54 protein-coding genes and 2 pseudogenes are annotated in these 49,589 nt (G+C 48.9%); 35 read left to right on the top strand and 21 right to left on the bottom strand.

What is annotated here, in order from left to right; translation table 11 throughout:
• Positions 1-696: 696 nt before the first annotated feature.
• Positions 697-1,155 carry a pilin gene (locus Q4A84_RS09590; RefSeq protein ID WP_303088705.1) on the top strand — a complete coding sequence of 153 codons (459 nt, stop codon included), beginning with the start codon at positions 697-699 and terminating at the stop codon, positions 1,153-1,155.
• A gap of 114 nt (positions 1,156-1,269) precedes the next feature.
• Entirely contained in the window at positions 1,270-1,728 is a 459-nt protein-coding gene (locus Q4A84_RS09585; RefSeq protein ID WP_303088704.1) for a pilin, read from the top strand.
• A gap of 90 nt (positions 1,729-1,818) precedes the next feature.
• Here the strand turns inward: Q4A84_RS09585 and Q4A84_RS09580 are convergent, their stop codons facing one another.
• The gene (locus tag Q4A84_RS09580; protein WP_303088703.1) at positions 1,819-3,495 is read right to left on the bottom strand and encodes a formate--tetrahydrofolate ligase; all 1,677 of its coding nucleotides are present in this window, start codon (positions 3,493-3,495) and stop codon (positions 1,819-1,821) included.
• Positions 3,496-3,624: 129 nt separating this feature from the next.
• Here Q4A84_RS09580 and Q4A84_RS09575 point away from each other — a divergent pair, with 129 nt between their 5' ends.
• On the top strand, positions 3,625-4,056 hold the full coding sequence (locus tag Q4A84_RS09575; protein ID WP_303088709.1) for an EamA family transporter: 432 nt from the start codon (positions 3,625-3,627) through the stop codon (positions 4,054-4,056).
• Positions 4,057-4,128: 72 nt separating this feature from the next.
• Here Q4A84_RS09575 and Q4A84_RS09570 read toward each other — a convergent pair whose 3' ends face one another.
• The 14 genes from Q4A84_RS09570 to amgK all read right to left on the bottom strand — a co-directional run bounded on the left by Q4A84_RS09570 (position 4,129) and on the right by amgK (position 15,371).
• Complete coding sequence (locus Q4A84_RS09570) at positions 4,129-4,959, bottom strand: VacJ family lipoprotein (protein WP_303088708.1); 831 nt, start codon at positions 4,957-4,959, stop codon at positions 4,129-4,131.
• Entirely contained in the window at positions 4,959-5,237 is a 279-nt protein-coding gene (locus tag Q4A84_RS09565) for a lipid asymmetry maintenance protein MlaB (RefSeq protein ID WP_303088702.1), read from the bottom strand. The genes Q4A84_RS09570 and Q4A84_RS09565 overlap by 1 nt, the downstream gene beginning before the upstream one ends.
• A gap of 2 nt (positions 5,238-5,239) precedes the next feature.
• Complete coding sequence (locus Q4A84_RS09560) at positions 5,240-5,836, bottom strand: phospholipid-binding protein MlaC (RefSeq protein WP_303088701.1); 597 nt, start codon at positions 5,834-5,836, stop codon at positions 5,240-5,242.
• Between the two features lie 43 nt (positions 5,837-5,879).
• Positions 5,880-6,386 (bottom strand): outer membrane lipid asymmetry maintenance protein MlaD, encoded by a 507-nt coding sequence (gene mlaD / locus Q4A84_RS09555; protein WP_303088700.1) that lies wholly within the window; start codon positions 6,384-6,386, stop codon positions 5,880-5,882.
• Positions 6,387-6,389: 3 nt separating this feature from the next.
• Positions 6,390-7,166: a lipid asymmetry maintenance ABC transporter permease subunit MlaE gene (gene mlaE, locus Q4A84_RS09550; RefSeq protein ID WP_303088699.1), complete on the bottom strand. Its 777-nt coding sequence runs from the start codon at positions 7,164-7,166 to the stop codon at positions 6,390-6,392.
• A gap of 92 nt (positions 7,167-7,258) precedes the next feature.
• On the bottom strand, positions 7,259-8,059 hold the full coding sequence (locus Q4A84_RS09545; RefSeq protein ID WP_303088698.1) for an ABC transporter ATP-binding protein: 801 nt from the start codon (positions 8,057-8,059) through the stop codon (positions 7,259-7,261).
• A 191-nt stretch (positions 8,060-8,250) separates the two neighbouring features.
• A complete protein-coding gene (locus tag Q4A84_RS09540; protein ID WP_303088697.1) occupies positions 8,251-8,814 on the bottom strand; it encodes an L-threonylcarbamoyladenylate synthase in 564 nt (187 codons plus the stop codon).
• Between the two features lie 81 nt (positions 8,815-8,895).
• Complete coding sequence (locus Q4A84_RS09535) at positions 8,896-9,303, bottom strand: DUF488 domain-containing protein (RefSeq protein WP_303088696.1); 408 nt, start codon at positions 9,301-9,303, stop codon at positions 8,896-8,898.
• 118 nt (positions 9,304-9,421) lie between these two features.
• Positions 9,422-9,799 (bottom strand): hypothetical protein, encoded by a 378-nt coding sequence (locus Q4A84_RS09530; protein ID WP_303088695.1) that lies wholly within the window; start codon positions 9,797-9,799, stop codon positions 9,422-9,424.
• A gap of 249 nt (positions 9,800-10,048) precedes the next feature.
• The gene (locus tag Q4A84_RS09525) at positions 10,049-10,270 is read right to left on the bottom strand and encodes a SlyX family protein (protein ID WP_303088694.1); all 222 of its coding nucleotides are present in this window, start codon (positions 10,268-10,270) and stop codon (positions 10,049-10,051) included.
• 1 nt (position 10,271) lies between these two features.
• Positions 10,272-11,642: a Na+/H+ antiporter family protein gene (locus Q4A84_RS09520; RefSeq protein ID WP_303088693.1), complete on the bottom strand. Its 1,371-nt coding sequence runs from the start codon at positions 11,640-11,642 to the stop codon at positions 10,272-10,274.
• Positions 11,643-11,881: 239 nt separating this feature from the next.
• Positions 11,882-12,439 carry a porin gene (locus Q4A84_RS09515; RefSeq protein WP_303088692.1) on the bottom strand — a complete coding sequence of 186 codons (558 nt, stop codon included), beginning with the start codon at positions 12,437-12,439 and terminating at the stop codon, positions 11,882-11,884.
• A gap of 301 nt (positions 12,440-12,740) precedes the next feature.
• Positions 12,741-14,279, bottom strand: a complete 1,539-nt coding sequence (murJ, locus tag Q4A84_RS09510) for a murein biosynthesis integral membrane protein MurJ (RefSeq protein WP_303088691.1) — start codon at positions 14,277-14,279, stop codon at positions 12,741-12,743.
• An 87-nt stretch (positions 14,280-14,366) separates the two neighbouring features.
• Positions 14,367-15,371, bottom strand: a complete 1,005-nt coding sequence (amgK, locus tag Q4A84_RS09505) for an N-acetylmuramate/N-acetylglucosamine kinase AmgK (RefSeq protein WP_303088690.1) — start codon at positions 15,369-15,371, stop codon at positions 14,367-14,369.
• A gap of 61 nt (positions 15,372-15,432) precedes the next feature.
• Between amgK and Q4A84_RS09500 the strand changes: the two genes are divergently transcribed.
• Positions 15,433-17,778: an LPS-assembly protein LptD gene (locus Q4A84_RS09500; protein ID WP_303088689.1), complete on the top strand. Its 2,346-nt coding sequence runs from the start codon at positions 15,433-15,435 to the stop codon at positions 17,776-17,778.
• Positions 17,775-18,710, top strand: coding sequence for a peptidylprolyl isomerase (locus tag Q4A84_RS09495; RefSeq protein ID WP_303088688.1), 936 nt, complete (start codon positions 17,775-17,777; stop codon positions 18,708-18,710). The genes Q4A84_RS09500 and Q4A84_RS09495 overlap by 4 nt, the downstream gene beginning before the upstream one ends.
• Before the next feature lie 50 nt (positions 18,711-18,760).
• Here Q4A84_RS09495 and Q4A84_RS09490 read toward each other — a convergent pair whose 3' ends face one another.
• From Q4A84_RS09490 to Q4A84_RS09480, 3 genes are read right to left on the bottom strand one after another with little or no spacing between them, the layout of a single operon-like run.
• Complete coding sequence (locus tag Q4A84_RS09490) at positions 18,761-19,432, bottom strand: TIGR02117 family protein (protein WP_303088687.1); 672 nt, start codon at positions 19,430-19,432, stop codon at positions 18,761-18,763.
• Positions 19,433-19,467: 35 nt separating this feature from the next.
• Entirely contained in the window at positions 19,468-20,085 is a 618-nt protein-coding gene (locus Q4A84_RS09485) for a 3'-5' exonuclease (protein WP_303088686.1), read from the bottom strand.
• A gap of 10 nt (positions 20,086-20,095) precedes the next feature.
• Positions 20,096-21,901, bottom strand: coding sequence for a DUF294 nucleotidyltransferase-like domain-containing protein (locus Q4A84_RS09480; RefSeq protein WP_303088685.1), 1,806 nt, complete (start codon positions 21,899-21,901; stop codon positions 20,096-20,098).
• Positions 21,902-22,095: 194 nt separating this feature from the next.
• On the opposite strand from Q4A84_RS09480, the gene Q4A84_RS09475 reads away from it, so the two are divergent.
• The 8 genes and pseudogenes from Q4A84_RS09475 (at position 22,096) to Q4A84_RS09440 (ending at position 27,875) form a co-directional block, all read left to right on the top strand.
• A complete protein-coding gene (locus Q4A84_RS09475) occupies positions 22,096-22,788 on the top strand; it encodes a hypothetical protein (protein WP_303088684.1) in 693 nt (230 codons plus the stop codon).
• Positions 22,789-22,977: 189 nt separating this feature from the next.
• Positions 22,978-23,217: pseudogene (locus Q4A84_RS09470) on the top strand (adhesin); the annotation flags it as partial.
• Entirely contained in the window at positions 23,195-24,091 is an 897-nt protein-coding gene (locus Q4A84_RS09465) for an HNH endonuclease (protein ID WP_368389572.1), read from the top strand. The pseudogene Q4A84_RS09470 and the gene Q4A84_RS09465, both read left to right, overlap by 23 nt.
• Positions 24,088-24,501, top strand: a complete 414-nt coding sequence (locus Q4A84_RS09460; RefSeq protein WP_303088683.1) for a DUF4265 domain-containing protein — start codon at positions 24,088-24,090, stop codon at positions 24,499-24,501. The genes Q4A84_RS09465 and Q4A84_RS09460 overlap by 4 nt, the downstream gene beginning before the upstream one ends.
• A 182-nt stretch (positions 24,502-24,683) precedes the next feature.
• Entirely contained in the window at positions 24,684-24,917 is a 234-nt protein-coding gene (locus Q4A84_RS09455) for a hypothetical protein (protein ID WP_303088682.1), read from the top strand.
• A 9-nt stretch (positions 24,918-24,926) separates the two neighbouring features.
• Positions 24,927-25,415: a hypothetical protein gene (locus tag Q4A84_RS09450; RefSeq protein ID WP_303088681.1), complete on the top strand. Its 489-nt coding sequence runs from the start codon at positions 24,927-24,929 to the stop codon at positions 25,413-25,415.
• Positions 25,416-25,706: 291 nt separating this feature from the next.
• Positions 25,707-26,249: a hypothetical protein gene (locus Q4A84_RS09445; protein WP_303088680.1), complete on the top strand. Its 543-nt coding sequence runs from the start codon at positions 25,707-25,709 to the stop codon at positions 26,247-26,249.
• Positions 26,250-26,702: 453 nt separating this feature from the next.
• The gene (locus Q4A84_RS09440; protein WP_303088679.1) at positions 26,703-27,875 is read left to right on the top strand and encodes a hypothetical protein; all 1,173 of its coding nucleotides are present in this window, start codon (positions 26,703-26,705) and stop codon (positions 27,873-27,875) included.
• A gap of 89 nt (positions 27,876-27,964) precedes the next feature.
• Here the strand turns inward: Q4A84_RS09440 and recQ are convergent, their stop codons facing one another.
• Positions 27,965-29,797 carry a DNA helicase RecQ gene (gene recQ / locus Q4A84_RS09435; RefSeq protein WP_303088678.1) on the bottom strand — a complete coding sequence of 611 codons (1,833 nt, stop codon included), beginning with the start codon at positions 29,795-29,797 and terminating at the stop codon, positions 27,965-27,967.
• Positions 29,798-29,859: 62 nt separating this feature from the next.
• On the opposite strand from recQ, the gene Q4A84_RS09430 reads away from it, so the two are divergent.
• The 10 genes from Q4A84_RS09430 to Q4A84_RS09385 all read left to right on the top strand — a co-directional run bounded on the left by Q4A84_RS09430 (position 29,860) and on the right by Q4A84_RS09385 (position 38,370).
• The gene (locus tag Q4A84_RS09430; RefSeq protein WP_303088677.1) at positions 29,860-30,297 is read left to right on the top strand and encodes a surface-adhesin E family protein; all 438 of its coding nucleotides are present in this window, start codon (positions 29,860-29,862) and stop codon (positions 30,295-30,297) included.
• A gap of 34 nt (positions 30,298-30,331) precedes the next feature.
• Positions 30,332-30,745 carry a hypothetical protein gene (locus tag Q4A84_RS09425; protein WP_303088676.1) on the top strand — a complete coding sequence of 138 codons (414 nt, stop codon included), beginning with the start codon at positions 30,332-30,334 and terminating at the stop codon, positions 30,743-30,745.
• A 117-nt stretch (positions 30,746-30,862) separates the two neighbouring features.
• Positions 30,863-31,546, top strand: coding sequence for a 2,3-diphosphoglycerate-dependent phosphoglycerate mutase (locus Q4A84_RS09420; RefSeq protein WP_303088675.1), 684 nt, complete (start codon positions 30,863-30,865; stop codon positions 31,544-31,546).
• Positions 31,547-31,616: 70 nt separating this feature from the next.
• Complete coding sequence (locus tag Q4A84_RS09415; protein WP_303088674.1) at positions 31,617-32,288, top strand: pyrimidine 5'-nucleotidase; 672 nt, start codon at positions 31,617-31,619, stop codon at positions 32,286-32,288.
• A gap of 82 nt (positions 32,289-32,370) precedes the next feature.
• Entirely contained in the window at positions 32,371-32,625 is a 255-nt protein-coding gene (locus Q4A84_RS09410) for a spore cortex protein (protein ID WP_303088673.1), read from the top strand.
• 96 nt (positions 32,626-32,721) lie between these two features.
• Positions 32,722-34,098, top strand: coding sequence for a bifunctional UDP-N-acetylglucosamine diphosphorylase/glucosamine-1-phosphate N-acetyltransferase GlmU (glmU, locus tag Q4A84_RS09405; protein WP_303088672.1), 1,377 nt, complete (start codon positions 32,722-32,724; stop codon positions 34,096-34,098).
• A 134-nt stretch (positions 34,099-34,232) separates the two neighbouring features.
• Positions 34,233-36,071 (top strand): glutamine--fructose-6-phosphate transaminase (isomerizing), encoded by a 1,839-nt coding sequence (glmS, locus tag Q4A84_RS09400; protein ID WP_303088671.1) that lies wholly within the window; start codon positions 34,233-34,235, stop codon positions 36,069-36,071.
• A 70-nt stretch (positions 36,072-36,141) separates the two neighbouring features.
• A complete protein-coding gene (locus Q4A84_RS09395) occupies positions 36,142-36,534 on the top strand; it encodes a thiol-disulfide oxidoreductase DCC family protein (RefSeq protein WP_303088670.1) in 393 nt (130 codons plus the stop codon).
• Positions 36,535-36,566: 32 nt separating this feature from the next.
• On the top strand, positions 36,567-37,391 hold the full coding sequence (locus Q4A84_RS09390) for a CPBP family intramembrane glutamic endopeptidase (protein WP_303088669.1): 825 nt from the start codon (positions 36,567-36,569) through the stop codon (positions 37,389-37,391).
• Positions 37,392-37,617: 226 nt separating this feature from the next.
• Complete coding sequence (locus Q4A84_RS09385) at positions 37,618-38,370, top strand: alpha/beta fold hydrolase (protein ID WP_303088668.1); 753 nt, start codon at positions 37,618-37,620, stop codon at positions 38,368-38,370.
• Positions 38,371-38,442: 72 nt separating this feature from the next.
• Here the strand turns inward: Q4A84_RS09385 and Q4A84_RS09380 are convergent, their stop codons facing one another.
• Together Q4A84_RS09380 and Q4A84_RS09375 are read right to left on the bottom strand one after the other, a co-directional pair.
• Positions 38,443-39,414 carry a TerC family protein gene (locus Q4A84_RS09380; protein ID WP_303088667.1) on the bottom strand — a complete coding sequence of 324 codons (972 nt, stop codon included), beginning with the start codon at positions 39,412-39,414 and terminating at the stop codon, positions 38,443-38,445.
• A 115-nt stretch (positions 39,415-39,529) separates the two neighbouring features.
• Complete coding sequence (locus Q4A84_RS09375; protein WP_303088666.1) at positions 39,530-39,976, bottom strand: CopD family copper resistance protein; 447 nt, start codon at positions 39,974-39,976, stop codon at positions 39,530-39,532.
• Positions 39,977-40,108: 132 nt separating this feature from the next.
• Between Q4A84_RS09375 and Q4A84_RS09370 the strand changes: the two genes are divergently transcribed.
• From Q4A84_RS09370 to Q4A84_RS09315, 12 genes and pseudogenes are all read left to right on the top strand, one after another.
• Positions 40,109-40,315: a glycine zipper 2TM domain-containing protein gene (locus tag Q4A84_RS09370; RefSeq protein WP_303088665.1), complete on the top strand. Its 207-nt coding sequence runs from the start codon at positions 40,109-40,111 to the stop codon at positions 40,313-40,315.
• A 251-nt stretch (positions 40,316-40,566) separates the two neighbouring features.
• Positions 40,567-40,938: a 30S ribosomal protein S12 gene (rpsL, locus tag Q4A84_RS09365; protein ID WP_303088664.1), complete on the top strand. Its 372-nt coding sequence runs from the start codon at positions 40,567-40,569 to the stop codon at positions 40,936-40,938.
• Positions 40,939-41,044: 106 nt separating this feature from the next.
• Positions 41,045-41,515 (top strand): 30S ribosomal protein S7, encoded by a 471-nt coding sequence (gene rpsG, locus Q4A84_RS09360; RefSeq protein WP_303088663.1) that lies wholly within the window; start codon positions 41,045-41,047, stop codon positions 41,513-41,515.
• Positions 41,516-41,539: 24 nt separating this feature from the next.
• Positions 41,540-43,645 carry an elongation factor G gene (gene fusA / locus Q4A84_RS09355; protein WP_303088662.1) on the top strand — a complete coding sequence of 702 codons (2,106 nt, stop codon included), beginning with the start codon at positions 41,540-41,542 and terminating at the stop codon, positions 43,643-43,645.
• A 79-nt stretch (positions 43,646-43,724) separates the two neighbouring features.
• Positions 43,725-44,909 (top strand): elongation factor Tu, encoded by a 1,185-nt coding sequence (tuf, locus tag Q4A84_RS09350; protein WP_303088192.1) that lies wholly within the window; start codon positions 43,725-43,727, stop codon positions 44,907-44,909.
• 18 nt (positions 44,910-44,927) lie between these two features.
• Positions 44,928-45,239, top strand: a complete 312-nt coding sequence (gene rpsJ, locus Q4A84_RS09345; protein WP_002642322.1) for a 30S ribosomal protein S10 — start codon at positions 44,928-44,930, stop codon at positions 45,237-45,239.
• Positions 45,240-45,571: 332 nt separating this feature from the next.
• A complete protein-coding gene (locus Q4A84_RS09340) occupies positions 45,572-46,261 on the top strand; it encodes an aspartate/glutamate racemase family protein (protein WP_303088661.1) in 690 nt (229 codons plus the stop codon).
• 13 nt (positions 46,262-46,274) lie between these two features.
• Entirely contained in the window at positions 46,275-46,820 is a 546-nt protein-coding gene (locus Q4A84_RS09335; RefSeq protein ID WP_303088706.1) for a DNA-3-methyladenine glycosylase I, read from the top strand.
• Between the two features lie 451 nt (positions 46,821-47,271).
• Positions 47,272-47,736 (top strand): hypothetical protein, encoded by a 465-nt coding sequence (locus tag Q4A84_RS09330; RefSeq protein WP_303088660.1) that lies wholly within the window; start codon positions 47,272-47,274, stop codon positions 47,734-47,736.
• A gap of 198 nt (positions 47,737-47,934) precedes the next feature.
• The gene (locus Q4A84_RS09325) at positions 47,935-48,516 is read left to right on the top strand and encodes a hypothetical protein (RefSeq protein ID WP_303088659.1); all 582 of its coding nucleotides are present in this window, start codon (positions 47,935-47,937) and stop codon (positions 48,514-48,516) included.
• A gap of 122 nt (positions 48,517-48,638) precedes the next feature.
• Positions 48,639-49,328 (top strand): hypothetical protein, encoded by a 690-nt coding sequence (locus Q4A84_RS09320; protein WP_303088658.1) that lies wholly within the window; start codon positions 48,639-48,641, stop codon positions 49,326-49,328.
• A pseudogene (locus tag Q4A84_RS09315) lies at positions 49,325-49,589 on the top strand (lipase); the annotation flags it as partial. The gene Q4A84_RS09320 and the pseudogene Q4A84_RS09315, both read left to right, overlap by 4 nt.

The following is a 49,589-nucleotide window of genomic DNA, read 5'->3' as shown; positions in this document are numbered from 1 at the left end:
GTTCGGGCATTCGAATCCTATTCAGCTAAGGAATCTTTCATAACCAGTTCGGTTCCGGTTGCAATAGGATACCGAAACGATTTAATACCGTTTGTTGGATGCGCAATGGGCTAAATAATTGTTTATCATTTAAAGTTGATGAGGCTTTGAGCGTTCAGCTGAGTTTTGAGTAAAAAGCCATTTCAAATTCGTAAGTCTGATAGAAACGGTGGCTTAGAGGCCTGTTTCTGGGTTTGATTGAAACTGGCGGTATCGTAAGGCATAAAATAATATGATCGAATATCCTGCTGTCCGGCTTGATGAACCGAAAAATAGAATTTAGGATTCTGTTTGGTATTAAATTGGCGGTTCAGTAAAGTGCCTTGTATGGATTGACAAAAAATGTCAGTCAAGAAATGTAAAAATTCTTCATTGATTGACAAAATACGGCACCTTGTTTAAATAGGGTATTGCTTAGCTATTCATGCTTTATTAAGTTTAATCTTAAATTTTATTTAAAAAACATTTTGTTATATTTTTATGAATATTTTTTTAAGTTTTGGCATGCCTATTGCTAAATAGTTTATGTCTGCGGCGAATTTGAAAAAATACGTTGCAATTGATGAAGTTCCCTTCTTTATTATGGTTTGAAATAAATATACCAAATACATTGCGGGATATAATTTTACTACTTAAATTAATATGGAGTTTGAAAATATGAAAGCTGTACAAAAAGGTTTTACACTGATCGAGTTGATGATTGTGGTTGCGATTATCGGTATTCTGGCTGCGATTGCTTTGCCGATGTATGGCGATTATACTGCCCGCGCACAAGCTACCGAAGGTTATGATCTGATTGGCGGTATGAAAACACCTTTGATTGAGGCGATTTCTTCTAGTAGTAATGCTGGTGCGTGTTCAACAGATGCAGCTTGGTACAAAAGCTCTGTGCAAACAGGTAAATATGTTGATACTATTACTCCAAAAGCTGATGGTACTGGCGATGCTGCAACTTGCGCTTTAACTGCAAAATTTAAAGCTGCTACTGCCGGTGTGAACGACAAAGTTGCTACTCAAACTATCACTATGACTTTTACCCCAGCTAAAGGTACTTGGGATTGTGATACTACTTTGGACAATAACGTTGCCCCTGCTTCATGCCGCAAGAAAGCATAATAATTAAGGTTTAATAAAATTAATGAGTTTTTTATCTTTCTTGAAAGATATTAAAAGATAAAGCCCGCTGTTTTAGTGGGCTTTTATTATAAAAATATTAATAGGGAGTCCTTAATGTCTTATTTCTCTCATAGGGGTTTTACTATCGTTGAATTGATGATAGTAGTTGCTTTAGTTGGCATTTTGGCCGCTTTAGCATTACCAATGTATGGTAACTACACTGCGCGAGGACAGGTAACGGAAGGGCAATCGTTGCTGAAGGGTTTGAAAACCCCGTTGGTAGAAGCGGTGTCAACGGGAGGTGTTGGTCAATGTAGTAGCACGGCACCGTGGTTTGTTAGCGAAGTGAAAACGGGGCACTATGTTGATAATATTGCCGTTTCATCTGATGATGCCACGAAGCGGTGTTTATTGTTGGTTACGTTTAAAGATTCGGGAATTAACGATAAGATTAAAGGTAAAAAAATCAGCATGCGTTATTCCTTGGACACGGGGGCATGGGAGTGCGGTTCGGATTTAGATAGCACTTTGATTTCGTCTGCTTGCAGTAATCCTTTATTAAGCTTAAATTAGTTATTATGGTAATTCTGATTTTTATTGATTTGATGAAAATGCCTGTCTGAATATATTTTCAGACGGGCATTTTGATAATTGTGTGTTTAATCAAAACAATCCGCTGATCACACCTTTATCATCTACATCAATTTTTTCTGCTGCGGGTGTTTTGGGCAGGCCGGGCATTTTCATCATGTTGCCGCAGAGGGCGACGATAAAGCCGGCGCCGGCGGATAGGGTGATGCCGCGTACGGTGATGTTGAAACCTTTGGGGTGGCCGAGCAGTTTGGCGTTGTCGCTGAGGGAATATTGGGTTTTCGCCATGCAGACAGGCATTTGGTCGAGGCCGATTTTTTCTAATGAAGCAATTTCGGCTAGGGCTTCGGCGCTGAAATCGACGTTTTCCGCGCCGTAGATTTTTTGTGCGATGGCTCGGATTTTGGCCGGAATGCTGTCTTTCTCATCATAGGCAAAGCTGAAGCGATTGGGTTGCTGTTCAATGGCGGCGACTACTTTTTCCGCCAAGTCTTTGCCACCAGCTCCTCCTTTTTCCCATACTTCGGTTAAGGCGATTTCTACGCCGCGTTCTGCACAGGCTCGCTGAATCAGAGACAACTCTACATCGGTGTCGGTTGCGAAGCGGTTGAGTGTAACCACAACTGGCAGGCCGAAGACGTTTTTCATGTTATCAATGTGTTTCAATAAATTGGGCAGGCCTTGTTGCAGGGCTTGCAGATTTTCTTGCGCTAAAGCGTTGCGTTCTGAGCCGCCGTTGTATTTGAGGGCGCGCACGGTAGCGACGATCACGGCGGCATCGGGTTTTAATCCGGCCAGACGGCATTTGATGTCACAAAATTTTTCTGCACCTAAATCGGCACCGAATCCTGCTTCGGTTACGGCATAATCGCCCAGATGGGCGGCGAGACGGGTGGCGGTAACGGAATTGCAGCCGTGCGCGATATTGGCAAAGGGGCCGCCATGTATGAAGGCCGGCGTGCCTTCGATGGTTTGAACCAGATTGGGCTTGATAGCGTCTTTCAAGAGTGCGGCCATGGCGCCTTGGGCTTTTAAATCGCGGGCGTATACGGGGTTGCCTTGATAGGTGTAGGCGACCAGAATGTTTCCTAGGCGCGCTTTCAGATCGGCTAAATCTTTGGCGAGACAGAATATAGCCATCACTTCCGATGCAACGGTAATATCGAAACCGTCGGGGCGGATGACGCCGTCGGTAGGCTTACCCATGCCGCCGATGATGTTGCGTAGTTGGCGGTCGTTCATATCGACGGCGCGGTGCCATAAGACGCGTTTGGGGTCGATGGACAGTTCGTTGCCTTGGTAGATATGGTTGTCGAGCAAGGCGGCCAGCAGGTTGTTGGCGGCGCCGATGGCATGAAAATCGCCGGTGAAATGCAGATTGATGTCTTCCATCGGCAGCACTTGGGCGTAACCGCCGCCGGCTGCTCCGCCTTTGATGCCGAATACCGGCCCTAACGAAGGCTCGCGCAGGGCAACAACGGCTTGCTTGCCGATTTGGTTGAGGGCATCGGCAAGGCCGATGGTTACGGTGGTTTTGCCTTCGCCGGCGGGTGTGGGGTTGATGGCAGTTACTAAAATCAGGCGGCCTTGTTTGCGGGGAAGGGTGAAGGCTTCGGCGGGGTTGATTTTGGCTTTGTATTTGCCGTATTGCTCGAGCATGTCGGACGAGAGGCCAAGCTTGGCGGCAATGTTTTGAATTGGTTGGATGGCGGCTGCGCGCGCGATTTCGGCATCGGTTTTTTGGCTCATGATAACTCCTGTTTCCATGTAGACGGGGAAAGTATTATTATAGCCTTGATTGGATTGGCTTCGTAAAGACGGTGTAATCTTTTGGGCGGCTGATTTGCTGGTGGAAATGCTTGTATGAGGAGAGGCTATATGATGGGCGGAACTTGGTTTTATTGGGCGCTTGCGTCGGCTTTTTTTGCTGCGCTGACCGCGATTTTTGCAAAAATGGGGTTGCAAGGGGTTGATTCGGATTTTGCGACGTTTATCCGCACGTTGGTTATTATTGCGGCATTAGCCCTTTTTCTGACTTATACGGGAAAATGGCAGAATGTGGGCGGTTTCAGCGGAAAAAACTGGACGTTTCTGATTTTGTCGGGCTTGGCAACGGGGGCTTCTTGGCTGGCTTATTTTAAGGCTTTGCAAATCGGCGAGGCGTCGAAAGTGGCGCCGGTGGATAAATTCAGTATGGTTTTGGTGGCGCTGATGGCGGTGTTGTTTTTAAAAGAGCGGCCGAGCATGCAGGAATGGCTGGGTATCGGGATGATTGCGGCGGGGGTGTTTGTGTTAGCGTTGGGGAAATAAAGGTAATCAAGAAAGCCTGTCTGAAAACTGTGGATTATGCAAACCTACGGTTTTCAGACAGGCTTTTTTTAATTACTGAATTGGTTTGTAATCGCTACTGCGGATGGTTTCGCCATCATTCAAACGAATGGTTTCTGCTTCCGGCTCAGGCGCGGCGGCCGGTACTGCCGGGGTTGTTGCATCGTCGGTAACGAGGTCGTCGATGTCGATGTCTTCGCCGGATTGTTGAGGCGTAACGCCGAGCTGGCGGGCACGTACGCTCATATAGACGTCGCGCATGGCGGCATATTTATCAATAGCAGCTTCATCCAGGCTGGCAGTCAGGTCGAGGTATTGCTCGCGCCGGCTGACGGAGTTGAGTGCTTTTTCGCTGATACGGGCGCCGGTTCCTTTAAAAATGTAGTTGTCGACCGGTAGGGCGGCGGCAGTGATGGTGCTGCCTAATGCGTCGCGCACGGTGCTAGGGCCGGTAAGCGGATAGACGAAATAATGGCTGTTTTTCCAACCCCATGAGGCGAAGGTGTCGCCCAGCGTGCTTTTATTATTGGGTACGCCGCCTGCATCGGCAATGTCAATCAGGCCGCCGATGCCGAAGGTGGTGTTGATGCCGACTCGCACCAAATCTTCGCTGGCACGTTTGATGTCGAGACGCAGTACGTTGCTGCCGAAGCTGACGACGTCGCGCAGATTGTTGAAAAAGTTGCTTACGCCGGTACGCACGGGCGCCGGTGTTACGGCGCGGTAGCCTTTGGCAACCGGCACCATGAAGTAACGGTCGGCTTTGTCGTTCACTTTGAACATAAAGCGGTTGTAGCCTTCATAAGGGTCTTGCGGGTTGCGTTCGGCCAAAGCGGGCGTGCTGAGGGAAAGAAGGGCGATGATAAGAGCGGTGCGGTGTGCAATCATGCGCGTATCCATTCTTGAATGTCGTAAAGTTCGGCTAATGCCGCTACAGACGGCGGAATGCTGCGGATGGCCGGCTGGCCTTCCTTGCGGCGTACGGCGGCAAGTAAAAGGGAGAGGCAGGCGGAGTCGGCTCGGGTAACGCCGGATAAATCGATGGTGTTAACCTGCGGGTTTTCACATGCCTGTCTGAATTGCCGGTAAGCGGCATTGGTAACGGTGGTTACCCGCACTTCGCCGCTTAACAGCAATACGCTTTCGCGAATTTCGGTTTTCATGGTTATCTGTTGTTTTTGGCTTTCAAGTCGGCAATCAGACCATCAATGCCTTTGGCTTTGATGGTTTCGCCGAATTGGCCGCGGTAAACGGTTACCAAGCTGGCGCCTTCAATGGTCACGTTATAAGCGCGATATTTGCCGCCGCTTTGGTAGGTGGTGAAATCCATATTGACGGTTTTGCCGCCCGACGGAGTGATTTGGGCGCGTACGACGACTTCTTTGCCGCCTTTATTCACCGTAGGGTTGGATAACACGTTTACTTGGGCGTTTTTGTATTGCAGCATGGTGCCTGAGTAGGTGCGAATCAGCAGTTTTTTGAATTCGTCGGTCAGCGCTTGTTGTTGCTCGGGCGTGGCGCTGCGCCAAGGGTTGCCGATGGCCAGCGCGGTCATCCGTTGGAAATCGAAATAAGGCATGGCATAAGCTTCTGCCTGCTGGCGCACGGCGGCGTTGTTGCTGCCGTTGGCTTTTGCAAGAATGTTCAGCATTTGCTCTGAATTGGTTTTAATCTGGCTGACGGCCTGTTGCGGCGAGGCGAAAGCCATGCTGATGCTCATTACGCCGATGCTGATGGCGGAAATGAAGGCGGATTGTTTCATGTGCGGTATTCCTTATTGTGGATGGTTCGGGTAGTGGAAATGTTTATTTGGTGCTGCTTGCCGCCGTATTTTCCGGTGAGGATTGGGCGTTTTTTTCGGCAAAACTGGTCATAAATTTGCCAATCAGGTTTTCCAGCACCATGGCGGAGCTGGTTAGGGTAATGGTGTCGCCCGGGGCGAGGTTGTCGGTGTCGCCGCCTTGGGATAGGCCTATGTATTGTTCGCCTAGTAAGCCCGATGTCAGGATTTGGGCGCTGACATCGCTGCTGAACTGGTATTGTTTGTCTAAATCCAGCGTTACTTTGGCTTGGTAGGTTTTGGGGTCAAGCTGAATATTGCCTACGCGGCCGACCAGTACCCCGGAAGCTTTGATTGGCGCTTTGACTTTCAGGCCGCCGATATCGGAGAAATCGGCGTATACGGTATAGGTTTGCGCGCCGGAGCTGGTCAGCGAGCCGCCGCCGGCAACGCGGAAGGATAAAAAGGCGATGGCGGCGATGCCGATGGCGGCAAACAGGCCGACCCAGAGTTCTAAGGTGCTTCTTTTCATGGTTTACCCAGTAAACATAAAGGCGGTTAAGATAAAATCAATAGCCAGAACGGTCAACGCGGATGAAACGACGGTGCGCGTGCTGGCGCGTAGAATGCCTTCTGAAGTCGGCTCGCAGTGGAAGCCTTGGTAGACGGCAATCAGGGTAACGGCTACGCCGAAAAAGGCCGATTTAATCAGGCCGTTGAGTACATCATAGCCGAAGCTAATGTTGTTTTGCATTTGCGACCAGAAAATGCCGTTGTCTAATCCCAGCCACTGCACGCCGACAATGAAGGCGCCGTAAACACCTGCGACGTTGAAAATAGAGGCCAGAAGCGGCATGGAAATCACGCCGGCCCAGAAGCGCGGGGCAACGACGCGCGCTACCGGATTGACGGCCATGACGTTCATTGCTTCAAGCTGCTCGGTGGTTTTCATCAGGCCGATTTCGCTGGTCATCGCGCCGCCTGCACTGCTGGCAAACAGAATCGCGGCCAATACGGGGCCGAGCTCGCGCAGCAGCGAAGCGGCCACCATATAGCCGAGGATGTCGGCCGATTTGAACTTGGCCAACTGGGTGTAACCCTGCAAGCCGAGTACCATGCCGACAAATAAGCCGGATACGGCCACAATCAGCATGGAGAGTACGCCGGCGAAATAAATTTGGCGCAAACTGAGGCGAGGGCGGAGCAATGCCGTGCCGGAGGCGCCGAGAATTCTGAAGAAAAACAGAACTTGGCTGCCGAGTGTTTGGAGAAAGTTTAAAACTTTCGCGCCGAGGAAAGAGAAAAAGCTCATACGGTTTTATCAATGGTTTGCAGGTTTTCAGACAGGCATTCTTAGGCAGGATGCCTGTCTGAAAAAGTTTGGGCCGTTGCCGGGCGGCAGGTTTAGCTGCCGAGTAAATCCTGTTGCAATGTAGTAGGCGCGGGGTAGCGGAATGCTACCGGGCCGTTGGGTTTGCCGCCGATAAATTGTTGTACCCAAGGTGAATCGGTGGCGCGCATCGCTTCCGGCGTGCCGGAGAACATGACTTCGCCGTGCGCCAGAAAAATCACTTGGTTTACAATGGCGAGCGATTGCTCGATATCGTGGGTAACCATAATGCTGGTGGAGCGCAAGGCCGAATTGATGCGGCTGATTAAGTGGGCGATGACGCCCAGCGAAATCGGGTCGAGGCCGGTAAACGGCTCGTCATACAACATCAATTCAGGATCGAGCGCGATGGTGCGCGCCAAGGCTACCCGCCGCGCCATGCCGCCGGATAATTCGGACGGCATTTGTTTTTCTACTCCGCGCAGGCCGACGGCATTCAGTTTCAAAACCACTAAGTCGCGGATAACTGCTTCGGGCAGATCGGTTAGTTCGCGCATCGGAAAGGCGATGTTGTCGAACACGGATAAATCGGTAAACAGCGCGCCGTGCTGAAACAATACGCCCATGCGGCGGCGGTGTTCGTATAATTCGGCGGAAGACAGGGCGGCCAAATCTCTCCCTTCGACCAACACTTTCCCTTTTTGCGGATGAAGCTGGCCGGTAATCAAGCGCATTAGTGTGGTTTTGCCGCTGCCGGAGCCGCCCATGATGGCGGCAAAAGTACCCCGCTCAATGTGGAAATTCACATTGCTCAGGATGGGCCGCTCGCCGTAGGAGAAGGCGACGTCTTTCATCTCGATAAAGGGCTGTGTCATCTCTTTGGTATATTTTCTTCTTCAAATATTTGTATTTTAATGGCTTTGTTTTTATGTAGCAATGTTTCAGGTTGTGGCTTCTGGTTAGATACGTTTGCGATACATTAATGTATGTTTACTGCCTTGTTTCGTTTGCGAAATAAAAGCCACAATGCCTGTCTGAAAAATTAAACTTAGCATGCAGTGGAATATCAGCGCAGGCGCAGGCCGCTTTCCCAATCAATAATGCGGCTGGGTGCTTTTGCGCCGCCGCAGCGCCCGCCGATGATTTCGACCTGTTTGCCGAACCGGCGCCGTACTTCGCGTTCTGTCTTGCACGGACGTTGGCCGGTTTGATTGCAGGAAGTGGAAACCAGCGGTGTGCGTAGGGCGCGGCATAAGGCGCGGGCGCCGCTGTGGGCGGGAACGCGCACGGCCAGTTTCTTGCGCCTTTGTCCGCGCAACAGCGGCGGTGTTTTGGGCGAAGCCGGCAACAGATAGGTAAGCGGTGCGGGCCATGCGGCAGCCAGGCTTTGCCGCTGGTTTTCAGACAGGCTTTTGAGTAGCGGCAGCAGGCGAGGTAAATGATCGCCGATGATAATCATGCCTTTGTGCTGCGGCCGTTTTTTCAAACGAATCAGTTTGTTTAACGCCCGGGTGTTGCGAGGAAGGCAGCCCAAACCGTAGCAGGATTCGGTTGGGTAGGCAATCAGGCCGCCGCGGTGCAGGTGGTGTGAGAGACGGCGGATAAACGGGGCGGAAAAGGGGCGCGACATGGGAACATCGGGGTTAAACGGGGGAATGCGGATTGTACACCAATCGGCAAACGGGCGTCGGAGCGGATAGGGTTGGTGCGTTTAAATGTGGCCGTTTTCCGATGTGGCATAGGGGTCGGCCGTTCGGAATGGCTCGCCCAAATAGTTCAGCAGCACGGCAACATGGGATTGCTGCGGGTTTTTTACTGCGGAGAGCAGGCGTATTTCGTGGTGTTGCTCTGCCAAGTTGTGCAATTCGGCCAAGGCTTGTACGGTTGCCGGCCGCTCTACTAGTTCGTTGAGATAGCGGGCGGCGAAGGCTTGGTATCTTTCTGCGGGCGCGGTATGGTACCAGCGGCGTAATTCGGCAGAGGGGGCGATGTCTTTAAGCCAAATTACATGCTGCATTCTGGCTTTGGCGAGACCGCGCGGATAGAGCCGGTCGATGAAAACGGCGCAGGTTTCGGCGGGAAGGATATGGAAATCGTAAATGCGTTGGACGGTATACATCGCGTCAAACCTTCACGTTGAAATGCCTGTCTGAAAAATTGTTTGGTGTTTGGGATTTTCAGACAGGCTTTGGGTTATGCTGATATTTGTTATTGATATTACTGAAATTTCGGGGAAGTTAGTTTTTGTCTAAGTCCAGATCGGCTTTGTATTCGATGATGCCGTGGTCTTTGCGTTCGATGGAAACGTCTAGTTCCTGATCTTTCCGCTTGAATTTTAAATCGGCGTCGTTGTTTTCAACCGAAGATTCGATTTCATGGAATCCTTGGCGTTTGGCATGTTGGCGCACTTGGCGTGCCAGACTTTTGACGCTGGTGTGCTTGCTTTTCAGGAGGAATTCGGCTTCGAATTCGCCGCCGTTGGAATGTTCGGCTTTGACGACTTGGGCGTCGGTCGGGTTGTAGATTTCATGGGGAATGGGTGCGGCAGCAAAGGCGCTGCTGGAAAAAAGCGCAAGAATGCCGGTTAATGCCACGGCTTTAGATGATTTTTTCATAGGAGAAATCCTTTCTTTGTGTGTCTATATCTGAAAATGAAAGGAAGCGTGTAGGGCTTCCTTTTTTGGGTGGTTTGCAGATATGGCGAGCATCATATGGGATTCCGGTTAATGAGGGCAACCGCTTATACCTCTTTTTACCTGCCGGCGGTTATGTTCACATGTGCTTACCCTTTTTTGCCCAAGGCGATTGAGTGCTTCTATTTGAAAATGCCTGTCTGATTGTTTCAGACAGGCATTTTAATTGCATTAATAGTGCGGCGGAACTTCATCGGCCGGGCCGTAAGGCTTTTCGTTTCCCCCTTTGTCTTGCAGGCGGGAATAAAGCAGGCGCAGTTGGGCTTGTTGCAAATCAAGCGTTTGCTGCATGCGGGCGACGGTGTCGTTCAGGCTTTGCAGCAAATCTTCTTGCAAGGCCGTTTGAATTTCCAATTCGATAATGCGGTTTTCCAGCGTTTCCGTTTCTGTCATTTCAAAGCACCATGGCGGCAATCCAGCCGGCGATCAGCAAGGGGATATTGTAATGAAGGAAGGTGGGGATAACGGAATCGCGCATGTGATCGTGCTGCCCGTCGGTGTTTAAGCCCATGGTCGGGCCAAGGGTGGAATCTGAAGCGGGGGAACCGGCATCACCCAGCGCACCGGCGGTGCCGATGATGGCAACGGTTGCCAGCGGCGAGAAGCCCAGAGCCATGCACAAAGGCACATAAATGGCGGTAATGATGGGAAGCGTGGAAAAGGAAGAACCAATGCCCATGGTAACCAGCAAACCGATAAATAGCATGGCTAATGCCGCCATCGATTTGCTGCCGGCAAACATGGCCGCGCCGGCATCCACCAGCGGCTTGATTTCTCCCGTAGCGTTCATAACGGCGGCAAAGCCTTGCGCGGCAATCATAATAAAGCCGACCATCGCCATCATTTTAATACCGGCGCCAAATACATCGTTGGCCTCGCCGCGACGTACAACCCCTAATGCCATAAATACAGAAAAGCCGACCATCGCGCCCAGAAGCAAAGCGTCGTTGTATTTCAACTGAATGGCAAAGCACACCAAAATGGCGATTGCCGCCACCGCGCTGCGGTAAGAAGACGGTTGAGGTTGAACCGCTGCCTGTTGGTTGCTTTCTATGTCGATTTGTTTGTTTTCATAGATTCGCGGCTTGCGATAGCTGAAAAAGGCAATCAACAGGCCGGCGACCATGCCCAAGGCCGGGATGGCCATCGCCTCCATAACGTTGACGCCTTTCACGCTCATGCCGGACGCTTCGATGTTGGTCAGCAAGATTTTGTTCAGGAAAATCGCGCCGAAGCCGTAGGGTAAAAACATATAAGTGGTTACCAAGCCGAAAGTCATAACGCAGGCCAGCAGGCGGCGGTCGATTTGCAGGCGGTTGAATACCAAAAGCAGCGGCGGAATAATCATCGGGATAAAGGCGATGTGAATGGGGATGACGTTTTGACTGAGGATACCCATTACCAGAATGGCACCCAGCAAAGCCCATTTGATGGTGCTGGCACTGCCGGTAGCCTGCCTGCCGTCAAGTTTGCGCACAACCGCGCCCGCCAGCTGCTGTGGCAGGCCGGAATGAGTGATGGCCATGGCGAAAGCCCCCAGCATGGCGTAAGACAGGGCGATTTTAGCGCCGCCGGCCAAGCCGTCTTGAAAGTGCGTCATCACGCCTTTGGTTAAGACGTTTCCTGCGGCGTCGGATATGTCGGCCAGCGGCAGGCCGGCAGTCAGGCCGCCGATAAAGGCGCCGATAACCAGACTGAGAACAACGTGTACGCGCGCCAGCGATAAAATCAGCATCACGGCAACGGCAATCACTACTGCATTCATGGTTGGGTTCTCCAAAAGCTTGCGCGGCGGCAAACGGTTATGAAACGGGCTTTAACAAAGAGCGCATCATAACCTAGCAAGATTTTACATGCTAGTGTCTTTGCGTGATGGATGGTTCGGGCGGTGATATTGGCGGAGGATGGCTTTGACGATAGAGGATGAAATGGCAATAGAAAACCGGTATGCAGTTTGTGCGATACCGGTTTTGTGATGATTAAAATAAATCAAATGGTTAAGAGTTAGAATCTGTAGCGCAAGCCGGCGGTCAGCTCGTGTGAATCTAGATCGGAAGCCAAGCGGTTGAAACGATAGCCGGCATCAACGGTCAGATTGTCGTTGATTTTATAACCTACGCCTACCAAAACGCCGGGACTGGTTCGGGTTTCTTCGGAAGAGGCGCTGTATCCTGTGCGGGAAGCTTTTACTTTAACTTTGTTCAGGCTGACACGTGCGCCGACATAGGGCTGAAAATTGCTGTCGACGGGAATGTCGTAGATAACCGATACGCCGGCACCTCTCGACCGTACTTCGGCATGCAGGTCGTTTCGGTCTGATTTCAAGGTGCGGTAATGCGCGTAGTCGGCTGCAACACGAATGCCGCCGAAATCATAACCGGCGCTAACGCGGGGCAGGAAACCGGTTTCTTTGAATTTGAGTATGAAAGCATCGGCTTGCTGGCGTGATACGCCTACGTCGCCTTGCACGTAAAAGCCGCTATTTTCAGCAGCGAATGCGGCTGAGGAAACGGCGGTTAATGCGATGAATAAAACGGTGGATTTTTGGCAGAAAATTGCCATGATGTTTTCCTTTATAGTGTTATGTTGCAATAAATTTGCTTAGACGAACAGCAGATTGCTTCGCTGTTGTTTGTAATCTTATGTTGTTTTGTTTTTGGAATAAAGGTATTTTGCGGTGGAACCATTAATCCGACGGCAAAACGCTGGTCTGATTATCGAAGGGCTTGTGTTGAGTTGGTAAAATAAACAATAAAATGAATGAGATAATATTTATTGTAATACTTTGGTAGGTGTGGCAAAGCGGATACAGGAAATGCCTGTCTGAAAGGCGGTTTCAGACAGGCATTTCCTGTGTTATTGTTTATTGCTCGGCGCGTTTGAAGTCGCGAGGGCGGAATCCTAGCACGCCTAACGTAGCGAAATACAGAAAAGCGCCGAAAATAATCAGCCCGAAAAGCTGGGCAACTTTGCGCCATGCACGAGCTTCAACCCATTCCAATGGCAGATAATTCATGGCGGCCCACAGCCCGCCGCCCATAACCAGCAGGGCGATGCACAATTTCAACAAGAAAGCTTGCCAGCCTGCAGCGGGCTGGTAGATGGATTTGACGCGCAGTAATAAAAACAGCAAGCCGGCATTCAGACAGGCTCCCAGGCCGACTGCCAACGATAAGCCCACATGTTTTAACGGACCGATAAATGCCAGATTCATCACTTGGGTAACCACCAGCGTAAACAGGGCGATTTTTACCGGCGTTTTGATGTTTTGCTGAGCGTAAAATGCCGGAGCCAGCACTTTAACCATGATTTGTCCGACCACGCAGAAAGAATATGCCATCAAGGCTTTTTGCGTCATCTCAACATCATGTAGCGTGAAACCTTTGCTCATAAACAGTGTCGAGAGCAGCGGGAATGCCAGCACAGTCAGCGCCACGGCGGCAGGCGCCGATAACAGAAAGCACAGGCGCAGGCCCCAGTCGAGCAGCTTTGAAAATTCGTGCGGATTTCGTCCGCCGGCATGTTTGGAGAGCGTCGGCAGCAAGATGGTGCCCAGTGCAACGCCCAGCACGCCGGTTGGCAATTCGGTTAAGCGGTCGGCGTAATACATCCATGTAACGCTGCCGGTTTGCAGGAAAGAGGCAAAAATGGTGCTGATAATCAGAGAAATCTGGGTAACGCTGGCGGCGAAAATGGCCGGTCCCATTTTTTGAATGACGCGGTTGACCGCTTTGTCTTTGAAATCAAGCTTGGGCATTTTCAAAAAGCCTTGCTTGGCCAACCAAGGCAGCTGGAATGCTAACTGTAAAATACCGCCAACGAATACCGCCCATGCTAAAGCCATAATCGGCGGATGGAAATACGGCACGAAAAGCAATGCGAAAGCAATAAAAGAAAGGTTCAGCAGCACGGGGGTAAAGGCCGGAATGCTGAATTTATGATAGGTGTTTAAAATCGAGCCGACAAAAGACGAGAGCGAAATAAACAGAATGTAAGGAAACATCACCCGTAATAAATCGGATGCCAAAACAGCTTTTTCCGGGTCGCGGGCAAAGCCGGTGGCCGTTGCGTAAATAATCCACGGTGCCGCCAAAACACCGACGGCGGTAACCAGCGTTAAGGCAAAGGTCAGCATGCCGGCCACATGTTGCACAAAGGCGCGGGTGGCTTCGGGCGAGCGTGTTTGTTTGTATTCGGCCAGAATCGGCACGAAAGCTTGTGAAAAAGCGCCTTCGGCAAAAATGCGCCGCAGCAGGTTGGGCAGTTTGAAGGCAACAAAAAAAGCATCGGTCGCCGCGGTGGCGCCGAAGGTGCGCGCAATAATCATATCGCGCAGAAAGCCGAGTATGCGCGAGACCATAGTCAGGCTGCTGACTCGGGCCAGCGTGTGGAGAAGATTCATAATCGAGGCAATTTGATGAGCGGTAATCTTTATGCCATGCCTGTCTGAAAATGTTTTCAGACAGGCATGGAAGAGGGAAAGCAATGTTTAAAACGTATAACCGGTTTGCAACTCGTCATCACCCACCAGCTCGACCAACAGCGCATATAAAGGCGCCAGTTCGGCATAGCGGCGGGAAGTGCGGCGCAGATAATTGAGGAAGCGGGGGATTTCGGGGCGGTATTTGTCTTTGCCGTCGCGGTAGTAAAGCCGTGCGAAAATGCCCGCTACTTTCAGATGACGTTGCACACCCATCCACTCGAACCAGCGGTAGAATTCGTCAAACGTTTCGGGTACGGGCAAGCCGGCCGCACGGGCGGTTTCCCAATAGCGGATAACCAAGTCGAGCACAAATTCTTCGTCCCATTCGATAAACGCATCGCGCAACAGCGAAACCAGATCGTAAGAAATAGGGCCGTAGAGTGCGTCTTGAAAATCCAAAACGCCGGGGCACCCCGCTTGCAGCATCAGATTGCGCACGATGAAATCGCGGTGAACATAAACTTTCGGTTGGTCCAGCAGCGGCGGCAACAGCGTATCTACGGTTTGCTGCCACAGGTCGCGTTGTTTAAAATTCAGCGTCTTGCCCAACTCTTTGGCGACAAACCATTCGGGGAACAGATTGATTTCGCGCAGCATGACCTCGTGGTCATATTCGGGCAGCAAACCGGGGCGGCTGCCTTTTTGCAAAACGATTAATTCGTTAATGGCTTCCAACAAGAGGGCTTTATGCGCTGCCGCATCGTTTTCGGCTTGCATTGCGGTTAGGAAAGTGGTGTTGCCCAAATCGCTTAAAGCAACGAAGCCTTTTTCTTCGCTGGCGTGCAGAACTTTCGGCACATTGACCATATCAAAGAGTTTCTGCACTTTCAGGTAGGGCACCACGCTCATTTTATCGGGCGGCGCGTCCATGCAGACAACTGTGCTGCCGTTATCGAAGGTAGCACGGAAATAGCGGCGGAAATCCGCATCGGCAGCAGCGAACGACAGGGTGAATTTTTCGGTTGGGTAAACCGATTCCAGCCAAATTTTTAATTCGTTTTCTCGTTGCATATTCATTTTCAGGTTAAAATAAATACTATTTTAACTGGCAAAACCGATTTAAGGTGATATTTTGGCACGTTTGTTTACAGTAAAACCCGTTGCGCTGGCGCTGAGCATCGCATTCGGCGCAGGCGCGGTTCATGCCGCCGATCTTTCGCTGGGCGAGACTTGCCTCAATTGCAGCCCCGAAAAAATCAAAGCGGCGGCTCATAAAATGCCGCAAGTGCAAACCAGCGGCGAAGAAGCGCTGCCTGCCGACTATACGCGGATTACGGCGGATAAAGTCGAAGGGCAAACCAAAGTCGCAGTAAGCGCCAAAGGCAACGTGATTGTCGAATACAACAACAAAGTGCTGAACGCTCCGTGGGTGGAATACGACCAGACCCGAGAAATCGTACGTGCGGGCGACTCGTTTCAGCTTTATGAAAACGGCGCCACCGTTGCCGGAGAAAAAATCGAATACAACCTGACCTCCGGCACCGGCTTTACCGAAAACGCCCGCCTGGATGCGGAACATGAAGGGCGACGCCTGCAAGCGGTCAGCGAAAAGGCCGAGTTGAAAGGCAAAGACCATTACGTTTTGCACAATACCAAATTCAATACCTGCTCGCCCGGCGATGCAAGCTGGTATATTTCAGCCAGCAGTATTGAAGCGGATTATGCAAAAGGTATCGGGGTGGCGAAAAATGCCAAACTGGTGTTCGGCGGCGTTCCTGTGCTTTACACGCCTTGGGCCGATTTTCCGCTGAACGGCAACCGTAAGAGCGGCTTGTTAGTGCCCACCTTGAAAGTCGGTTCGGACGGCACCCAAGTTGATTTGCCTTATTATTTCAATTTGGCGCCCAATTACGACGCTACTGTAACGCCTGGCATCATTACCGGGCGCGGGGTGAGATTGGGCGGCGATTTCCGTTATCTGACGCCGAAAATGCAAGGCGAAACCGCCGTAACATGGATGCCGAACGACCAGCGCAGCAAACATAACAACCGCTACCATGCACGTTGGCAGCACCAACAAATCATTACGCCTTCTTTAAGCGGCGGGATAGACTTCAATCAGGTTTCTGATGATGATTACTATCGTGATTTTTATGGTAGAAATGATATTGCCACCAATGTCAACCTCAATCGCCAGATTTGGTTGAACCACCACATGAATCTGCTCAACGGCTCGCTGGATAGTTATGCCACGGTGCAGAAATACCAAACGCTGGCCAATTCCAACGGTTATAAAGACGAGCCCTATACCATCATGCCGCGCCTGAGTACGCGTTGGCAGAAGAATTTTGATAATTTACAATTCAACGCTTTCGGGCAATTTACCCGCTTCCAGCATGATCGGAAACAATCGGGCAACCGTTTGGTTGTTTATCCGAGCGTCAACTGGAATCTGCACAACCGCTGGGGCTTTATTACCCCGAAATTCGGCGTTCATTACACCCATTACGATTTGGATTCGTTTGAAGGACGTTCCGGTCGCAGCGCCAGCCGCGTATTGCCGATTTTTAATATTGATGCCGGCATGACATTCGAGCGGCCGACATCCCTCTGGGGCAATGATTACATTCAAACCTTAGAGCCGCGCTTGTTTTACAACTATATTCCTACCAAGTCGCAAAACGATTTGCCTAATTTCGATTCGTCGGAAAACAGTTTCAGCTACGAGCAGCTTTTCCGTGAAAACCTATATTCGGGCAACGATAGGATTAACTCGGCCAACAGCCTGACCACCGCTTTGCAAACCCGCTATCTTGACCGGCAGACGGGTGCCGAACGTTTCCGCGCCGGCATCGGGCAGAAATTCTATTTCACTACCGATAGCGTGGCGCTGAGCGGATTGGTTGAAGAAAACCGACGCAACCGTTCCGACTGGATTGCGTTTGGGCAGGGCAACATCACCAACAGTATCGGCGCCCATGCCATCGTGCATTACAACGAAAACCAGAAACGTTTCGAGAACATCGATACGGGTTTGCGCTACAACCCCGAAGCCGGCAAGGTGCTGAGCCTGCGTTATAAATACGGCCGTTACGAACCGATTTATTTGGAAGCCAACGCCAACGGCACGTCATATTATGTTTATGACAAATTGAAGCAGATTGATTTGGCGGCGCAATGGCCGTTAAAGCCCAATCTTTATGCCGTAGCCCGCTTTAATTACGGTCTGGACGTGCGCAAGCCGCTGGAGCAACTGGTCGGCTTGGAATACAAAAGCGGCTGCGGTTGCTGGAGCGCCAGCGTTGTGGCGCAGCGCTATGTTAACGGGCTGGATTCCGCTAAAAACAGCACTTATAAAAACGCCGTATTCTTCAGCGTGCAGCTGAAAGACTTGAGCAATATCGGCAACAACCCCTATAACGAGCTGCGCCGTTCCATCCCCGGCTACAGCCAAACCAACGAGGTAATTAAACGATGAAAATGAAGCAACTGATTTTGGCCCTGGCCGCTGCGGCCGCTTTGGGTGCGCATGCAGCCGACATTAAATACGTTGACGGCATTGTCGCCGTGGCTGATGACGATGTGATTACTCAGCGCAGCCTGCAGGCTGCTTTGGCGCGCAGCCCTAAGCCGAAGAATATGAGCGAAGCCGACTATCGCAAAGAAGTGTTGAACCAATTGATTAATCAATCTTTGGTGGCGCAAGCGGGCAAGCGCCGCAACATTACCGCTGATGATGCGGAAATCGATAGAGTTATCGCGCAAACTGCAGCCAGCCGTAAAATTTCTGTGGAAAAACTGTATGAAAAATCTGGTCTGAGCAAAGAAGCGTTGCGCAGCAGCGTGGCCGACAGCATTATTGCCAATAAAGTGCAGCAGCAGCTGGCGACTCAGAATGCCCGAGTGAGCGACGAAGAAGTGAATGCCGTGATTGCCGACGCACAGGCCAAAGGCCAGAAACTGCCCCAAGGCGAAGCTATTCGCCAATACCACGCGCAGCATATTTTGGTTAAAGCCTCTGCAAACGACCCTTCAGCCGAAACGGCGATTCGCCAAATCTGGCAACAGGCGCGCAGTGGTAAGAGTTTCGACCAGCTGGCGCGGGAATATTCGCAAGACAGCAGCGCCGCAACCGGCGGAGATTTAGGTTGGTTTACCGACGGTCAAATGGTGCCTGAATTTGAGAATGCCGTGCACAACCTGAAGCCCGGTCAAATCAGCGCCCCTGTGCGTTCGCAATTCGGCTGGCATTTGATTAAATTAAATGAAATACGCGAAGGCGGCACACCCGAAGAGCGCACTCGTAATGCCGTGCGCGCTGCATTGGAGCAGAGTAAAGCCCAGAAGGCCACTTATCAGCTTTTGCAAGATTTGCATAAAAACGCTTATATTGATATCCGCGCCCAATAAGTGCGGCATTCGATTCAAAGCCTGTCTGAAAATGTTTTCAGACAGGCTTTTTATTTGCCGTAAGCATCCATCAGGCTGCCGGCAAACGGTGTCCATACCACGCTTTTGAGGCCGCTGTTTTTTAGGTGGAGGTTGGTCCATGTGTTGCAGGTGGTGAATAGGCTGTAGTGGCCGTTGGCCTCATAGAAGATGTCATTGTCTTTATAGCCGGTATTCGGGATGGGGCGTGCGCGGCCGTTTTGTCGCTGAAATGAGGGTAATATGCTTTGTATCAGTTTCCGATATTCTTCGGATGTGATGCGGATGCGGACGCTGTTTTGATTTTCCTGCAATTCGGGGTAAAACGTGGCGTGAATTGCGGTACGGTTCAGCCCGCTGACGGCTTTTAATGCGGTGTAAGCGGTTAAATCCGCCCAAGTCGGCGTTTCCAGATAAAAGCCGCGGTCGCCCCAGCCGAGCGCTACATAATCGGCCGGCGTTACTTTGCGCGTATCGGTTGGCGAAACAATGGTACGCCAGTCGAAATCATCGTTATGCAAGGGCATGGCAATGTCGGTGTGCACGCCGTTGCTTAATAGGAATATATCGATATTGCCTTGATCGGTGTGTGCGTTGTTAACCTTTATGTGGCCGAGTGTCCAAGCCGAAGCAAGGTAAAGCGCAATCAGTGCCAATAGGCCGAGCAGGCCTCTGAGCAAGTAAGAAAAGCATTTTCGTAGCATAGATTTTAATTTTTAATGATGAATCGGGAGGCGGATTAGCGTTTGCTGCGGGCTTGTAGCGCCAGATACATCATGGCGACGTTAATCGAATCGTTTAACGCATCATGGCGGGGTAAATCGGGAATGCCGAGTTTGGCTATCATCGGCGCCATACGCATATCAACATAGCTGTCGTAAAACTTTTTTTGCATTTCCTGCCGGTAATAAATGCTGGATACCTCGATTTGCTTGTTGGGCAGCCGAATACCCAGCATGGGCTTCAGGAATTTGTTGACCATGGCAACGTCGTATTCCAGAAAATAGCCGACGAGCGACCGGCCGCCGATGAAATCAAGAAAAAGGCGCAGCGCTGCTTCTATCGGCAGGCCGTTGCGCAAATCTTTCGGGCGCAGGCCGTGGATGGTAACGTTGGCCGCTTCCATCATACCTTCGGGTTTGACCAAAACATAAAACGATTCGCTGGTCAGAATTCGGTTGCCGCGGATTTTAACGGCGCCGATAGAGATGATTTCGGCTTCTTTAACGTCTAAGCTCGTGGTTTCGCAATCGAAGCTGACGAATTCCTCGGAATTTTCATGAAACAAGAAATCATAATGCGAGTCCTTCAGTCTTGCGCGCTCGCGGCGGCGTTTGAATTGCTCGAAGATGCCCATAGCCGCCTCCTTATGAATTCAAGTGGAAATGGTGGCGAACCACATTTTTAAAGCGTTTCACCACTTGCAAAGCCTCTTTGAGCAAATCGCGCTCAAGCGTGGAGAGGCTGTGCAGGTCGACTTGGTTGGGTTCGCTGACTTGGCCGTTGCTCATGCTTGCAAGGCCGGCTTTCAGCCGCATATCCATCAGGTAACGCAGCGCTTCGGTCACGTCTTTGGCCAAGTGTTCGTCTAACACATGGTTTTGAACCAGCTTTTTCAGGCGCTCGAAGGTGCCGGTGTCTTCGATTTTTGCTTCCAGGGCCAGAGCGCGCACACCGTGTACGACCGGAAATAGGCCCATTTTTTTGATGTCCATTTTTTCTGTACGGTCACGCCGCAGCAGTTGGGAGAAAAAGCCCTGCCCGTCGCTATCAAATTGTTCTATAGCGCGGGCAAATGTCATTAACATGCCCGCATCGTTGCTTAGGTATTTGCGTAGATGCGCGTTGATTTGCGCCAGTAGCGAGGCATCGCCCGCCACGGCTTTCGCGTCGAGAAAAATCGCCAATTTCATCATGGCTTCGGGCGAAGGCTCGCGGCACCAGCCTGACACCATGCTTTTAAACTCACCCAGCGGTTTGCGCCATTCCGGATTGTTGACCATAATCCGCCCGCGGCAGGGCGGGTAGCCCAAGCGCGATAAGGTGGCGGAAAATTGCTCGGCCGCGGCTGCCGCTTCATCTAAATCGGCATGTTCGGGCAGAATCAACGCGTTATCCTGATCGGTTTTCAGCACTTGTTCGCCTCGGCCTTCCGAGCCCATCACAATCAGACAGGCATTTTCATATAAAGACGGTGGAGCGATAAGCTGCCAAGCCTTGTCAAACAAGCTGGTGTTGAGCACCTGCATCAGCTGCGCCAGTTGCGGTGCGCGTACGCCGTTGGCCCGCAGCGCGCGTATCGATTCCGTCATCTGCTGGGCAATACCTATCAAGTCTTCGATGCTGTCGGCTCGTTCCAGCCGTTGGGCGACCAAGTGGCTGTGGTTGGAAACATAAGCCAATAAGTCGATTTGCTCCAGCGTTCCGATAATGGTGCCTTTTTCTGTAACGATGACACGCTGGATACGGAATTCCATCATGCGCAACAGGGCATTAAATACAAAATCGTCTATATCCACGCAGATTAAGTCGAAGGTGGCCCAATGGTGGGCTTGTTCTTCCGGCTTGGCGCCGGCGATCACAATGTTGCGGAATACCGATTCGGTTAGCAGCCCGACGCGGCCTTCGTGCCGGATAAGCAAAGACTTGGTTTTATTGTCTTTCATGGCCGCGGCAGCCTGCAGAATGCTGGCGTTGCCTTCCAGCCAGATGCTGTTTTGCCGGTAGGCGTCGCGCACATGGGCGGTAAACAGGCTGGCAAATTCATTTTCGTTTTTATTGCCCGACAGGCTGGCCAGCTTTTCGGCAACGGAAGCATAGAAATAAGCCCCGAATTGCGTGTTCGATTCAACCAGCTCGTTAACCGCCGCTTTGGGAATCAAATACACCAAAGCTTCTTCCGCTACCACAAACTGATTCTGGCTGGAGCCTTCCACCAAAGCCCGCGCATCGAATGTATCGTGGCTGTGATAAAGGGCAATGACTTCTCCGTCGCCGCTGATTTCTTTCACTACGCCTTTAATCATTACGTATAAATGCTCAATCGCTTGCTCTGGGCCGATAATGCAGGTGTCTTCCTCAAAAAAAGCAATATCCACTGCTTCTTGCAATACTTGCCTTTGCCGGCCGTTCAGGCTGTCGTAAGGGGCATAGCCGAAATCGAAACGATCCATGGTAGTCTCCTTTGTTTTTTGTTATTAGATTTATCGTTGTTTTATCCCGATTCTAATACAAGTTTCGCTTTTTTTATTTTTACAAATGATATCTTAGCTTGATTATGACGACGGATTGAAAATGAGTTGGCGGGAAAGGTGTAAAAAATCCGGTTCGTTTGTTATAGTAGAAAAACCTTTTCCGGAGCCATGCCATGCTTATCCCGCCTCTCGCCCTTTATCCGAAATCTTTGAATCTGCATACGCGAAGCTGGGCAGAAAACGAACGCCGCTTAATGCAGAGTGCGATGCCGGAGAAGGGAATGGCTTGGGTGCATATTCCGCCCGAGGGCATTGTGGTGCCGAGAAGCTATTCCGGCAAACTACATTTCAAACAGGCGGTGGAAACACTGGCCGACGAAGGATTGCCGGTGCATTTGCGGCTTTCCGGCGGCGGCGTGGTGCCGCAATCCTCATATACGGTGAATTTGCATCTGGCCTACCACGTGACAACGAATAATCCTTTTCCCGCTGCCGAAGCCCATTACCGCGCACTGTGCCGTTTGTTGCAGACCCTGTTTGACGAGTTCGGCATCAGCACCGATACGCAAGCCGTGAACGGCTCGTTTTGTGACGGCCGCTTCAATCTCGCTGCAAACGGCCGGAAAATCGCCGGTACCGCGCAATATTGGCAACGCGACACTCAATGTTCCGGCCGCTATATCGTGCTTTCCCATGCGGTAATCGTTGCCGCTGATGCTGCAATGCTCACCCATCAAGCCAACCGTTTTGAACAGGCCATCGGCAGCGATATACGTTATCTGCCGGAAAAAACGGTTTCGATAGCGGAATTGAGTGGCGCAACGAGCGAAGAGGTGGTAACAGTATTGAAGCGGCTTGTTGTGTAGAGTAATGATATTTTGAATGGCAAAAGCCTGTCTGAAAATATTCAGACAGGCTTTTGTATTTTTGTTTCATTTGGCTTAGTCTTATTTTGCTTGTTTCGGGTATTATTTAGAATCATCATTAAATAAATAGGAAACAAAAGAGATAAAAACAAAATGAAGCGTTGGCGTGTGGTTTTTCATTGAAGAGATATTGGGCAGTTAGTTTTTCCGGCTCATGGCGGCGGCAAACGCTTTGCTGTTGAACAAGAATTGGTGGTCGCTTCTTCCCGAGCTGCAGTAAAAGAAATGGATTTATCGGCATTGCAAGGGCGTAAAGTTGTCCTTTACGTTTCTGTGATGGGCGATCAAGGTTCGGGCTTCATTACCGGCGGGTACTATTCTGTTGAAGTTCTGATTCGCGGCGGCTATCAGAATAATCCAGATTCTTCTAAACCTGAAACTAAACGACAACCGCAGCACGGAGCAGCGTTTTTTCGATCGTTTCGGCAATTTAGGGACTAACTTTGTTCATCGCAATGAAGAGGCCAGCAAAAAAATCTTTGAGCACGACTCGAATTTAGGTTTTGCAGGTAATGGGTTTCAAATCGTCAACGGGCTTGCTTTAGCGGCATCTAACGGTTTTAAAAGTATAGGCGAAGTGCTGGGTGTAGACGATGCAGTGGATGGTGTTAAAGGTGATTTTAGCATCGGCACTATGCACGCTTTGGAGCCATTTTCTACCGATTGGAAGATGGCCATCATCAGCGGCTTAGGCGGAGCAGCAGGTGCTGCGAACGATGTGCAGGCCGGCATAAGCAACTGGGCGGCGCAACATCCGAATGCGGCAGAGGGCATAAGCGCTGCTGTTAATGTAGGCACAGCGGTATGGGGAACAGCCAAGGGTATCGACTATGTTAGAAGCAATTATGAATTTGCTGAAATTGGAGGCAGCTCGCTTAAGCGGTCTCAGATGGGTGCCGTTTCGATACCTAAGAAAAAAACGTTCAATACTGATAGCAATTTGGAAAAAGCACAAAAACGTGCTGATAGGCTTAGTGCTATAGATCGTTCTGGTAAAGATTTTACTAAAGCTGGTAAGGAGGTTGTAATTGATTTAAACAGGATTAGAAATAATGGTTCTGTTAAGTGCTCTAACTGCGGGGTGAAAACAGTTCCTGCAACAAAATCAAGAAGAAATATAACACCATCTAAAAATGAAAGACAAGTTGATCATGTAATACCAAAAGCAAAGGGAGGACAAGGTTCCCCAAAGAATGGGCAAGTTCTATGTAGATATTGTAATAGGAAGAAAGGGAGTAAATGAAAAAAAAATTAACTGTTTTTTATTATGATTTAGAAGGTAATATTGAGAAGGAAAGGTTATCTGGTGATTTATTGTTAGATAATAAATTTGTAATTAGAGAAATTCCACTATTTGTTCCAAATTTGGCATTAAACGATATAGTCGAGGTCGAGGAAGATGAAGGCCACTTATTTTTTGCTGACCTTGTAAAAGCATCTGGTAATATAACTATACATATTGTTTTGTTAAAAAATTCATTCGAAAATTTATTTTCGATTATTAGAGAAAACAGAGGAACTATACGAAGATTTGGAGAAAGTTATCTAGCAGTAAATTTTACACTCTTGGATGACTATATGAAAACAAAAAGTATTTTAGATTTTTATGAGTTGAAGAATGTAATTAGTTACAAAGAATCTTGTTTGGGATAAATTTTATTAGGGCTGAGGTAGACTTAACATGCTTGCTAATCTACTTCAGCCCTTTTTGTTATTCTCGAAGGAACGTGGATTTCAGTTTAACTTTGGAGTACCAAAAGAGCAGGTAAAAATCTTGCAGAAGTGATGCTGAATTTAGGGACAATCTATTTTAGTTACAGAATAAAAGTATCGAAGTGAAAAACTATGATATCCATAAGAATCGAAGCAGCCTGATTCGCAATATTGCCAAACAGGCAGAGCAAAGAAAAACGCATTTGCCGGAAAATATGCAGCAAACCGTACAGATAGACCTTCGGGGGCAAAGGTATACGAAGGCAGATCAAGTAGATATAGCAGAGAAAATTGAAAGAAAAACCAAAGGTGTCATTAAAGCAGATGATGTTAAATTTATTACAGATGATAATTAGGAGTTGATTATGGTGTTAGCAGGATTTGTATCGCCAATGTGTCTTTTAATGGGCAGTGCACGGGATAGAACGATTCTGTATCGTTTTTTTCAGGAGCTGAAGGATTATTTGATTCGAAAACAGGTGCCGAATCATGAGTTAGTATCCGATAGGCTGTACCGCCGTTATGTTCGATGGGCCGATTTGGAAGAAACCAACCGGATTATGGTGCAGGTAGAAGACGATTTTATCAATGAAAATCCGCAAGAGAGGGAAGAATATCGTGTATTTTTTAAAGGGTTTTATGAATGTGTAGAAGAAGTTCGTTACTTAATTGAAATTGGCAGGAAAACTAATAACCGCTTTCAGACAGGCTTATTGGATATTGTTGAGTCTGCACTGGAAAAGGAGCTGCCGAATGAGTATTACGACGATTTACCGGATAATGCTGAGCCGGTTTGGATGCGCACAGAAGAGTTACCGTTAGACGAAATTTGCGATTATTATGCGAAAAAGTAGTTAATCTGGAAAAGTATTGATTTGTGTTTGATTGAGTTGGGTTGGCGCTAAGCGAAAAGGCTGTCTGAAAACTTATGATTAAGCTGACTGCCTGCATTTTTCAATGCAATTTAGCGGCTTAGTTCGCTTCGCGAACGATGCACAGACCAATATAAGCAACAGGGCGGCGCAACATCCGAATGTAGCAGAGGGGCATAGGCGCTGCTGTTAATGTTGCATCGGCTGTCGTTCCTGCATGGAAAGGGATTTCTGCAATAAAGGTAGCCGATACTAAAGTTGTGAGTGTGAGGCATGGAAAATAGTCATATAGATGTTGAGGAATATATTGCTGATATTTATGCGTTCTCTCTTTTTGTTTCTAATATTGAACAATGGGTGGCGTATTCTGAAGATATTTCAGAAAGCTGGAATCAATTAGAAATCTTGAATGCAAGTGCTTTGGATGAATGGGACTCTGAAGGTAGGCCAGCTCATTGGAAGAAGTGGCGTGATAAATATCAGCTTGAAGCAGAGTTATTATCTGGAAAGATTCTTTATGAGATTGAGTTGTTGATAGATAATAAGGCAAAAGAAATTGTTAGTGACTTTGGCGTTTTTTCTAGATTGGTTTTGCTTATAGAAGAAGACGATTATCTAAAGTCCAAATATTTTGATATTTTTAATAAGCTGGAAAATATTTATTTGCTGGCCTCGTGCAGTTTTGAAAAGCAAAGTGCATCTATTTTATCTTCATCTGAAAACTGGTCTTTACATAAAGAAGAGGCTTTTCAACTTGTTAAGCTTTTTTTAAGTTTGAATTATCATCTGGTCGTTAATAAGCTTAATCCTGCTTGAAAACTTATGGATCAATAAAGAAATAATTAAGCTGATGAAAAAAGTAAGTTAATTGATTATTTGGAGTTCATGAATTTAAAACAAAGAATCGGACTTATGGGGAAGGTAACCCAACAAATCGCTTGTGTAGAATTAATGAAACTATGGGAAAAAAATGTTTCTGATGAGAAGATTGAGAGGAAATAAAAGTGTTAATTGAAAAGTTAAAAGAGTGGTGTATAGGCTGTCTGAAAATGATTTTGCAGACAGCCTTTTTATTCAATAGTAGATGCAACTTAGAAAAAGCTATAATGCCATCGGTACTAAATTAAATAATGTATTCTTTTTCTGAATAAATGCTTTATGTAACGGAGTTACTTTTAAAAGGGTGCATTTTCGCGATTTTCATATTGCTAGCCATAAGGCATTAAATTTTAATATTCTTTTAAATCAAACCATGATTGAAAAATAACTATGTTCAAAAAAATACTTATCACTTTGGGGATTTTGGTTTCCGTTTTGTTCTGTGGTTCCATTCTTTTATTTAATATGAAGCCGGAAAGTTTTGATAATCTTAATGTAAAACATGATGAGAATTCTGCTGCCGACAGCAAAGCATTGGCTTCTCCGTATGTGCAGGAGATTGAGAGAGTTAAAGAATCAATATGGACTATGCATTATATCGGTAAGGTTGTATATAACGATAAAGCATATAACGATAAAATCAATCAACAGGAATTTGAGCGGAATGGCGATTTGGTTATCGAAGATAAGCCATTGGCTTCTGTAGACGATTATATAACTGTACTGCAGAAATTGGACTACCTAAAAGGCAAGGGTGAATGGTATAGCGATCAGCATAACGATGGTAAAGTTAAGTCCAATGCGAGTTATTATTTTTTTAAGGATAAATTGATAGAAGTTTCGAGGTTTTCGAATTGGGGTAAGAATAGTAGGGAGAATCTGAGTTCGGTTTTTGTTTATGCAAATGGCCGTCCCCGCTCTGCTCTAATTATCCGATTCAAATCTCAGGATGCTGCTGATGTAAAAGCCCCTATGTGGTCGGTTGTTATGATTTGGCAACCTGATGGTTCTGTTTTGATGAAAAGCAGTGAAGGGCGGGTTGATATGGCGGAATATGTAAATTGCAAGCGTTGCTATGCTGATGCTCTGCGTTATTTGCATGAGGCGCAGAATGCCGTTTTAAAAACGCAATATGTTTTTCAGGCGCAGAAGAAAAGCAATCAGATTGCTGCGAGAAATCTGCAAACGGTTGATTATCGGAACATGCCGGAAATTATGCCAGCAGGGATGAAGGCGAACAGCTTGGTTGTTGGTTATGACGAGCAACATCGGCCGGAAAAGATTTATTGGAGTTACGATAATGGGAAAAGGCGGCAGAGTTTTGAATATTATCTGGAAAACGGGCAGCTTTTCTTGGCGCAGTCTTCATCCGTTCCTCTAACGGCAGACGGAGAAACTGCTGATTTCAATGCACCGGAGCAACGCCAGACTTGGTTTATTCGAAACGGAGAAATTGTAAAGGAAGAACGGCGTGGCAAGTTGCCTGATTACCCTTTGAATATGGAGACAGTGCAGCGTGATATTTCGCGTTATGCAGATGCGGCGCAGAAAAGGCAACAGTGAGCATATGAGGTAAAGCAGTTTGATGCCTGTCTGAAACTTTTCAGACAGGCATTAGACTATTTTACTTGTGCCAAAATACTGGAATAGTTTTAAAACACATCGCCGCCGTCATCCGGTTGTTGTGAAAAGCGGGTGCATAGGGCGAGTATGTCGTGGCCGAATTTTTCGATTTTTGCTTCGCCCATGCCGTAGATTTCGTGCAGGTCGGCTTCGGTTTGCGGTAGGTTTTGCACGATGCTTTGCAGAGTGCGGTCGCCGAAGATGATGTAGGCGGGTACGTTTTCGGCTTTGGCCTGCTCCAGCCGCCAGCTGCGTAATTGCTGCCAGATGCGCTCTTCGCGCTCGGTGCGCAGCCATTGTGTTTGCGGGCCTGATGCGGTGGGTTTGGGGCGTTTGAGCGGGCGCAGCCGAACGGTTTGTTTGCCGGTTAGTATGACTTTGGCTGCGGGTGTGAGGCGCAGGGCTTGGTGATTGGTGGTGTCGGTGTCGAGCAGGCCGAGGCCGAGGCATTGGCGGGTAACGGCGCGCCAGTCTTTATCGGATTGTTCGGCGCCGATGCCGAAGGTAGAGAGTTTGTCGTGGCCGTTTTGTTTTATCCAGTCTTCGTCTTTGCCGCGCAATACGTTGATAACGTAGCCTGCGGCGAAGCGTTGGCCGACTCGGTAAACACAGCTGAGCAGCTTCTGCACCAATACCGTGCCGTCGAAGCGCTCGGGCGGATTGAGGCAGTTGTCGCAGTTGCCGCACGGGCCGCTTGCTTCGCCGAAGTGGCGCAGAAGGAGTACGCGGCGGCATTCGGCGGTTTCGCATACAGCGAACATGGCGTTGAGTTTGGCTAGTTCGATTTGTTTTTGAAATTCGCCGGCGCCGCTTTCTTGGATGCGTTCTTTAAGCAGCATTAGGTTGTTCATGCCGTAGCAAAGCCAGCTGGTGGCGGGCAGGCCGTCGCGCCCGGCGCGGCCGCTTTCTTGGTAGAAGTGTTCGATACTTTGCGGCATGTCGAGATGGGCGACGAAGCGTACGTCGGGTTTGTCGATGCCCATGCCGAAGGCTACGGTGGCGACGACGATGATGTTGTCTTCCTGTGTGAAGCGGCGCTGGTTTTGCGTGCGCTGCACCATGCTCAGGCCGGCATGGTAGGGAATGGCGTTCAGGCCGTGGCTGCTTAAAAATAAGGCGGTATCTTCCACGCTTTTGCGGCTCAGGCAGTAAACGATGCCGCTTTCGTTTTGCATGTCTTTGCGGATGAAGTCGAGCAGTTGTTTTTTGCCGTTGTTTTTTTCGACCACTTGGTAACGGATGTTCGGGCGGTCGAAGCTGGCGATGAATTCGGGAGCGTTTTCCAAATGGAGATAGTGCTTGATGTCGGCACGGGTTTCGGCATCTGCGGTGGCGGTGAGGGCGATGCGCGGCACTTCGGGATAGCGCGTGGCAAGCAGGCCGAGCTGCTGGTATTCGGGGCGGAAATCGTGCCCCCATTGGCTGACGCAGTGGGCTTCGTCGATGGCAAACAGGCTGACGCGTGTGTTGTCGAGAAAGCGCAGAAAGCGTTCGCTGACTAGGCGTTCGGGAGAAACGTATAAAAGTTTGAGATCGCCTGCGGCGATGTCTTCGGCGATTTGGCGCACTTCATCGGCCGGCGTGCCGCTGTGTACGCTGGCCGAATGCACACCGGCCACGCGCAGGTTGGCAACTTGATCGTTCATCAAGGCAATCAGCGGCGATACGACGACGGCCACGCCTTCCCGCATCAGAGCGGGAATCTGATAACAGAGCGATTTGCCGCCGCCAGTCGGCATCAGCACCAACAGGCTTTCTCCGCCGGCAAGCGTGTCGACGATTTCGGCCTGCCGTCCGCGAAAATCGGGATAGCCGAATACATCGTGCAAAATTCGCCGTGCATCGTCGCGCTGCTTGGTCATCTGAAGAATTCCGTTATAATAAGGCCGATATTTTAATGAATGCCTGTCTGAAAGGAAAGTTTATGAACCCAAGCAAGGCTTTGCGTTTTGTCGCGCCGCTTGTTTTACTCGGCGTACTTTCTGCCTGCGTCAGCGGCCCGCAAGTAGAAGGGAGCTGGCAGAGCATAGGCGAGAGCAGCGAAGGCAACATCCGCAATTATATTGATAAAAGCAGCATCAAACGCACCGGCAATTTGGTTTCTTTCCGAGATAAAAAAACGGTAGTCAACCAATCGCAAGAGCGTTATGTGAACACGCCCCGCTATAAAACCGCCATCGGCACATGGGAAATCGACTGCGCACGCAAAACCTACCGATTGAGCGCGTTGACCTTGCTGGATAAAGACGGTAAAGAATTGCTGAAGCAAAACTATACTTCGGTTAACGTGCGCCCGATGGCGGTGGCCGCCAGCGGCTCGATTGTTGAGAAGCAATACCAAACCGTTTGCGCCGGTAAATAATGCCTGCCTGAAAAGAATAAAGGATTAAACAAACATGAAGCCTCTTTTGATTGCCGCATTGGCGGTTGCCTTGTCGGCTTGCTCTTATATTCATCCGTCTTCCGGTCAGTCGGCCAATGCGCTGCCGGCCAATCTGCCGCCCTCCGCTACGGCGAAAGTAACGGCCGGTTCGAGTGCCGCCGGCGACGAACTGCTCAGCGCGCAAGCGGCCTACCGTGAAGCCGTTCGCCAGCAAAACCGCAGCGACGGCAACATCACCAGTCTGCAAAACCGTTTGCGCGATGCCGAGCGGCGCAAACAGGAAGCCGATGCCGACATTAGCCGCCTACGTACCGAGCTGCAACAAGCCAGCGAAGCCAAAACCGGCACCGATAGCGCCACACAAGCCGCCAGCCAACGTTTAAACGCCGCCTGGGCGGCCGCCCGACAGGCCGGTCTGGTACAATAAGCACATCATAAATGCCTGTCTGAAAAGCAGTTGCCCGTTTTCAGACAGGCATCACACCCACAACAAGAAAACCCGCATCATCCCCTTTTAATCCCCCGCTTTATGGAGAATCACAATATGGAACTCGTATTTATCCGCCACGGACTAAGCGAATGGAACGCCAAAAACCTGTTTACCGGCTGGCGCGACGTCAAACTTTCCGAGCAAGGCATGGCCGAAGCCGCCGAAGCCGGTAGAAAACTGAAAGAACAAGGCTATTTGTTTGACATCGCCTTTACCTCTGTATTAACCCGCGCCATCAAAACCTGCAACATCGTACTTGAAGAAAGCGATCAATTATGGGTGCCGCAAGTGAAAAGCTGGCGTTTGAACGAGCGCCACTACGGCCAGCTGCAAGGTCTGGACAAAAAACAAACCGCCGAAAAATACGGCGACGAGCAAGTGCACATCTGGCGCCGCAGCTACGATACCCTGCCGCCGCTGCTTGATCCGAAAGACGAATTTTCCGCTCATAACGACCGCCGCTATGCCCATCTGCCCAGCGACGTCGTGCCCGACGGCGAAAATCTGAAAGTTACCTTAGAGCGCGTGCTGCCTTTCTGGGAAGACCAAATCGCCCCCGCCATTTTGAGCGGCAAACGCGTATTGGTGGCCGCCCACGGCAACTCTTTGCGTGCATTGGCCAAGCACATTGAAGGCATTTCCGATGATGACATCATGGCCTTGGAAATTCCCACCGGCCAGCCGTTGGTCTACAAATTGGACGACAACCTGAAAGTTATTGAAAAATTCTATTTGTAAACCGCCTTTCGTAAAGAATGCCTGTCTGAAAACGTTTCAGACAGGCATTCAAGTATGATGCCCTAAGCGAATGAACCATCCCGCCCCACCAACCGCCCCTGTTTGGCTGTTCGACCTCGACAACACCCTGCATCATGCCGATGCGGGAATTTTTAAGCTGATTAATGGTCATATGACCGCCTATTTAGCGCGGAAATTGCAGTTGCCTGAAAAAGCCGCATCCCATCTGCGGCAGGATTATTGGCACCGCTACGGCGCCACGCTGGCCGGTTTGCAGAAGCATCATCCTGAAATCAACGTGCAAGAATTTTTGCAGCAAAGCCACCCATTGCCCGAATTGTTGGCCGCGCTGGTGCCGATGCCGCACACGGCCGCTACGCTGGCCGGCCTGAAAGGGCGCAAAGCCGTTTTTTCCAACGGCCCTTCGTTTTATGTTGCGGCTTTAATCGAACGAATGGCGCTTTCCGATTATTTCGAAGCTTTGTTGGGTACCGACGATTTCGGCCTGTTGTATAAGCCCTCCGACCAAGCATATTTAACCGTTTGTCGTTTGTTGGGTGCCGCTCTGGCCGACTGTATTATGATAGACGATAGTGCAGACAACCTGCACGCAGCCAAAAAGCTGGGTATGACAACGCTTTGGTTCGGCCAAGACAGCCATAATCTGCCCTTCGTTGATGCAGCCATACCCGACATGGCTGCTTTAGCTGCTTGGGCGGAAGCGGTCGGGTTGTATTGTTAAACTGCTTGATTGTGCTGTTGAGATACAGTTAAATTCGTTAAAATTTCGCTCATCAATTTATCTCAAGAAAAAAGGAATCCTCATGCGCCATATAAACTGCCTATTGCTTGTCCTTGCCTTGGCCGGCTGCTCTTGGGAAACCTATCAGCGTGAAGACGGCAGCACCTCTTTGCGTCAAAAATACCCGCAAGGTACTCGAGTGTATTACGAAGACGGCACTTATTCTCATAATATGCGCAACAACGAATTCCGCCCCGAGCAACACGCCATCAAGCCGCAAAGCACCGGCAACGAAGAAGCTCAAGGTACGCATTGGGAAAAACCGGTAAAAAAATAAACACAGAAAAACAATCACTCATAACACGGCCGGCAAATCCGACATGGCCGCCGTTTAGCTAAAAATTCCTCATAATCGATTTTAAGTAAAAGCCCTATGGATAAAAACAACCTGCACATAGTCATTCTCGCCGCCGGTAAAGGCACCCGCATGTATTCGAAGCAGCCTAAGGTGTTGCATGAAATCGGCGGGCAGCCTATGGTCGAGCGCGTTATCGATACCGCTGCGGCGCTCAAGCCACAAAGCATTGCCGTGGTGATCGGTCATGGCAAAGATCAAGTTTTGGCACGCGTGAAACGCGATGTGGTTTGGGTGGAGCAAACCGAACAGTTAGGCACCGGACATGCCGTAAAAGTTGCCTTGCCGCATCTGCCTGCCGAAGGGCGAACCTTGGTGCTTTACGGTGATGTGCCGCTGATTGATGCCGCCACGCTGCAAGCGCTATTGGAAGCGGCGGGTAATGAAGTCGGATTGCTGACCGATGTGTTGGAGAACCCGACAGGCTACGGCCGGATTATTCGCGAAAACGGCAACGTGGTTGCCATCGTGGAGGAAAAAGACGCGGATGCGGCGCAAAAAGCCGTTAAAGAAATCAATACCGGCATTTTGGTGCTGCCCAACGCCAAACTGGCCGGCTGGCTGGATGCGCTGCAAAGCAACAATGCGCAAGGCGAATATTACCTTACCGACTTAATCGGACTGGCCAACCGCGACGGCATCGCCGTGCATCCGGTGCAGGTTTCCGCATCGCATCTGGCTGCCGGCGTCAACAATAAAGTTCAGCTGGCCGAGCTGGAGCGGATTTTCCAAAACGATCAGGCTCAAAGCCTTTTAACTGCGGGTGTAACCTTGCGCGATCCTGCGCGTTTTGATTTGCGCGGCAGCCTCAAGCACGGACAAGATGTGGTGATTGACGTAAACGTGATTATCGAAGGCGAAGTGGAGCTGGGTGACGATGTAGAGTTGGGTGCCAACTGCGTGATTCGGAACGCTAAAATCGCTTCGGGCGCTAAAATCGCGCCGTTTTCCCATCTGGAAAATTGCGAAGTGGGCGCTGATTCCCGCATCGGCCCGTTTGCCCGTTTGCGCCCTAATGCCAAACTGGGCGAAGGTGTGCACATCGGCAATTTCGTTGAAGTGAAAAATACCGTGATGGGCAATGGCAGCAAAGCCAACCACCTTACTTATCTGGGCGATGCTGAAATCGGCAGCCGCAGCAACATTGGTGCCGGCACCATTACTTGTAATTACGATGGCGTCAATAAGCATAAAACCTATATCGGCGACGAAGTGTTTATCGGCTCAGGCAGCATGATTGTTGCGCCGGTTAAGATAGAAAACAGAGCCACCACTGGTGCCGGCAGCGTGATTACCAAAAACTGCCCCGAAGATACGCTGGTGCTTGCCCGAGCCCGTCAAACCGTTATCGAGGGCTGGATAAGACCGAAAAAAGAAGATAAAGAACAACGCTAATTCAGTTTTCAGACAGGCATGATGCTGATGCCTGTCTGAAAACGTTGCAATGCCTCAAATAACCCCCCGTTCACATTAAGCCGAACCCGCTGCCGAGCAGGCGACGGAAGAGGATTTCAAAGAAGGATAAAAATATGTGTGGTATCGTCGGCGCCATCCGCGCCAATCAAAATGTAGTCGATTTCCTGACCGACGGTCTCAAGCGCTTGGAATACCGTGGTTATGATTCTTCCGGTATTGCCGTGCAAACCGGCAACGAGATTACCCGTGTGCGCCGTGTCGGTCGCGTGCAGCTGATGGAAGACGCCGCGAAAGAAGAAGGCGTGAACGGACATATCGGTATCGGCCACACACGCTGGGCAACCCACGGCGGCGTAACCGAGCCGAACGCCCACCCGCATATTTCCGGCGGCCTGATTGCCGTTGTGCACAACGGCATCATCGAAAACTTCGAAGAAGAACGCAAACGTTTGCAGCAATTGGGTTATACCTTCGATTCGCAAACCGATACCGAAGTGATTGCCCACAGCGTGCACAATGAATACACCCATAACGGCCATGATTTGTTTGCCGCCGTACAAGCGGCCTGCGCGCGTTTTCACGGCGCCTATGCCATTAGCGTGATTGCCAACGACCAGCCCGAAAACATGGTGGTGGCTCGTATGGGCTGCCCGTTGCTGCTGGCTTTCGGCGATAAAGAAACATTTATTGCTTCCGATGTTTCCGCTGTGATTGCCTTTACCCGCAACATCGCTTATCTGGAAGACGGCGACATCGCATGGCTGACCGCCGACGGCATTCGCAAACTGCTGGATAAAGACGGCAAAGAAGCCAAACGTGAAGTAAAAGTATCCGAACTGTCGCTGGCTTCATTGGAGCTTGGTCCTTACAGCCACTTTATGCAAAAAGAAATCCACGAGCAGCCTAAAGCCGTATCCGATACTGCCGAAGTCTTCTTGGACGGCGGTTTCGAACCGGAAAATTTCGGCCCGAATGCCGCTCAGGTTTTGAATGAAATCGAAAGCATCAAAATCCTTGCTTGCGGTACATCCTACTATTCTGCGCTGACCGCCAAATACTGGCTGGAAGGCATTGCCAAAGTGCCGACCGATGTGGAAATCGCCAGCGAATACCGTTATCGCGATGTTATTGCCAATCCCAAACAACTGATTATCACCATTTCCCAATCGGGCGAAACGCTGGATACGATGGAAGCGCTGAAATACGCTCAATCGCTGGGGCATAAACACAGCCTGTCGATTTGTAACGTGATGGAATCCGCTTTGCCGCGCGAGAGCGAATTGGTCTTGTATACGCGCGCCGGTGCAGAAATCGGCGTGGCTTCCACCAAAGCCTTTACGACTCAGTTGGTTGTTTTGTTCGGTCTTGCGGTAACGCTGGGTAAAATGCGCGGTTTCGTTAGCGAGGAACAAGCTCGCGAATACACCGAAGAATTGCGTCAGTTGCCGGGCAGCATTCAGCATGTGTTGAATCTGGAGCCGCAAATTGCCGCTTGGGCACAAAAATTTGCTCAGAAAAACAGCGCGTTGTTCTTAGGTCGTGGTATTCACTACCCGATTGCGCTTGAAGGTGCGTTGAAATTAAAAGAAATTACCTATATTCACGCCGAAGCTTACCCTGCCGGTGAATTGAAACACGGCCCGCTGGCGTTGGTTGATGAAAATATGCCGGTTGTGGTGATTGCGCCGAAAGACCAGCTCTTGGATAAAGTGAAAGCCAATATGCAGGAAGTAGGCGCGCGCGGCGGCGAACTTTTTGTGTTTACCGATTTAGACAGCCACTTTGAAGAAAGCGACGGCGTGCACATTATCCGTACACCGCGCCACGTCGGCGCACTTTCGCCGATTGTCCATACCGTGCCGGTTCAGCTTTTGTCATACCATGCCGCTCTGGCGCGAGGTACCGACGTCGACAAACCGCGCAACTTGGCTAAATCGGTCACAGTGGAGTAGGCGGAGCTTTGTTTTTCTGAAAAACCTTCGAGGTGTTATATTGATGCCTTGAAGTGTTTGTTGGAGAGATATGATGTCTTATCGCATTTTTTACGATGCCGATTGCCCTATTTGCCAACGTGAAATGTCGTTGCTGAGCACATCGAACGATAAAGCCAATCTGCTTATTCTGCCTGTGCAGGGTAATGAATATATGTTGGCAAAATATGGTATTGAGCGAGAGGCGGCATTGACGCTTATTCATCTGATTACGCCGGATGATGTGGTTGTTAGCGGAATGCCTGCCTTGCGCTTGGTTTATGCACAATGCAATCGTCCGTTAACGCGCTTCTGGAACCTGCCCGGCATTCGGCAATTTAGCGACTGGGGTTACCCGTATTTTGCCCGTTATCGCTATTATGTTCCCCGCTGGTTGTTGCCTCGGGCGAAATGTTCGAATGGCACTTGCTATAAGAAGCGTTAAGGGACTGAGGTTTAAAATGCGAGGCTCCATCTATGAATGACCGTTACCGTCCGTTTCTTTTCTTTAGCATTGCTTTGCTTGTGCCTTGGTTGTTGTGGTTTGCTGCGGCAGGAATTAGCCGTTCGCCGCAGCAAGAAGCGTATCAGGGTTTGCAGGGCATGCTGGGACTTATCGGCTTGTTGGCACCGGCGTTAACCGCGGCGGTGCTGTTTTTTCGGGCGCCTGTATTGGCCGCAGATTTGCGGACGAGATTGTTTCGGTTGGGCGGCTTTCCGCGTCGTTATCTGTGGCTTGCCGTGTTTTTGTTGCCGGTGTCGTTGATTGTAGCGCAACTGATTTCCATCTGCTTTGGGCATAGCTGGGCGCAATTTACTGTGTCGGGGCATCCGTCGTTTCGCTCGGCGTTGTTTTCGCCTTGGTTTATGCTGATGTTTGCGCCCGTAGCGGAGGAGCTGGCGTGGCACAGTTATGGTACCGACAGCCTCAATAAGCGTTTCAGCTTGTTTACCACGTCTATGATTTTTGCCGTCTATTGGGCTTTCTGGCATTTCCCGCTGTTTTTTATCAAAGGATATTATCAAAGTGAAGTGGCGGTGCAAGGTTGGCTATATACCCTTAATTTTGTGGTCAGTTTGCTGATATTCGTGTTGTTGATGAATTGGTTGTACGTTAAAAGCGGCCGAAGCGTGATGGTAGCCATATTATTCCATTTGTGCGGCAATGTGGGGAATGAAGTGTTTGCCACTCATCCCGACAGCAAAGTCATTCAAACTGTTTTGTTGACGGTGCTGGTCTTGTGGGTGCTGTATAAAGAGAAGGCGGTGTTTTTCCTTCAGCGCAAGGAGAACGAGGCATAAATGCCTGTCTGAAAAGTAGTTTGGAAAACAGAATCCGCCCGACGGTTTTTGCGCCGTCGGGCGGATTCTGTTTTGCCGGGTTGATTTAAATCATTGGCTGGATATAAAGGTTTGCTTTGTTGTAGTTTGATGTAATAAAATTCGATTCGTCTGAAAGACGTCGAATTTTCAGACAGGCTTAAACTTGCTTTATTAAGCAGCTAACCTTCGTGGTTAGGGGAACCACATGCAATCGAATTATCTCAACCATCTTGATGCTAAATTACATTATCAAACAGGCGGAACAGCCAACAAACCGGTATTGGTGCTGCTGCACGGCGGTTTGGGTTCTATCGCAGATTTCGATGCGGTTTTACCGCAACTGCAGCCTCAATTTCGTTTGATTGCCATTGATACGCGCGGGCACGGACGTTCTACTCTGGGCAGCGCCAAATTGACTTACCAACAGTTTGCTGATGACGTGCTGCATATTCTCGGCCATGAAGGTATCGAGCAATTCAGCCTGTTCGGTTTCGGCGACGGCGGTATTTGCGCCTACCGTATCGGTGCCATATGCGGCGGCGTGGATAAAATCATCACGCTAGGCGCGCATTGGCATGCTGACAATCTCAGCAGAATCCGCCCGCTTTACAATCAGCTGGACGAACATGCTATTTATACCTATATGCCGGAAGCGGTGGCTTTTTATCGAGAGAACAATCCTCGTCCCAATGTGGCTTTGTTGACCGAGCATCTGAAAACCATGTGGCTGGATAACGGCGATAGCGGTTATCCGAACAACAGCGTTCGGTCTGTTAAGGCTTCCATTTTGGCCATGCGCGGTGAAACCGATTTTCTGCTGGGCTGGGAAGATATGGCTTCGCTGAAAAGCCTGGTGCAGGCCATCCATTTGGCGAACATCCCGTTTGCCGGCCATGAGGCCGTTAAAGAGCAGCCGGAAATGGTTTTAGCGGCGATTAAAGCGTTTTGGGCTTTCTAAAAGAAGACCTGCCGAGCAAACATAATGCCTGTCTGAAAAGGTTTCAGACAGGCATTATGTCGGGTAAGGCTTTTAGGTTTGCTTACGGTTGTACAAGAGGGAAATCAAGATAGATACGCCCAGTGCGCCGAACACAACGGCCAACGAGGCGCCTACGGGAATGTGTACCCATTTGACAATCAGCATTTTGATGCCGATAAAACTCAAAACAAAAGCCAAGCCGTAATTGAGGAAAATAAAACGGTCTGCAATATCGGCCAGCAGAAAATACATGGCGCGCAAGCCGAGAATGGCAAAGATATTGGAAGTCAGCACGATAAACGGGTCGGTGGTGACGGCGAAAATAGCAGGAATGCTGTCTACCGCAAACACAACGTCGGAGAGCTCGACCATAATCAAAACCAATAACAGCGGCGTAGCAACGCGTTTGGCATTTTCTACGATGAAAAATTTCTCACCGTTTAGATTGGAGCTGACGCGGATATGCTTTTGCAGCCAAATCAGCATTTTATTTTGTGATAAATCCTCTTCTTCGTCATCACCGCCGTGTTTCAGCATTTTCAAGCCGGTATAAAGCAAGAATGCGCCAAAAATATACAATACCCAAGAAAACTCGCGCACCAAAACCGCGCCGATAAACACCATAGCCGCCCGTAGTACGATGGCGCCGAATACACCGTAAAGCAAAACCCGATGCTGGTATTGCGAAGGCACTTTGAAATAGCTGAAAATCATCAGGAAAACGAAAAGGTTGTCTACCGCCAACGATTTTTCCAACACATAACCGGTAAAAAATTCCATCACCTTTTGCGCCGCCACCGCCTGCCCGATGGCCTGATTGTGCGCCAGTTCCCAATAAAGCCAGCCGGCGAACCCGCAGGAAACCGCAATCCAGATGATGGTCCAAGTCAGCGCCTCTTTCGCGCTCACTTTATGCGAGCCAGCTTTCTTAAGCGAGAGCATGTCAACGGCGATCATGATCAAAACGGCGATAAAAAACACACCGTAAAATAGCGGTGTGCCGACGGATATTTGATTGGGCATAAGCTGCATTCCTTTTTAAACTAAGCGCATCCGAAATGACCGATTGTATCAGAAGTGTAAGAACAAAAAAGGAAAATCGAAAGGAAAGCCTGTCTGAAATGTTCAGACAGGCTTTCTACCATGTAAGGTAAAACATCGTTTTGGCCAACAAAACAATCAATATCATATGGCACAGCACAGCCTTATGGATGTATTTAGACCAAGCCACGGTCAAAGTGTTACTGCGCATTTTGCGCACGGCAATAATAAAATGCCCCAATACGCTCAGAGCGAGTAAAACTTTTAAAACCAGCTGCATTGAAAACGCCGAACCAAAAGGATGAGCAAAAGCGGAGAGATAACGGTGTGCCATAGCCAAACCGGAAAGAAACAATCCGATAACGATAAACGGCATAACCCGTGTCGCTCTGCGCGATATGGCTTTTTCAACTTCCCTGCGCGATTCGCGAGAAACCTGCTTGGTATGGATGACGCTCAGTACCAAGGTTTCGAAAAGCACGCCGCCGACAAACGCAATCGCGCAAAATAAATGAACAATATGGGCAATGGCATAGACTGACATAACATAATCCTGTAAAACTTTAACGCGTGCAACGTGTCTTATCAACCACGCAGCCCGAATATGTAAGGGTGCGCCAATATTATATGACAGTTTGAATGATTAATCGTTTATTATGGATTAAGGAGTTAAACCATGAGAATCGCCGTAACCAAAGTAATCGTTTTAGCCGCAACCGCAGCTTTGCTCAGCGCCTGCCAAGGTCTCAGCACCTCTCAGCGTAATACAGCTGCCGGCGCGGTTGTTGGCGGAGTGGCGGGCAATTTGATCGGTAAAGATACCGGCTCAACATTGGGTGGAGCCGCATTAGGTGGCGTTATCGGTAGTCAGATTAACAAATAAAGGGCTTGTTTGCCGTTTTAACATTGCCCCTCTGAATTGAAATACCATAATGCCTGTCTGAATTTTTCAGACAGGCATTATTTTTGCTTGTCTCGTATCTGTTGCTTTCAAATTGCATTTTTCAAACAAAATATCCCAACCGCAGTAAAAGGCGTTTCATCCCCCGTTGACTAAATGCTTGTAATGCCGCTATAATTCCGCTCTTGTCGGCATGGTGCCGGCAAGTATTTAACTCAACAGGACGAGAAAATATGCCAACTATTAACCAATTGGTACGCAAAGGCCGTAAAAAGCCCGTGTACATCAATAAAGTGCCTGCGCTTGAAGCATGCCCGCAAAAACGCGGCGTATGCACACGCGTATACACAACAACACCTAAAAAACCGAACTCTGCATTGCGTAAAGTATGTAAAGTTCGCCTGACCAACGGTTTCGAAGTGATTTCCTATATCGGCGGTGAAGGCCACAACCTGCAAGAACACAGCGTCGTATTGATTCGCGGCGGTCGTGTAAAAGACTTGCCGGGTGTGCGTTACCATACCGTTCGCGGCTCTTTGGATACCGCAGGTGTGAAAGATCGTAAACAAGCCCGTTCTAAATACGGTGCTAAACGCCCTAAATAATTTGAATCTGATGGCACGTCGGTTGCAATGAGCGCAGCCGAGTAAGTGAATATCCCGATGGGTATTCATGGGATTGCCCCAACTGAATAGAAATTAAGGAATTAAAATGCCAAGACGTAGAGAAGTCCCCAAGCGCGACGTATTGCCGGATCCGAAATTCGGCAGTGTTGAGCTGACTAAATTTATGAACGTATTGATGATTGACGGTAAAAAATCAGTTGCCGAGCGCATCGTTTATGGTGCACTTGAGCAAATCGAGAAAAAAACCGGCAAAGTTGCCATCGAAGTGTTCAACGAAGCCATTGCCAACGCCAAACCGGTCGTTGAAGTGAAAAGCCGCCGTGTGGGCGGTGCCAACTACCAAGTTCCTGTTGAGGTTCGCCCTTCACGTCGCTTGGCTTTGGCAATGCGCTGGGTACGCGATGCAGCCCGTAAGCGTGGTGAGAAATCTATGGACCTGCGCCTGGCAGGCGAGTTGATGGATGCGGCAGAAGGCCGTGGCGGCACGCTGAAAAAACGTGAAGAAGTGCACCGTATGGCGGAAGCTAACAAAGCATTCTCTCATTTCCGCTTCTAATCACCATTTAGAAAGGCGACCGACATGGCTCGTAAAACCCCTATCAGCCTTTACCGCAATATTGGTATTTCAGCCCATATTGACGCAGGCAAAACCACCACCACCGAACGCATTCTGTTCTATACCGGCTTGACCCACAAACTGGGTGAGGTGCACGACGGTGCGGCCACAACCGACTGGATGGAACAAGAGCAAGAGCGTGGTATTACCATTACCTCTGCTGCCGTAACCGCTTTCTGGAAAGGCATGGGCGGTCAGTTTAAAGAACACCGTTTCAACATCATCGACACTCCGGGACACGTAGACTTTACCGTTGAGGTAGAGCGTTCTATGCGTGTACTGGATGGTGCCGTGATGGTTTATTGCGCGGTGGGCGGCGTACAGCCTCAATCCGAAACCGTATGGCGTCAAGCTAACAAATACAACGTTCCGCGTTTGGCTTTCGTTAATAAAATGGACCGTCAAGGCGCCAACTTCTTCCGTGCCGTTGAACAGATGAAAACACGTTTGCGCGCGAACCCTGTGCCGATTGTAGTTCCTATCGGAGCGGAAGACGGCTTTGAAGGCGTAGTTGATCTGATCAAAATGAAAGCCATTATTTGGGACGAAGCCTCTCAAGGTATGAAGTTTGAATATGGCGATATTCCGGCTGATCTGGTAGATACTGCCGAAGAATGGCGTCAGAATATGATTGAGGCCGCAGCCGAAGCCACCGAAGAATTGATGGATAAATATCTTGGCGGCGAAGAGTTGACCGAAGAAGAAATCGTTGCCGCGTTGCGTCAACGTACTTTGTCTGGCGAAATCCAGCCGGTTTTATGCGGTTCAGCCTTTAAAAATAAAGGCGTGCAGCGTATGTTGGATGCAGTAGTGGAATTCTTGCCCGCTCCTACCGACATTCCTCCTGTACAAGGCAGCAATCCGAACAATGACGAACCCGAGAGCCGCGAAGCCAGTGACGATGCCAAATTCTCTGCTTTGGCATTTAAACTGATGAACGATAAATACGTGGGTCAGTTAACCTTTATTCGTGTTTACTCCGGCGTGGTTAAATCAGGCGATAGCGTTATCAACTCCGTTAAAGGAACCCGCGAGCGTATTGGCCGCTTGGTTCAGATGACTGCCAACGACCGTGATGAAATCGAAGAAGTTCGTGCCGGCGATATCGCTGCGGCTATCGGCCTGAAAGATGTGACTACTGGTGAGACTTTGTGTTCTGACGATGCGCCGATTATTCTGGAACGCATGGAGTTTCCGGAGCCGGTGATTCACGTTGCCGTTGAGCCGAAAACCAAAGCCGACCAAGAAAAAATGGGTATTGCCTTGAACCGTTTGGCTAAAGAAGACCCGTCTTTCCGCGTACGCACAGATGAAGAATCCGGACAAACCATTATTTCCGGTATGGGCGAATTGCACCTGGAAATCATCGTTGACCGTATGAAACGTGAATTTGGTGTCGAAGCTAATGTCGGTGCACCGCAAGTGGCTTATCGCGAAACGATTCGTAAAGAAGTGGAATCTGAAGCCAAGCACGTTAAACAATCCGGTGGTAAAGGCCAATACGGACACGTTGTCATCAAGATGGAACCGATGGAACCCGGTGGCGAAGGCTACGAGTTTATCGACGAAATCAAAGGCGGTGTGATTCCGCGTGAATTTATCCCGTCTTGCGACAAAGGTATCCGCGATACGCTGCCGAACGGTATTGTTGCCGGCTATCCTGTGGTAGACGTTCGCGTACGCCTGGTTTTTGGTTCTTACCATGACGTGGACTCTTCGCAAATCGCGTTTGAGTTGGCAGCATCGATGGCCTTTAAAGAAGGTATGAAAAAAGCCAGCCCTGTATTGCTGGAACCGATTATGGCTGTTGAAGTGGAAACCCCGGAAGACTACATGGGCGATGTTATGGGCGATTTAAACCGTCGCCGCGGCATCGTGCTGGGTATGGATGACGACGGTATCGGCGGTAAGAAAGTCCGTGCCGAGGTGCCGTTGGCCGAGATGTTCGGCTACTCAACCGACCTGCGTTCCGCAACCCAAGGTCGTGCAACATATTCAATGGAGTTTAAGAAATATGCCGAAGCTCCTGCACATGTTGCCGCACAAGTTACAGAAGCCCGCAAAGGCTAACCTGTTTGAAAAGGCTGTCTGAAAACTTTTGGCAGCCACCTTTTGATCTTTAATTGTTCTTTAATGAAGGAATTAGCTCATGGCTAAAGAGAAATTCGAACGTAGCAAACCGCACGTAAACGTTGGCACCATTGGTCACGTTGACCATGGTAAAACCACATTGACCGCTGCACTGACCACTATTTTGGCTGAAAAATTCGGCGGTCAGGCAAAAGGCTACGACCAAATCGACAATGCCCCGGAAGAAAAAGCCCGCGGTATTACCATCAACACTTCACACGTTGAATATGAAACCGAAACCCGCCACTACGCACACGTAGACTGCCCGGGTCACGCCGACTATGTTAAAAACATGATTACCGGTGCGGCCCAAATGGACGGCGCGATTCTGGTGGTATCTGCTGCCGACGGCCCGATGCCGCAAACCCGCGAACACATCCTGTTGGCTCGTCAGGTAGGCGTTCCCTATATCTTGGTATTCATGAACAAATGCGACATGGTTGATGATGCCGAGCTGTTGGAGCTGGTTGAGATGGAAATCCGCGACCTGCTGAGCAGCTACGACTTCCCGGGAGACGACTGCCCGATCGTTCAAGGTTCTGCTTTGAAAGCCTTGGAAGGTGATGCCGCTTACAAAGAAAAAATCTTTGAACTGGCTGCTGCATTGGATAGCTACATTCCGACACCTGAGCGTGCGGTAGACAAACCTTTCTTGTTGCCTATCGAAGACGTATTCTCTATTTCCGGTCGTGGTACTGTAGTAACCGGTCGTGTAGAGCGCGGTATCATCAATGTTGGTGACGAGATTGAAATCGTTGGCTTGAAAGCGACTCAGAAAACCACTTGTACCGGTGTGGAAATGTTCCGCAAACTGTTGGATCAAGGTCAAGCCGGTGATAACGTAGGTGTTCTGTTGCGTGGTACTAAACGTGAAGAGGTTGAACGCGGCCAAGTATTGGCTAAACCGGGTTCGATTACTCCTCATACCAAATTCAAAGCGGAAGTTTACGTTTTGAGCAAAGAAGAAGGTGGTCGTCATACTCCGTTCTTCGCCAACTACCGTCCGCAATTCTACTTCCGTACAACAGATGTTACCGGTGCGGTTACTCTGGAAGATGGTGTTGAAATGGTAATGCCTGGTGAGAACGTAACGATTACAGTAGAACTGATTGCTCCGATTGCGATGGAAGACGGTCTGCGCTTTGCGATTCGTGAAGGTGGTCGTACCGTAGGTGCCGGTGTGGTATCTTCTATCATCGCTTAATCGGAAGGATATTGATAAATGGCAAACCAAAAAATCCGTATCCGTCTGAAAGCTTATGATTACAGCTTGATTGACCGTTCTGCTCAGGAAATTGTTGAAACTGCTAAACGTACCGGTGCCGTGGTAAAAGGCCCGATTCCGTTGCCAACCAAAATCGAGCGTTTCAATATTCTGCGTTCTCCGCACGTGAATAAAACTTCACGCGAACAGTTGGAAATCCGCACCCATTTGCGTTTAATGGATATTGTGGATTGGACTGATAAAACAACTGATGCGTTGATGAAGCTTGACTTGCCTGCGGGCGTGGATGTGGAAATCAAAGTACAGTAATCAGATTTTATCTGGTGCAGAAATCCCCGATAACTTTCAAAGTTGTCGGGGATTTTAACGTTTTAGTTTTGTGTAGCGAATTTGGATAAATGTGTGAATCGCTTTTGCAAGCAGTTGAAGAAGAGCCTTCTTGATTATTATGACTGTTGAGTAGCAGGTAAAAGTGACAATTAAGTTGGCATCTGATTATTGTGATGATATGTGAAGAATGGCGGTTCCGTAGCTTGTATAGGATGCCCTTGCTGAATTTTTCAGACAGGCATAGGTAGGTTTTTTAAGGGGTTTCCATTATTATCATGGTTTCATTTTTAAAGAAACGGTTTGGAAGCATCATGAAAAGTTTAGGCATTATCGGCGGCATGAGCCCGGAAAGTACGGTTTCTTATTATCAAATGATTAACCGTGAGGTGAATCGTCGTTTGGGTGGCAATAGCAGTGCGGATATTTGGATGCACAGCGTGAATTTTGAAACGATTGCCGCTTTGCAGCGTGCGGGAGATTGGCAGAATGCGGGGAAGGTTTTGGCAGAAAGTGCGCGCCAATTAGAAAAAGTAGGGGCTCAGGCACTGGTGTTAACAACCAATACGATGCATAAAGTGGCGGATGCGATTGAACAATCGGTTAGCATTCCGTTGATTCATGTGGTGGATGTTACCGCTGAAGCGATCAAAGCGCAGCGGTTGGGCACGGTAGGGCTGCTGGGAACGCGTTTTACGATGAATGATGGCTTTTATACGGAGCGCATGCGGCGTTTGGGCGTGGCTACTTTGGTGCCGTCAGACGCGCAGCAAGCAGAAATCCATCGCGTGATTTTTGAGGAGCTTTGTTGCAATTGGTTTACCGATGAGGCGCGACAGGCTTATCTTGAAATCATGGCCGACTTGAAAGCTGCCGGTGCGCAGGGTGTGATTTTCGGTTGTACTGAAATCGGCTTGCTGCTCAAACCTGAAGATTGCCCGCTGCCGGTATTTGACAGTACTGCCATTCATGCAATGGCGGCGGTTGAGTTTGTTTTATCTTGAGGCCTGTCTGAAGATGAGCTATTGCGAATCGGTTAATGCGTTGCCGAATGATACGGATAATCCGAATAAACGTTATCACGATGATGCGTATGGTTTTCCCATTGAAGATGATAATGAGTTGTTCGGGCGGTTGCTGCTGGAAATCAATCAGGCGGGTTTGAATTGGACGATGATTTTAAACAAACAGGCGGCTTTTCGCTCGGCTTATGCAAACTTTGATATTGCTACGGTAGCGGCTTTTTCCGAAGCGGATCGGGCTCGTTTGTTGGCCGATGCGGGCATTGTGCGTAACCGTTTGAAAATCAACGCCGCGATTGAAAATGCACGCGAGATTCTGATTTTGCAGCAACAATACGGCTCGTTTAAAAATTGGCTGGACAAGCATCATCCGATGACATTGGCGCAATGGGTAAAGCTGTTTAAACGGCATTTCAGATTTGTCGGCGGCGAGATTGTGAACGAATTTTTGATGAGTACCGGTTATCTGGCAGGAGCGCATACGGCGGATTGCCCGATTTATGCGAAAGTATTGGCTTGCCGGCCGAAGTGGGCGGAATAGAGCGTCTTTATATGATGAATTAAGTTTGAAATAAGATAAGAATCTGTTTCCAGAAATCTTGCGCCGTAGCAATAGCAGCAGTATATCCAATGCATTTTTAATGTTGCTCTCAATCGTTCTATCGATTCTATTAATAATAAGACTACCGATAATCTAAAAATAAAATACTTTTCAAGAATTCTATTTTAAAATCAATCAGGCTGTCTGAAAGTCTCGAACAGCGTGATTATCCATTCGTAAAGAAAGAGCCTTTATGAAACCCTTTACTTCCCTTCTAACCGCAGTCTTATTGTCCGCCGCCAGCCTGAGCGCCTGTGGCGGGTCGGAGAACCGTATGAGCATTTAAGAGCAGACTGAAAAGCGTTTCCAACTCAATCCTCACCCTACAAAAGCCTACCGCATTAAAATCAAAATCAACGATGAGCCCGGACCTTTGAAGTTAATGGGGAATATGGATGTAGGCTACAAAGCTCAAAATTGCTCATATATTATTAACTCTTTAGAAGGGGCTTCAACAGAACCTTATAAGCGTATTCAAACTAAAATTCTTCAAATAGGAGAATTTAAGTATGAGACTATTGTTTATTTAGATGCAATGCAAGATGAAGACTATTTTGGAAAGGGTGTTTGTCATTGGAAGCCCGAAGGTTTCGGCTTCGCACTTAAAGCAACAGGCAAACCAGAAGAAACAGAATTCAATTTTGGGGATTTTTTAAATGAATTACAAGAGAGAAAAACACTAACCAAATATTATTGGAAAGGTGGTTATCCTTATTTTAAGAATGATGACGGTTCAAGATATAACGATGATGATGTAGTTTCTTATGGCGCTGATTCCCCAACCAAATATAGTACAGACAGGCAAGGGAATTTATTCAGCATGACTGTTACACTTGAGGAGATGAAACAATCATAACTACCAAACAACAAAATGCTCGCTTCGCATCAAAATTTATTTACCCAACGGATTGATAATCAGGCTGTCTGAAAGCCTCGAACAGCGTGATTATCCATTCGTAAAGAAAGAACCTTTATGAAACCCTTTACTTCCCTTCTAACCGCCGCCTTATTATCCGCCGCCAGCCTGAGCGCCTGCGGCGGATCGGAGAACCGTATGAGCATTCAAGAGCAGACTGAAAAGCGTTTCCAACTTAATCCGCACCCTACAAAAGCCTACCGCATTAAAATCAAAATCAACGATGCGCCCGGGCCTTTGAAGCTGATTGGCGATATGTATATAGGCTATACGGCTCAAAACTGTTCGTATGTCATTAATGAGTTTGAAGGTGCTTCAACCAATCCGCACAAAGACATTCCGAACAAAATTCGTCAAATTGGGCAAGATGAGTATGAGAGCATCATTTATTTTGATGCAATGCAGGATGAAGACTATTTCGGGAAAAGCGTCTGCAAATGGGAAGTTGAAAACTTCGGCACAGCCTTTAAAGCGACGGGTAAGCCTGAGGAAACAGCATTTAATGTCAGCGATGCAATGGAAAAACTGATAGAGAAAAAAACTCTAACTAAATATTATTGGAAAGGAGCATATCCTTATTACAAAAATAATGATGGTTCTATGAAAATAAGAATTGATGGTGTTGGAACAAATGAGTTTGGTGAAGCTTTGGATGATTATCGGCCTGAACAATATAAAGATTTATTTAAAATAACGGTCACACTTGAAAAGATGAAGTGATGACTACAAGACAACAAAATGCTCGCTTCGCATCAAAAAACCTATTTATCGAACGGATTGATAATCAGGCTGTCTGAAAGCCTCGAACAGCGTGATTATCCATTCGTAAAGAAAGAGCCTTTATGAAACCCTTTACTTCCCTTCTAACCGCAGCCTTATTATCCGCCGCCAGCCTGAGCGCCTGCGGCGGGTCGGAGAACCGTATGAGCATTCAAGAGCAGACTGAAAAGCGTTTCCAACTCAACCCGCACCCTACAAAAGCCTACCGCATTAAAATCAAAATCAACGATGCACCCGGGCCTTTGAAGCTGATTGGCGATATGTATGTAGGCTATACGGCTCAAAACTGTTCTTATGTCATTAATGAGCTTGAAGGTGCATCAACCAATCCGCACAAAGACATTCCGAACAAAATTCGTCAAATTGGGCAAGATGAGTATGAGAGCATCATTTATTTTGATGCAATGCAGGATGAAGACTATTTCGGGAAAGGCGTCTGCAAATGGGAAGTTGAAAACTTCGGCACTGCCTTTAAAGCGACGGGTAAGCCTGAAGAAACAACATTTAATGTCAGCGATGTAATGGAAAAGCTGATAGAGAAAAAAACACTGACCAAATATTATTGGAAGGCTCGCTATCCTTACTATAGAAATGAAGACGGTTCCATTGCCCTACAAAATGATGGAATCGAGGGGATGCCTAAAGGTGTAATTGGTTACGTTTATTTTGGTGCGGATTCTCTAAAAGGGTTTAATAAAGAACAGCTAAAAAATTTATTTAGTATATCGGTTACACTTGAGGAGATTAAATGATGAGCCACCCAAGTGCCCAACAGTCTGCGAATCTGGCGGCTGATGCTTATAACACACGCAAAGAAACCCCATTAAACCAAACTATTCCCATTGGTGGGCACAACTATAAAGTGCTTAAAGTTCATACCAACCCTAAAACAGGTTATTACGGCGCAGTCTATCAAGATGCCGAAACCAATGAGATTATCGTTGTCCATCGGGGAACCGAATCGCCTCTCAAAGACTGGAGAGATGCCCAAACTGACCTCAAGATGGTTACCG

The organism is Neisseria sp. (genome assembly GCF_030527965.1).
Lineage (GTDB): Bacteria > Pseudomonadota > Gammaproteobacteria > Burkholderiales > Neisseriaceae > Neisseria.
The sequence above is the reverse complement of the archived record's forward strand: the minus strand, read 5'-3'. Positions and strand labels throughout refer to the sequence as shown.

What these genes read in the sequence shown, in the direction of transcription:
- Q4A84_RS09425 (WP_303088676.1), top strand. Translation starts at nt 30,332, where the DNA reads ATGAAGCCTCTTTTGATTGCCGCATTGGCGGTTGCCTTGTCGGCTTGC.
- glmS (WP_303088671.1), top strand. Translation starts at nt 34,233, where the DNA reads ATGTGTGGTATCGTCGGCGCCATCCGCGCCAATCAAAATGTAGTCGAT.
- Q4A84_RS09560 (WP_303088701.1), bottom strand. Translation starts at nt 5,836, where the DNA reads ATGAAACAATCCGCCTTCATTTCCGCCATCAGCATCGGCGTAATGAGC.
- Q4A84_RS09525 (WP_303088694.1), bottom strand. Translation starts at nt 10,270, where the DNA reads ATGACAGAAACGGAAACGCTGGAAAACCGCATTATCGAATTGGAAATT.
- Q4A84_RS09335 (WP_303088706.1), top strand. Translation starts at nt 46,275, where the DNA reads ATGAGCTATTGCGAATCGGTTAATGCGTTGCCGAATGATACGGATAAT.
- rpsG (WP_303088663.1), top strand. Translation starts at nt 41,045, where the DNA reads ATGCCAAGACGTAGAGAAGTCCCCAAGCGCGACGTATTGCCGGATCCG.
- Q4A84_RS09575 (WP_303088709.1), top strand. Translation starts at nt 3,625, where the DNA reads ATGATGGGCGGAACTTGGTTTTATTGGGCGCTTGCGTCGGCTTTTTTT.
- Q4A84_RS09375 (WP_303088666.1), bottom strand. Translation starts at nt 39,976, where the DNA reads ATGTCAGTCTATGCCATTGCCCATATTGTTCATTTATTTTGCGCGATT.
- tuf (WP_303088192.1), top strand. Translation starts at nt 43,725, where the DNA reads ATGGCTAAAGAGAAATTCGAACGTAGCAAACCGCACGTAAACGTTGGC.
- Q4A84_RS09490 (WP_303088687.1), bottom strand. Translation starts at nt 19,432, where the DNA reads ATGCTACGAAAATGCTTTTCTTACTTGCTCAGAGGCCTGCTCGGCCTA.
- murJ (WP_303088691.1), bottom strand. Translation starts at nt 14,279, where the DNA reads ATGAATCTTCTCCACACGCTGGCCCGAGTCAGCAGCCTGACTATGGTC.
- mlaE (WP_303088699.1), bottom strand. Translation starts at nt 7,166, where the DNA reads ATGAGCTTTTTCTCTTTCCTCGGCGCGAAAGTTTTAAACTTTCTCCAA.
- Q4A84_RS09450 (WP_303088681.1), top strand. Translation starts at nt 24,927, where the DNA reads ATGGTGTTAGCAGGATTTGTATCGCCAATGTGTCTTTTAATGGGCAGT.
- Q4A84_RS09460 (WP_303088683.1), top strand. Translation starts at nt 24,088, where the DNA reads ATGAAAAAAAAATTAACTGTTTTTTATTATGATTTAGAAGGTAATATT.
- Q4A84_RS09410 (WP_303088673.1), top strand. Translation starts at nt 32,371, where the DNA reads ATGCGCCATATAAACTGCCTATTGCTTGTCCTTGCCTTGGCCGGCTGC.
- Q4A84_RS09565 (WP_303088702.1), bottom strand. Translation starts at nt 5,237, where the DNA reads ATGAAAACCGAAATTCGCGAAAGCGTATTGCTGTTAAGCGGCGAAGTG.
- amgK (WP_303088690.1), bottom strand. Translation starts at nt 15,371, where the DNA reads ATGCAACGAGAAAACGAATTAAAAATTTGGCTGGAATCGGTTTACCCA.
- Q4A84_RS09485 (WP_303088686.1), bottom strand. Translation starts at nt 20,085, where the DNA reads ATGGGCATCTTCGAGCAATTCAAACGCCGCCGCGAGCGCGCAAGACTG.
- Q4A84_RS09370 (WP_303088665.1), top strand. Translation starts at nt 40,109, where the DNA reads ATGAGAATCGCCGTAACCAAAGTAATCGTTTTAGCCGCAACCGCAGCT.
- Q4A84_RS09535 (WP_303088696.1), bottom strand. Translation starts at nt 9,303, where the DNA reads ATGTATACCGTCCAACGCATTTACGATTTCCATATCCTTCCCGCCGAA.
- Q4A84_RS09520 (WP_303088693.1), bottom strand. Translation starts at nt 11,642, where the DNA reads ATGAATGCAGTAGTGATTGCCGTTGCCGTGATGCTGATTTTATCGCTG.
- rpsJ (WP_002642322.1), top strand. Translation starts at nt 44,928, where the DNA reads ATGGCAAACCAAAAAATCCGTATCCGTCTGAAAGCTTATGATTACAGC.
- recQ (WP_303088678.1), bottom strand. Translation starts at nt 29,797, where the DNA reads ATGACCAAGCAGCGCGACGATGCACGGCGAATTTTGCACGATGTATTC.
- Q4A84_RS09545 (WP_303088698.1), bottom strand. Translation starts at nt 8,059, where the DNA reads ATGACACAGCCCTTTATCGAGATGAAAGACGTCGCCTTCTCCTACGGC.
- Q4A84_RS09330 (WP_303088660.1), top strand. Translation starts at nt 47,272, where the DNA reads ATGGATGTAGGCTACAAAGCTCAAAATTGCTCATATATTATTAACTCT.
- Q4A84_RS09415 (WP_303088674.1), top strand. Translation starts at nt 31,617, where the DNA reads ATGAACCATCCCGCCCCACCAACCGCCCCTGTTTGGCTGTTCGACCTC.
- Q4A84_RS09590 (WP_303088705.1), top strand. Translation starts at nt 697, where the DNA reads ATGAAAGCTGTACAAAAAGGTTTTACACTGATCGAGTTGATGATTGTG.
- Q4A84_RS09420 (WP_303088675.1), top strand. Translation starts at nt 30,863, where the DNA reads ATGGAACTCGTATTTATCCGCCACGGACTAAGCGAATGGAACGCCAAA.
- Q4A84_RS09540 (WP_303088697.1), bottom strand. Translation starts at nt 8,814, where the DNA reads ATGTCGCGCCCCTTTTCCGCCCCGTTTATCCGCCGTCTCTCACACCAC.
- Q4A84_RS09530 (WP_303088695.1), bottom strand. Translation starts at nt 9,799, where the DNA reads ATGAAAAAATCATCTAAAGCCGTGGCATTAACCGGCATTCTTGCGCTT.
- Q4A84_RS09340 (WP_303088661.1), top strand. Translation starts at nt 45,572, where the DNA reads ATGAAAAGTTTAGGCATTATCGGCGGCATGAGCCCGGAAAGTACGGTT.
- rpsL (WP_303088664.1), top strand. Translation starts at nt 40,567, where the DNA reads ATGCCAACTATTAACCAATTGGTACGCAAAGGCCGTAAAAAGCCCGTG.
- mlaD (WP_303088700.1), bottom strand. Translation starts at nt 6,386, where the DNA reads ATGAAAAGAAGCACCTTAGAACTCTGGGTCGGCCTGTTTGCCGCCATC.
- Q4A84_RS09495 (WP_303088688.1), top strand. Translation starts at nt 17,775, where the DNA reads ATGAAAATGAAGCAACTGATTTTGGCCCTGGCCGCTGCGGCCGCTTTG.
- Q4A84_RS09395 (WP_303088670.1), top strand. Translation starts at nt 36,142, where the DNA reads ATGATGTCTTATCGCATTTTTTACGATGCCGATTGCCCTATTTGCCAA.
- Q4A84_RS09385 (WP_303088668.1), top strand. Translation starts at nt 37,618, where the DNA reads ATGCAATCGAATTATCTCAACCATCTTGATGCTAAATTACATTATCAA.
- fusA (WP_303088662.1), top strand. Translation starts at nt 41,540, where the DNA reads ATGGCTCGTAAAACCCCTATCAGCCTTTACCGCAATATTGGTATTTCA.
- Q4A84_RS09390 (WP_303088669.1), top strand. Translation starts at nt 36,567, where the DNA reads ATGAATGACCGTTACCGTCCGTTTCTTTTCTTTAGCATTGCTTTGCTT.
- Q4A84_RS09515 (WP_303088692.1), bottom strand. Translation starts at nt 12,439, where the DNA reads ATGGCAATTTTCTGCCAAAAATCCACCGTTTTATTCATCGCATTAACC.
- Q4A84_RS09325 (WP_303088659.1), top strand. Translation starts at nt 47,935, where the DNA reads ATGAGCATTCAAGAGCAGACTGAAAAGCGTTTCCAACTTAATCCGCAC.
- Q4A84_RS09320 (WP_303088658.1), top strand. Translation starts at nt 48,639, where the DNA reads ATGAAACCCTTTACTTCCCTTCTAACCGCAGCCTTATTATCCGCCGCC.
- Q4A84_RS09440 (WP_303088679.1), top strand. Translation starts at nt 26,703, where the DNA reads ATGTTCAAAAAAATACTTATCACTTTGGGGATTTTGGTTTCCGTTTTG.
- Q4A84_RS09430 (WP_303088677.1), top strand. Translation starts at nt 29,860, where the DNA reads ATGAACCCAAGCAAGGCTTTGCGTTTTGTCGCGCCGCTTGTTTTACTC.
- Q4A84_RS09475 (WP_303088684.1), top strand. Translation starts at nt 22,096, where the DNA reads ATGCTTATCCCGCCTCTCGCCCTTTATCCGAAATCTTTGAATCTGCAT.
- Q4A84_RS09580 (WP_303088703.1), bottom strand. Translation starts at nt 3,495, where the DNA reads ATGAGCCAAAAAACCGATGCCGAAATCGCGCGCGCAGCCGCCATCCAA.
- glmU (WP_303088672.1), top strand. Translation starts at nt 32,722, where the DNA reads ATGGATAAAAACAACCTGCACATAGTCATTCTCGCCGCCGGTAAAGGC.
- Q4A84_RS09585 (WP_303088704.1), top strand. Translation starts at nt 1,270, where the DNA reads ATGTCTTATTTCTCTCATAGGGGTTTTACTATCGTTGAATTGATGATA.
- Q4A84_RS09445 (WP_303088680.1), top strand. Translation starts at nt 25,707, where the DNA reads ATGGAAAATAGTCATATAGATGTTGAGGAATATATTGCTGATATTTAT.
- Q4A84_RS09480 (WP_303088685.1), bottom strand. Translation starts at nt 21,901, where the DNA reads ATGGATCGTTTCGATTTCGGCTATGCCCCTTACGACAGCCTGAACGGC.
- Q4A84_RS09380 (WP_303088667.1), bottom strand. Translation starts at nt 39,414, where the DNA reads ATGCCCAATCAAATATCCGTCGGCACACCGCTATTTTACGGTGTGTTT.